This is a genomic window from Georgenia sp., from assembly GCF_054605595.1.
This window is the reverse complement of record NZ_JBTSDU010000007.1, coordinates 1-54,966: the sequence shown is the minus strand read 5'-3', so window position 1 is coordinate 54,966 and position 54,966 is coordinate 1. Positions and strand designations below refer to the sequence as shown.

Here is a 54,966-nt window from a genome sequence, read left to right as displayed (position 1 = left end):
GGTAGTCCAGCTTCTCCTTGAGATTGTGGAAGAAGACGGTGTTCTGGTTGACGTGCTGGAGGAAGTACTGCCGCGCCGCCTCGCGGTCCGCGTCGAACTGGATCTTGCCGTCCGCGTCGTAGAGGTTGAGCATCGCGTTCAGCGCGTGGTAGTCAAGCTCGGGCGCGCTGGCGATCTCTACGCCGGTATCTGTGAGCGTCGCTGCCAAAACTGCCCCAATCCCTCTCGGACGCGGATGACGTCCTCGGTTGTCCCTAGTAGTTCGAATCGGTAGAGGTACGGCACCTGGCACCTCGCGGCGACGATGTCGCCCGCGAGGCAGTACGCCGTCCCGAAGTTCATGTTTCCGGCGGCGATGACGCCCCGGATGAGTGCTCGGTTGTGCTCGTCGTTCAGGAATCTGATGACCTGCTTGGGCACTGCGCCGCCGCTGGTGCCGCCACCGTAGGTGGGGACCACGAGGATGTACTCGTCCTCGACGCGCACGAGGGGGTCGGTGCGCCGGAGCGGGATCCGCTGGGCCGGCAGGCCCAGCTTCTGCACGAACCGGTGCGTGTTGTCGGTGGCCGAGGAGAAGTAGACGATGGCGGCCATCTCCACCTCTTCCGGTCCGGCCCCCTTCCGACGCTCACCGCGCCGGTGGGGCGGTTGGTGTTCAGCCGGACCACCGGGTCGCAGTGGTCCGGCTGAAGCCTGGTGTGTCAGGCGACGACGCCGGCCTGCTGGCGGGCGAGTGCCTTGATCTTGTCCGGGCGGAAGCCGGACCAGTGGTCGCCGTTCGCGAACACGACCGGGGCCTGCTGGTACCCGAGCGCCTTGACGCTCGCCAGAGCCTCGGGGTCCGTGGTGATGTCCACGACCTCGTACGCCAACCCCTGCTTGTTCAGGGCGCGGTACGTGGCATCGCACTGGACGCAGGACGGCTTGCTGTAGACGGTGATGCTCATTGAGCCGGTCTCCTTGGTCTCGGTGCGTCGCAGTCGAATGACACATCTGTAACAACGATCATGTGGTTCGCTCGGGAGCGAACCGGCTTCAGGTCTTGAACACTACACCTAGGGGTCGGAGCGGCGTCGGACCCCAACATCGTGGGTCGGCGTGTCGTCGGTCGCAATCGCTCCTCCTTCCGTGGACCCCGCCCTGTGGACGCCGGGGGCCGCTCTGGGGACATCGTGTGGACACCCGTGCACGAGCCGAGACGGGTGCCCGGCCTCAGATCCAAGCGTTGCACCGACCACTGACATCGCAGCCGGCCCCCCATGGGCGCACAGGCTGTGGACGCCCCGCCCCGGACTTGTCCACAGGCCGTGCGCGGATGGGCCGGCGCCGGCCCGTCGGAGGGCGTGCGCGCACCCCCCACGGGGCCTCGACACCCGGCGTGTCGAGGCCCCTGGCGTGTCGCAGCGCTCCTGGTGTCAGCGCCCTGGCGTGCCGGCACTCCTGGTGTGGCACAGCACTCCTGGTGTGGCACAGCACTCCCGGTGTGTCGCAGCGCCCTGGCGTCACAGCGCCCTGGCGTCACAGCGCCCTGGCGTCACAGCGCCCTGGCGTCACAGCCGACCGGGCACACGAGGAACGCGGGACGCGGGTGCGAGATGATGAGCGGACCATCCCGAGGAGGACTGTCATGCCGATGAACGTCGAGAGCTTCAACCTCGATCACCGCACCGTCGCCGCACCGTACGTCCGGGTGGCCGACACCAAGCGGTTGCCCGGCGGGGACGTGCTGACGAAGTACGACCTGCGCTTCTGCCAGCCGAACGTCGAGCACCTCGAGATGCCGGTGGTGCACTCGCTCGAGCACACCTTCGCCGAGCACGTCCGCAACCACTCCGACGACGTCATCGACTTCTCCCCCATGGGCTGCCAGACCGGTTTCTACCTGCTGCTCGCCGGTGAGCACCCGTTCGCGGAGGTGCTCGACCTCGTCGCCGTCGGGATGCGGGACGTCGTCGAGGCGACCGAGGTGCCCGCCGCCAACGAGACGCAGTGCGGCTGGGCCGCGAGCCACACCCTCAGCGGGGCGCAGGAGGCGGCCCGGCGCTTCCTCGACCACCGCGACGAGTGGGCCCAGGTCACGGCGTGAGCGGCCCGACCCGTTCCGTGGGGGACGTGCCCGCCGACCGGGCCACGCGCGACGAGCGCCCCGTCCACCTCCAGCGGGAGGGGCGCACCACCGTCGACGCGGTGGTGGTGGGCGCGATGGCGGAGGAGGTCGCCCCGTTCGAGGAGCTTGCCGCCTCGTCCGCGGTGGCGGACGTGGGCCGGCTCCTCACCGTGGGGGCGACCCGGCTGCTGGTCGTCCGCTCGGGGATCGGGCTCGTCAACGCGGCCGCCGCCCTGGTCCGCGCGCTCGGTGCGGTGGCGCCCCGTGCCGTCGTCTCCACCGGTTCGGCGGGCGGCCTCGCCGCTGCGACCGAGGTGGGCGACGTCGTCGTCGGCACCACCTACACCTACGCGAGCGCGGACGCGACGGCATTCGGCTACGAACGAGGGCAGGTGCCCGGCATGCCGCCCGCATACGCGGGTGACGAGACGCTTCTCGCCGCAGCACGGGCGAGCGGACCAACGGTGCCGACCGTGTCGACGGGTGCCGCGGGCACGCTGCGCACCGGGCAGATGGTCTCGGGCGACTCGTTCGTGACCGCGGTCAACGTCGACGCCGTGCGCGCCGGCTTCCCCGACGCGCTGAGCACCGACATGGAGACCACCGCGCTGGCCCAGGTGGCGTTCGGGTACGGCCTGCCGTTCCTGTCCGTGCGCGGGATCTCGGACCTGTGCGGCCCGGCGGCGGACCAGGACTTCCACCTGGCGGTGGCGGAGGTCGCCGCCCGGGCCGCCCGGGTGGTGCTGGCCGTGCTCGGCGCCGAGACGCACTGACCACCAAGGCACGCTGGGCACCAAGACACCCTCAGCACCCGGTCCGGCACCTCGCGGCCCGGGCCGGCGGTGCCGTCACGCGGCGAGCAGCCCGCGGGCGACGGCGGTGGACAGTGCCGGGGCCAGCGGCAGCCGGGGCAGCACGGTGGCCTGGTAGGCGTGGTAGACGTCGGGGCGGCCGGCCCACGTGCCGGCGGCGGGAAGCCCCAACGGGTCGACCTCGTGGTACCACCGACCCGGGGCCTCGATGAGGTAGCGCCGGGCGTAGGCCCACGAGGTGGCGTACCAGCGTGCGATCTCCTCGCGGGTGGTGGCGCCGTCGGTCGGTTCGTCGTCGGCGACGGCGTACAGCGCCGCCGCCGCCCCGATCGCCTCGCACACCACCCAGTGCATGCGCTGGGTGACGACGGGGACGCCGTCGAAGTCGACCGTGTAGACGAAGCCGTCGCCGCCGTCGACGGCCCAGCCCTCGTGCACGGCGGTCGCGAAGAGGGTGCGGGCCGCTTCGAGCATCCACGGCTCGGCCACCCGGCCCCGGGCGAGCAGCGCTGCGCGCAGGTGCAGGGTCAGGCGCGCCCACTCGAACCAGTGCCCGACGGTCGCCCCGAACGGGCGGAAGGGGTGGGCGGGGGTGTCCCGGTTGTAGTCGAGCAGGGGCTGCCAGTCGGCGTCGAAGTGCTCCGGGATGTGCCAGGCGTGCTCCCGGGCGAAGCCGTCGACGACGCGGCGGGTGATGCGCAGCGCCCGGTCGAGCCACATCTCGTCGCCGGTGACGTCGGCGACGGCGAGGTACGCCTCGACCGTGTGCATGTTCGCGTTGACGCCCCGGTACGCCTCGGCGGTGGTGAAGGCGCGGTCCCAGCCCTCGACGACCATGCCGGCCTGCTCGTCCCAGAACCGGTCGGTGTGCAGGGCCAGCGCCTCGGCGAGCAGCTCGGCGGCGCCGGGTCGCCCGGCCGCCGTCGCCGATGACGCGGCGAGCAGGACGAAGGCGTGCGGGTAGGCCTCCTTGCGGGCCCCGGCCTCGTCGGCGCGCCCGACGGCGGCGAACCACCCGCCGTGCTCGGGGTCGGCGAAGACCTCGCGGAGGGCGCGCAGCCCGTGGTCCACCAGCTCGGCGCAGCCGGCGCGCCCGCGCATCGCCCCGAGCGCGAACACGTGCGTCATCCGGCAGGTGGTCCACAGCTCGGCGCTGTCCGGGTCGGTGACGACACCGGCGTCGTCGAGATTGCCGAAGCCGACCGGGGTGCGCGATCCGCGGGCGAAGTCGAGGAGGGCGTCACCCTCCGCGTCGAGCCACGCGGGCGTGGGGTCGGTGAGCATGGCCGTCACGATAGCCTGGACGCACATCGGCGATGGAGGCGAGATGCTGGTCGAGTTCCCCGTGCTGGACGCCTCGCGCGCGTGCCAGGCCGGCGCCGTCTCCTACTGGCACGTCAGCGACGGCGAACAGGTCGCGCGCGGTCGGGTGCTGGCCGAGGTCCAAGTTGGGGACGTCGAGGCGGAGGTGCTCGCGCCGGCGAGCGGGACCGTCCACCTCGTGGTGGCCCAGGACGAGTCGACGGCGCAGGGCGCACCGATCGCCCGGATCGAGTGAACCGTGAAGCGGGCACCGCTCGACCCGAGCGTCATGGTCCGAAGGTTGTTCTCACGCTCCCCCGGCGGACGGACTCACCCGAGCTGGGTCGCCCACTTCGGTGACCTGCCACTCATGCTCGGTCACGAGTCGGCCGATGCCATCCTCGACCTCGCTCGCTCCGCCGTCGTCCCACCCCGCCTGCGACGCACGCCGCGCCCCTCACGCACGCACCGGGGGACGTAGGTCCGCCGTTGGCAAGGTGAGGCAAGCCTAATCTACTGAGCGTGAAGCTTTCCGACTGTCGGCGCGGCGCGTCGGTCCGGGTGCTCGGCGTGGACATCGCCGAGCACTCCCGGCTGCGTATCGAGGAGATGGGGCTCCGGCCGGGGGCGCTCGTGCGGGTCACGCAGCTCGCCGCGTTCGGCGGCGTCGTCGTCGCCACCGGGGCCGCCCGGGTGGGCCTGGACGCCGCCACCGCCCGGCGGGTGCGCATCGAGGCGGCCCCGGGGCCGATGCGATGAGCTGCCACACGCCGTCGCCCGGCGCCGTCGCGACCGAGACCGTCGGCGCGGCGCCGGCCGTGCTGCTGATGGGCAACCCGAACGTGGGCAAGTCGACCCTCTACAACGCGCTCACGGGCGCCCAGCAGGAGGTGCGCAACGCCCCGGGCACCACGGTGGAGGTCCACCAGGGCCGGTGGGCCGGCGCCGCCGTGCGCCTGCTCGACGTGCCCGGCACCTACTCCCTGCTCGCGCGCTCGCCCGACGAGCAGGTCGCCGTCGACGCGCTCGCCGACGGCGTCGCGCACGAGGGCGGGCCGGCCCTCGTCGTCGTCCTGCTCGACGCCACCGCCCTGGCCCGGTCGCTGTACCTGCTCGGCCAGGTCGCCCAGGCGGGCCGGCCCGTGGTGGCCGCCCTGACGATGTGCGACGTGGCGGCCGCGGGCGGCGCCCCGGTGGATCCCGCCCGGCTGGCGGCGACGCTGGGCGTCCCGGTCGTGCCCACCGACCCCCGGCGTCGGGACGGCCTCGCTGCGCTGACCGACACGGTGCAGCGCGCGCTCGCTGCGCCGTCGCACGTACGCGGCCTCGACCCGGACCCGGCCGCGCCCGGGTACGCCCCGTGCCGGTGCGCCACCGGCCGGTGCCGCCCCGCAGCGGTCGGGCCCGCCTGCCCCGGACCCAGGTCGACCGCCGCCGACGTGCCCCTGGACGCCCAGCTCACCCGGTCCCAGCGCCTGTTCGACTGGGCGCAGGACGTCCTCGACGAGGCCGGCCCCGCCCAGCCCGAGCCGCGCCCTACCGTCTCCGACCGGATCGACCGGGTGCTCCTGCACCGGGTGGCCGGCGTCCCGATCCTGCTCGCCGTCGTCTGGATCCTCTTCCAGCTCGCGACGGCGGTCGCCGCGCCACTGATGGACTGGGCCGAGCGCCTCGTGTCCGGGCCGCTCGCCGGCGCGGCCACCTGGCTGCTCGACGCCGTCGGCACCGGCGGTGGCTGGCTCGAGGGGCTGATCGTGGGCGGGCTGCTCGCCGGGGTGGGCACCGTGCTGTCCTTCGTCCCGCTGATGGCGCTGATGTTCCTGGCCATCAGCCTGCTGGAGGACTCCGGATACCTCGCCCGCGCCGCGATCGTCGCGGACCGGGCCATGCGACGCCTGGGACTGGACGGACGCGCAGTGCTGCCGCTCGTCGTCGGGTTCGGTTGCAACGTGCCGGCCCTGGCTGCCACCCGGACCCTGCCCGATGCCCGCCAGCGGCTCATCACCACGCTGCTGGTGCCGTACACCTCCTGCGCCGCCCGCCTGACCGTCTACATCCTGCTCGCGGGCGCGTTCTTCCCCGACCACGCCGGCACCGTCATCTTCGCGATGTACCTCCTCTCGGTCGTCCTGGTCGCCGCCGCGGGGCGGCTGCTGCGTCGGTTCGTGGGCGACGGCGGGGCGGACCACCCGCTCGTGATCGTGCTCCCGGCCTACCAGCGCCCGCAGCTGGGCGCGCTGGCGGTCGACACCTGGCGGCGGCTGAAGGGTTTCGTGACCAAGGCCGGCAAGGTGATCGTCGCCGCGCTGACCATCGTGTGGGTGCTGCTGGCGGTGCCGGTGACCGGTGGGTACGCCGTCGGCGAGGTTCCGGTGACCGACAGCGTGTACGGCGCCACCGCCGAGGCCATCGCACCGGTGTTCGCCCCCGCCGGCTTCGACGACTGGCGCGCCTCGGCCGCCCTGCTGACGGGGTTCGTGGCCAAGGAGGTCGTGGTCGGCTCCTTCGCGCAGACCTTCGCCGTTTCCGAGCCCGACGACCCCGCCGCGGGCGGGGCCCTCACCGAGCGGATCCGCGAGGCGTTCGAGACGTCCTCGGGGGGGCACGGCGAGGCGGCGGCCCTGGCGTTCATGGTGTTCGTCCTGGCCTACACACCGTGCCTGGCGACGCTCGCCGAGCAGCGACGCCTCATCGGTGCACGGCTGACCGGTGCGGCCCTGGCCGTCCAGCTCACCCTCGCCTGGTCCGCCGCCGTGGCGACCTTCCAGATCGGGCGGCTGCTGTGGTGAGCGCGCTGCGGCCGGCCGGGAGGGGGCGCGGCGATGTCCTGGCCGCCCTGCGCGACGGCGCGAGCCCCCGGGCCGCGAGCATGCGGACCGGCCAGGACCGCGCGCTCGTCGAGGTGATGGTGGAGCACTACCGGCGCCTGGGGCTGGTGGCTGATCCGGGTTGCACCGGCACCTGCCCGGCCGTCAGCCCCGGCCCGGTGCCACTCGGCTGTCGGGGCTGCCCGCTGGCCGGGTGAGGCCGCGACACTTCGACGAACTGGTGGCTCGCGCCCGCGCCCGCTATGGCCTCGACTGAGTTCGTCGACCCCTACCTCGATCCTGAGACGGGACTGCTGCGGAACAAGGTCAGCGCACGTACGAAAGGTCGCTCTCAATGACGCCGAGGGCGACCTTTCGTTCGCCCGACTCTTGCAACTCATGGACCAGCCGTCGAAGGCGACCGGAGACCTCGACGAGCTGCGCGCCGACAGCAACCTCCGTGGGCTCGATCGCGTTCGCTTCATCGACCGCCTGGCGCACCATGATGACCAGGTCAACTACGTCCATCCCTTCCGTGAGGGCAACGGCAGGACGCAGCACGTGTTCTGGAACCGTGTGGCTCGTGACGCGGGCTGGCAGCTCGACCGGCGCGGCGTGCACGGGTCGACGAACGACCAGGCGTGCCGAGCTGCATCCGGGCAACGCGACTTCGGGCCACTGCGAGAGATGTTCGACCAGATCGTCACCAAGGCCACCCTGCCGGCAGAGCGCGACGCCGCACGGCGTACAGCCGAGCGTGCGTGCCTGTCGTTCCCGACGCCCGCGACCTGCGCCACCCAGCCACGCCCCGATGGCCCATCGAGCGGGCCACGGGCGCGCAGCGAGCACCGTCCCGGCCGAGGCTACGGGACCACCGGGGCAGGGGGTCGGGCGATGAGCAACGTCGTCGGCTACGCGCGGGTGAGCACCCGTGAGCAGAACCCCGAGTCCCAGGCCGCCCGGGCGTGGGCCGAGGTGGCCTCGCCGCCGATTGACCACGCCATCTCCGAGCGCCCACGCGCCACCCTGGAAGGGTCGTACCGGCACGAGCCACCACCCCCGTACCGGGCCCGGTCAGGAGACCCGGACTGCTCCGCGATCCAGACGTAGAGGTCGGCGAGCTGCTGCTGCGCGCGGGGCGAGTGGACGACGCTGTGCGTCACGAGCCGCTTTCCGCGAGTCGGCTCTTGTGCCGCTCCGCGAGGTGGGCGCGCATCTCGTCGGCGCTCATCGTCCGTGACGGATCGGCACGCAACTCGTCGTAGGCGGCGACGACCTCGGTGCGCAGCCAGGTCTCGACAGCTTCGTCACGGGCGAACAGCGCTCGTAGGCCCTCGCGCACGACCTCGCTCTCGCTCGCGTACGCGCCGGAGGCGACGCGCTCCTTGAGCGCCTCGGCCATGTTGTTCGGGAGAGTGATGCTGAGCTGCTTCGTCGTGCGCATGATCGAGCCTCGCCTTCGACACGACTCAGTCCTACTCCACACCATCGGCCCCCGACAAGCACCGGAACGGTCTACCGCCGGGTGTGTGTTCAACGCCGCCGACTACCTCGACCGATTCGAAGGAAGATGTCCGCCACCCATCCAAGAAGACAGCGCGGAAGACACGCTCCCGATCAAGGGCCTTCGTCACCCACACGCAACACGCTCACTGGAGATCGGGGTGCGTCCCAGACGGAACGACCCCCGACCCGGAAAATCTTGTCCCAGGTCAGGGGCCATTTCGTGCACGTGCGCGAGGGGGGAGTTGAACCCCCACGCCCTTTCGGGCACACGGACCTGAACCGTGCGCGTCTGCCTATTCCGCCACTCGCGCGTGCTGTGAACAGCGCTGGCAAGACTAGCATGTACGGCCCAGCCCCTGACGTCGTTCCGGACCGGCACGCGCGTGATCCCACACACGCCTGCGCCGCCCCCGCCCGCATCGGCGTGGGCGGACGCGCCAGCACGTCGGATGCGCCGATTCCCCCGTCCGCTCGTTAGGATCTGGGGGCCGGTACCGTGCGCCGGGAGCATCGGGATGCTCCCAGCACCCGACACCGGTGTGCCGGGACCCGCCCGGCAGCGGCCGTGAGCCGGCCGGAGGCTCGATGCGAAGGAGGCGGACCGTGGGAGTCCTCGACCGCTTCGAGAAGGGCGTCGAACACATCGTCAGCTCCGCCTTCGCCAGGGCGTTCCGCAGTGAGGTCAAGCCCGTCGAGATCGCCTCGGCGCTGCGCCGCGAGATGGACGACCGTGCCGCCGCCGTCTCCCGCGAGCGCACGGTCGTGCCGAACGAGTTCGTCGTCGAGCTCTCGGCCTCCGACCTCGGCCACGTCGAGGAGTGGGGCATCGACGCCCTTGCGGACGAGATGACCGGCGCCGCGACCGAGCACGCCTCCTCCCAGAGCTACTCCTTCGTCGGCCCCGTCGACGTCACCTTCGAGCAGGACGACGCGCTGACGACCGGCCGCTTCCACGTCCGCTCCGCGACCCGGCGCGGAGCCGTCGCCCCCGCCACCTCCGCCGTCGCCTCGGCCCGGCACCCGATCGTCGACATCGACGGGCGGCGCTACGTCCTGACCGGCCCGGTCACCGTGATCGGCCGCGGCAGCGAGGCCGACATCGTCGTCGACGACAGCGGCGTCTCCCGCCGGCACCTGGAGATCCGGGTGACCCCCGGCGGCGTCATCGCCACCGACCTCGGTTCCACCAACGGCACGTTCGTCGAGGGCCACCGGATCGACGCCGCCACCCTCGTGGACGGCAACACGATCACGGCCGGCCGTACCCGGATCATGTTCTGGACCGGCGCGGACCCCGACGGCCGCCGCCCCGACGACGGCCGGTGATCCGGGCGGCATGAGCGAGCTCGTCCTGACCCTGCTGCGCGGGGGGTACCTCCTGCTCCTGTGGCTGTTGGTGATCGCCGCCCTCGCGGTGCTGCGCAAGGACATCTTCGGCACCCGGGTCACCCCCCGTGGGCCCGGGCGGCGCGCCCGGCGCACCCGCGCCACCGGGCAGGCCGCGCCTCGTGGCGCCGCCCGGGCACAGCCCACCCGGCTCGTCGTGACCCAGGGCCCGCTCGCCGGCACCACGATCCCGCTCGGCCCCTCCTCGATCCTGGTCGGTCGCTCGCCCAGCTGCACGCTCGTGCTCGACGACGACTACTCCTCCAACCGGCACGCCCGCTTCTTCCCCCAGGAGGACGGCTGGTGGATCGAGGACCTCGGCTCCACCAACGGCACCGTCGTCGCCGGCGAGCGCATCACCGACCCCGTCCCCGTCGCCGCCGGCACCCCCGTCCGGATCGGTCAGACCCTCATCGAGCTGCGCCGGTGAGCGGGCCCACGCCATGACGATCCAGACGCGCTTCGCCGCCCGCTCCGACGTCGGCCTCGTGCGCGCCGCCAACCAGGACTCCGGCTACGCGGGGCCCCACCTGCTCGTCCTCGCGGACGGCATGGGCGGGCCCGCCGGCGGTGACATCGCCTCCTCGGTCGCCGTGGCGCACCTCGCCGTCCTCGACGACGCCCACGGCGCCGACGACCTCCTCGACCTGCTCCGCGACGCCATCGGCGCGGCCCACCTCGAGCTCGTCGAACGCTCGGAGGCCGACCCGAAGCTCGCCGGCCTGGGCACCACCTGCATCGCCATCCTGCGCTCGCGCAACAAGCTCGCCATGGTCCACATCGGCGACTCCCGCGCGTACCTGCTGCGTGCGGGCGTGCTCACGCAGGTGACCACCGACCACACGTTCGTCCAGTTCCTGGTCTCCACCGGCCGGCTCACCCCCGAGCAGGCCGAGCGGCACCCGCAGCGCAACGTCATCCTGCGCGCCCTGGGCGACAACGAGGGCGAGGTCCAGCTGGACGAGTCCCTGCGCACGGCGGTGCCCGGGGACCGGTGGCTCCTCGGCTCCGACGGGCTCTTCGGTGTCGTCTCGGACGAGACCATCGCGGACACGCTGCGCCAGATCGAGGACCCGGGCGCCTGCGCCGAGGAGCTGATCTCCCTCGCGCTGCGGGCCGGCGGCCCTGACAACGTCACCTGCGTCATCGCCGACATGCTCCCCGGCGACGCCCCCGTGCCGGACCAGACGCCGCAGGTGGTCGGTGCTGCGGCCACGGACCGCCTCCGCGCCTCCCGGGGTGGTAAGGGCCCCGCGGCCCGCGCCGCCGCCATGGTCCAGGCGGTCTCCCCGGCCGACGCCGTCGACGACGGGCCCGGCCCCTCTCGCGCCCGCCGCTGGGTCGGTGGCGTGGTCGCCCTCATCCTGGTGCTCGCCGCGCTCGGCGCCGCCGGGTGGGCGGGCTACTCCTGGACGCAGACGCAGTACTTCGTCTCGCCCTACGGGGACAACGTCGCGATCTACCGTGGCATCCCCCAGGAGATCGGCTCGCTGCGCCTCGCCCGGCTGCACGAACGCACCGACCTGCGCCTGGACCGACTCACCTCGGTGGCCCAGGCCCGGCTGGAGTCCCCGATCACGCGGGGGTCGCTCGCGGGCGCGGAGGCCGTCGTCGAGAACCTGCGCGAGACCGGCCTGGCCGAGCCCGGGCCGGCGCCGGCTCCCACCACGGACCCGGCACCCGACCCCGCACCGTCCGCCGGCGCGACCCCCACCGCACCCGCCCCGGCGCCGTCCGCCACCCCGACGGCGGGAGCGGCCTGATGGCGATCGTCACCCAGGAGCGGGCCCGCACCGGGCGGGGTTCCGAGCTCGGGCTCCTCGTCCTCGCCCTCGGCCTGGCTGTGTTCTCCTACGCCCAGGTCGCGCTGGCCACCTCGGGCAAGCTGCCCGAGAACCTGCTCGTGCGCGGCGGCACCCTCGCCGTGCTGGCGCTCGTCGCCCACCTGCTCATCCGGTGGCGCGCGCCGTACGCGGACCCGGTGATGCTGCCCGTGGTGGTCGCGCTCAACGGCATCGGCCTGACGATGATCTACCGGATCGACCTCGCCGAGGGCGTGGCGGGCTCGCCCAACGCCGACCGGCAGCTGCTGTGGACCCTGCTCGGGGTGACGGGCGCCGTGCTCGTGCTCTGGCTGCTCCGGGACCACCGCTACCTGCGGCGCTACACTTACACCGCCATGATCGCCGGGCTCGCGCTCATGCTGCTGCCGCTCGTCCCGGGCCTGGGCAAGACCATCAACGGCGCCCAGATCTGGATCGGCGTCGGCTCGCTGTCCTTCCAGCCGGCCGAGCTCGCGAAGATCCTGCTGGCGGTCTTCTTCGCCGGCTACCTCGTCTCCAGCCGGGACAACCTCGCCCTGGCCGGGCCGAAGGTGCTGGGCCTACAGCTCCCCCGGGCCCGCGACCTCGGCCCGATCCTGCTCGCGTGGGCGGTCTCGCTCGCGGTCCTGGTCCTCCAGCGCGACCTGGGGACATCGCTGCTCTTCTTCGGCCTCTTCGTCGCGATGCTCTACGTCGCGACCGAGCGGCTGAGCTGGATCGTCCTGGGGCTGGTGCTCTTCGCCGGCGGCGCCGCCGCCGCCGCGGCGCTGTTCCCCCACGTGGGCGCCCGGTTCGACGTGTGGCTGAACGCGCTCGACCCGGCGGTGTACAACCGGAGCCCCGGCGGCTCCTTCCAGGTGGTCCAGGGCCTGTTCGGGATGGCGTCCGGGGGGCTCACCGGCACCGGCTGGGGCCAGGGCAACCCCCAGCTCGTCCCCTATGCCAACTCCGACTTCATCGTCGCCTCGCTCGGCGAGGAGCTCGGCCTGACGGGGCTGCTGGCCATCCTCGCCCTGTACCTCGTCCTCGCCCAGCGCGGCATGCGTGCCGCGATCGGCGTGCGCGACGGATTCGGCAAGCTGCTCGCCTCGGGGCTCGCGTTCGTCATCGCGTTCCAGTGCTTCGTGGTGGTCGGCGGCGTCACGCGGCTCATCCCCCTGACCGGCCTGACGCTGCCGTTCCTGGCGCTCGGTGGGTCCTCGCTGGTGTCGAACTGGATCATCCTCGCCCTGCTGCTGCGCATCTCCGACGCCGCCCGCCGCCCCGCGCCGCCCGCACCCGGGATCGTGCCCGACGACGTCCCGGACCTTCCCGGCGACGGCACCGGCGACGACGCGCCCCCGCCGCCCCAGAGCGACGACTCCGTCACCGAGGTGGTGAGGCTGTCGTGAACACCCAGATCCGGCACCTGGCGACCATCGCCACCCTCATGTTCATCGCCCTCATGATCAGCGCGACGTCCGTCCAGTTCTTCCAGGCAGGCTCGCTCAACGCGGACGGCCGCAACGTCCGCACCATCTACCGCGAGTACGGCCGCGACCGCGGGCCCATCGTCGTCGCCGGGGAGGCGATCGCCTCCTCCACCCCGGTCGACGACGTCTACGCCTACCAGCGCGGCTACGCCGACGGCCCCCTCTACGGGCACACCACCGGCTACTTCTCCACCGCGTTCAACTCCATCACCGGGCTCGAGCTGGCCACCAACGACGTCCTCAACGGCACGTCCAGCTCGCTGCTGCTCCAGCGCATCCAGACACTCTTCACCGGCAACCAACCCCAGGGCGGCGCCGTCGAGCTGACGCTGGACCCGGCCGCCCAGCGCGCGGCGCGCGACGGGCTCGGGGACCAGCGCGGCGCCGTCGTCGCCCTGGTCCCGGACACGGGTGAGATCCTCGCGATGGTCTCCACCCCGACGTTCGACCCCAACGCCCTCGCCACCCACTCCCGGCCGGACGCGCAGGCGGCGCTCGACGCCCTGGAGGCGGACCCGGGCCGGCCACTGGTGAACCGGGCGATCGCCGGCGATCAGTACGCGCCGGGCTCGACGTTCAAGGTGATCACCGCGGCGGCGCTGCTCGAGGCGGGCGGTACCACCGCGGACACCATGATCTCGGCACCCACGGAGCTGCAGCTGCCCCAGTCGACCCAGGTGGTCAACAACCCCGGCGGCCTGGTGTGCGGCGACGGCTCCGGGCAGGTCCCACTCATCGAAGCGGTGCGGCAGTCCTGCAACACGCCCTTCGCGCAGATCGCCATGGACCTCGGGGACGAGGCGCTGCGCGCACAGGCGGAGGCCTTCGGGTTCGGGGCCGAGCTCGCGGTGCCGCTCGCCGCCACCCCGGCGCGCTTCCCCCGGACGGCGAGCGCCGCGGAGCTCGCCATGGCGGGCATCGGCCAGGCCAGCGTCCGCGTCACCCCCCTGCAGATGGCGATGGTCGCCGCCGCCATCGCCAACGACGGCGTGCAGATGCAGCCCTACCTCGTGGCCCGCGAGCTCACGGCCGACCTGGAGGTCGTGTCCACGACGAAGCCGACCGAGCTACGGGAGTCCGTCTCGCCGGCCACGGCGGCCGAACTCACCCGGATGATGCGCGAGGTCGTCGCCACGGGCACCGGCCGGGGCGCGCAGATCGACGGCGTCACCGTGGCCGGAAAGACGGGCACGGCCGAGATCGGGGCCGGCATCGCCCCGCACGCCTGGTTCATCGGGTTCGCCGGTGCCACCGCGGACCGGCCCGAGGTCGCCGTCGCCGTCGTCGTCGAGAACGGCGGACGTGAGGGCGCCGGCGCGTCGGGCGCCACGACGGCCGCCCCGATCGCTCGAGAGGTCATGCGGGCGGTGCTGGGCTCATGACCCAGCCGCAGGACGCGATGCGCCCCCGGGCGGGGCTGGTGCTCGGTGGGCGGTACCAGCTGCTCGAGCGCATCGCGATCGGTGGCATGGGTGAGGTGTGGCAGGCGCGCGACCGGCGGCTGGGCCGCCGGGTGGCCGCGAAGGTCCTCCGGGCCGAGCTGGTCGGCGACGAGCAGTTCCTGCGCCGGCTGCGGGCCGAGGCCCGCAACTCCGCCGGTCTGCGGCACCCCAACCTCGCCTCGCTGCTCGACCACGGCGAGCAGGCACGTTCGGGGTACCTGGTCATGGAGCTCGTCCCGGGCGCGACGCTCGCGCAGCGCCTCGAGCGCGAGCGCACCCTCCCGGTGGCCGAGCTCCTCGGCCTGCTGGTGCAGGCGTGCCGGGGGCTGCACGCGGTGCACTGCTCCGGCGTCGTGCACCGGGACGTCAAGCCCGCCAACATGATGATCACCCCGGACGGCCGGCTCAAGCTCACCGACTTCGGCATCTCGCTCGGGGCCGACCAGGCACCGATGACCTCCGCAGGGATGGTCATGGGCACGGCCCAGTACCTGGCGCCGGAGCAGGCCCTGGGGCGGGCCGCCACCGCCGCCGGTGACCTGTACGCGCTCGGGATCGTCGCGTACGAGTCCCTCGTGGGGCACCGGCCGTACACGGGGCAGACGCAGGTGGACATCGCGTTCGCGCATGTGCGCACGCCCCTGCCGCCCCTGCCGGACGTGGTCCCGGCCCCCGTGCGCGACGTAGTGGAGCGCATGCTCGCCAAGGACCCGGCCCACCGCCCCGCGAACGCCCTGGTGTGCGCACGCGAGCTGGCCGCCGCTGCCGCCGACCTGGGGGTGCAGATCCCCATGCCGGGGGCCGGCATCGCCATCGTGCAGCTCGCGCCCGGGCCCGGCGCGTCAGGGCCCGAGCTCGCCCGGACCTCCGCCGCCGCCGCCGTGCCGCCGAGCTATCCGCCGCGCTCGCGCGAGCGTCCCGCCCCCGTCGCGGTCCTGGGTACTCTGAGGGGCGCCGACACCTCCTCCATGGGCCGTGAACCGGCTTCCCATTCCGCGACAACTGTGAAGGACGACTAGTGGTGGACGAGATCCCGCGCGTTCTTGCCGGCCGCTACGAGGTCGGCGAGCTCATCGGCCGCGGTGGCATGGCCGAGGTGCACATCGGCTACGACAACCGGCTCTCCCGGACCGTGGCCATCAAGGTGCTGCGCTCGGATCTCGCGCGGGACCCCACGTTCCAGGCCCGGTTCCGCCGCGAGGCCCAGTCCGCGGCCGCGCTCAACCACCCCTCGATCGTCGCCGTGTACGACACGGGCGAGGAACAGATGGTCGGCTCGAACGGCCAGCCGCGCACCGTCCCGTTCATCGTCATGGAGTACGTCGAGGGCCACACCGTCCGCGCGCTGCTCTCCGGCGGGGACCCGGTGCCGATCGACGAGGCGGTCGACATCGTCGTCGGCGTGCTCTCGGCACTGGAGTACTCCCACCGGGAGGGAATCGTCCACCGGGACATCAAGCCCGGGAACATCATGCTCACCCCCACCGGCCAGGTGAAGGTCATGGACTTCGGCATCGCCCGGGCCATGACGGACTCGGCCGCGACGATGACGCAGACGCACGCCGTCGTCGGCACCGCGCAGTACCTCTCACCGGAGCAGGCACGCGGCGAGGTCGTCGACGCCCGGTCCGACCTGTACTCCACCGGCTGCCTCCTGTACGAGCTCCTCACTGGGCAGCCGCCGTTCTCGGGCGACTCCGCGGTCGCCGTCGCCTACCAGCACGTGCGTGAGGTGCCACGCACGCCGTCGGCCGTGACTCCGGACATCCCCGAGGTCCTCGACCGCGTCGTGCTCGAGGCGCTGGCGAAGGACCGTGAGGACCGCTACGCCGATGCCGCCCACATGCGTGCGGACCTGCTGGCCGCTGTGCGCGGCGGGCACGTGGCGGCACCCGCGGCGGCGGCCTGGGGCATGGCGGGGACGATGGTGGCCGAGCCGGCCACCGCCGCGATGTCGACCCTGCCCGCCGCGGCGACCCGCATGAGCTCACCGGGCCCGGCGACGTTCGGCGCACCGGCGGCCGAGGACGAGGACGAACCGCGCCGCTCGCACTGGTGGGTGTGGCTGCTCGCACTGGTCGGCATCGCGGCCGCCGCCGGGATCGTCTACCTGGCGATGAACCCGTCCGAACCCCCGCCGCCGACGCAGGTGGCCGTGCCCGCGATGGCGGGCATGGACCAGGTGCAGGTGAACGCCGCGCTCAAGGCGGTGGATCTCGCGGCGAGCATCGTGGACCCGGTCCCGTCCGAGACGGTCCCGGCCGGTCTCTTCGTCCAGTCCGACCCCGCCGTCGGCAAGATGGTCGACCCGGGCACCACGGTGCAGGTCGCGTTCTCCGCCGGCCCGCCGGAGATTCCGAACGTCAACGTCCCGGATGTGACCGGCCGGACGCAGGAGGAAGCCGCCGCCGCCATCGAGGATGCCGACCTCACCGTGGGGCGGGTCACCGAGGAGAACGCGAACGCCTCCGTGGACATCGGCGACGTCATCCGCACGGATCCGGCGGCGAACGCGTCGGTCGCCCCGGGCACGCCGGTGAGCATCGTCATCGCGAGCCCGAACGCCGACCTGCCCGACCTGGTCGGGGAGACTCAGGAGACCGCCACCCAGATCCTGCGGGACCGGGACCTCGTCGCGGTCATCAGGACCCAGGAGTCCGGTGACTTCGACCCCGGTACGGTGCTCGAGCAGTCGCGCCCCGAAGGGATCGTCGAGCGTGGTTCGACGATCACCCTGCTCGTGGCCACCGCGGTGCCCGAGCCGGAGCCGACGACGCCGGCGCCCACCCCGACCGAGCCGACCCCGGCCCCGACGACGACGCCGACCGCATCACCAACGCCCACGCCATAGCCCGCCACCACGGCACCGGCGCGCTCTCCTCGGGAGGAGGTCGACGACCCCGGCTGGAGCCGCACGCAGCTACCGCACGAGCGGGACGAGGCCCTCGGACGTGGCGACGGCGTCGTCGTCACCCGCGACGGCGAGCCAGTTGGCCAGCAGGCGGTACCCGCCCTCGGTGAGCACGGACTCGGGGTGGAACTGGACCCCGTGCAGGGGCAGCGTCCGGTGCCGCAGGCCCATGACGATCCCGTTCGCCGTCTCGCCGGTGATCTCCAGCACGTCCGGCACCGTGTCCCGAACGACGGCGAGCGAGTGGTAGCGGGTGGCCGTGAACGGGCTGGGGAGGCCGTCGAAGACGCCGGTGCCGTCGTGGCGGACGAGGGAGGTCTTGCCGTGCATGAGCTCGGGGGCGTGCGTGACGACGGCGCCGAACACCTGGCCGAGTGCCTGGTGGCCGAGGCACACGCCCAGCATGGGCAGCTCGCGCTCCGCGCAGGCCTCGATCACCTCGAGTGCGGCCCCGGCCTCCTGCGGGGTGCCCGGGCCAGGGGACACCAGCACGCCGTCGAAGCCGTCCAGGTCGGGGACAGCATCGTTGCGCGCCACGACCGTCTCGCTACCGAGCTGCTGAAGGTAGCCGACGATGGTGTAGACGAAGCTGTCGTAGTTGTCGACCACGAGGATCCTGCGTGCCGTCATCGGTCCATTGTGCCCCGCCCACCCGGCGGACGGTCGAGCGTCCGTTCACGCGGCGCGGTCACCGGGCCGCTGGGTGCCCGCCCCGCCGAATCCCTCACACGGCAGGATCGAGCACCTGCGCGTACTGCAGGGTCAGCGAGCCCGCGTACGCCGGCAGCTCGCCCCTGGGCACGTCCTGCACGGACCAGCCGAGCCCGACGGCGTCGACGTACTCCAGGTAGGTCTGCACACCCGGTGCGGCGAGCAGGGCGCGCTCCAACCGGTCCGGGTTCCCGATGGCGGCGATCGTGTAGGGCGGGGAGTAGGTCCGGCCGTGGATGTAGAGCACGTTGCCCACGCACCGCACGCCCGAGGTGGAGATGACCCGCTGGCCCTGGACCGCCATCGCCTCCGCGCCACCGGCCCACAACGCGTTCATCACGGCCTCGATGTCCTGCTGGTGCACGACGAGCGCGTCCGGGGGCAGCTCGGCGCCCAGCCCGTCCGTCACCTGCGGAGCGTCCCACAGGGTCACCTCGAGCACCGGTCCCGAGACGGGCGCCGCACCGGCGGCCTGCGCGGCGAGCACGTTCACGGCCTCGCCCTGCGGGTCGCCCGGTTCCTCGTCGAGGTAGGGCTGGATCGCCTCCCGCAGGGCAGCATTCGCCGCCTCGAGCTCGTCCAGCCGGTCCGTCTTCGCGCGGGCCAACTCCTCCAGATTCTGCGGGTGCCGGTCACCGTCGCCGGCGAACACCTGCGCGTTCGTGGCGAAGAGCAGCCCGGCGAGCAGGGCGACGATGCCGGTCGTGATCGCCCCCGAGCGGCGGTGCCCTGCCGAGGGACGGGTGGGCTCCTGGGGTACGGCGTCGTTCATGGGCCTCCTCCACCGGTGCGCTGACACCGACGATACGCTAGGGGCCGGCACCCTCGCGGGCGTCCGTCCCGCGCCGCCAGGCCCGGTCCTGGCACGACAGTACGCCGCCCTCCGCGGCCGCCTCCGAAAGAGAGTCACGATGCCCGAGTCGAAGAAGCGCAAGAAAGTCACCAGCTCCGGGTCCGAAGCGGCAGCGCGGCAGCCCGCTGCCCCGAAGCCGAGCCCGACCTGGTGGGCGCCGGTGATGGTGACCCTCATGGTGGCCGGCCTGCTGAGCGTGGTGCTGACGTACCTGTTCAAGGGCGACCTGCCGGTGCCGGGCCTGGGTAACTGGAACCTGGCCATCGGGTTCGTCGTGATGATCGCCGGCTTCTTCATGACGTTGCGGTGGCGCTGACCCACGCCGCCGCGCGAACGACCTCGAAGGCCCCGAGCTCAGGCTCGGGGCCTTCGTCGGCACGCCTCGTCCCGGGAAATTCCCAGGGGTCGTGCGCCATCCCCATCCTGAGGACAACGCGCCGCGCTGGTTGTCCCCAGCTGGGGACAGATCTGGGGACCGGACCATCGGCGTCTTTCCACCGCTGTGCATGAGCCTGGGGAAACTTACACGGCTGTCACTATCCCCATGTGTGAACAAACCTGTGGATGACCGGTGTCGGTCTGTCCACAGATGTGCACACCGCTGTGAAGAACTGCACCGGTGTCATTCGTCGGCCGGGGAGACATCATCGGTGATCCACGCCGGGCACGGGCGGGCGCGGAGGGTGCGGCCGGGAGGGCGTGGGGTCACCCGCGAGGCTCAGAGTCCCAGCGCGCTGTACCGGGCGAAGGCGAGGACCACGAGAAGCAGCGCGACCACCACGGTGGCGAGGACGCCGACCACGGTCCGGTGCTCCTTCGGGGCGTAGACGTACGCGGCGGCGAGCAGGGCTCCGGTGAGCGCCCCGCCCAGGTGGGACTGCCACGAGATGCCCGAGACGACGAACCCGAGCCCGAAGTTGATGGCGATCAGCACGAGGATCTGGGTGGCGTCCCGGCCGAGGTGGCGCAGGACGAAGAACACGGCGGCGAACAGTCCGAAGACGGCGCCCGACGCGCCGACCACCGGGGTGGAGAACTCCGCCGGTCCGGCCAGCAGCAGCACCGCCACCGAGCCGCCGATCGCGGAGAGGAAGTAGATCGCGGCGAATCGCCAGCGTCCGAGCGCCGGCTCGATCACGGAGCCGATGATCCACAGGGCGTACATGTTCAGCGCGAGGTGGAGGACACCGCCGTGGAGGAACGCCGAGGTGAGGAAGCGGTACGGGTCTGCCCACGCCAGGGCGGGGACGAACACGAGGGGCCCGATCAACGCGCCGCCGAGGACGCGCTGGAGGAGGTAGACGGCCACGCTGATCCCGACGAGGGTGAGCGTGACGACCGGGCGTCCCCCGTGGGCCCGGGCGCCGAACACCGTGCGGGCGACCGGGACGCGCGCCTGGGCCTCCCGCACGCAGTCCACGCATTGGATGCCGACCGCGGCGGGTCGCTGGCACTGCGCGCAGGTCGGGCGGCCGCACCGCTGGCAGCGCACGTAGGAGACCACGCTGGGGTGGCGGGGGCAGACCGGCACCTCTGCGGTGCCGGTCTGCCCCGGGCTCTGCTCGCTCATGCTCTCGGGGTGCTGCTACTCGGTCACGGTCACCGAGGTGATCGTGATGTCCTCGAGGGGCCGGTCGTTCCGGCCGGTGGCCGTCGTGTTGATGGTGTCGACGACGGCGCGGGAGGCGGCGTCGACGACCTTGCCGAAGATCGTGTGCTTGCCCTGGAGCCAGCTGGTGGGCCCGGTGGTGATGAAGAACTGGGAGCCGTTGGTGCCCTTGCCCATGCGGGTACCAGCGTTGGCCATCGCGAGGACATAGGGCGCGGTGAAGTCGAGCTCGGGGTGGATCTCGTCGTCGAAGGCGTAGCCGGGGCCACCGGTGCCGTTGCCGAGCGGGTCCCCGCCCTGGATCATGAAGTTGGGGATGACGCGGTGGAAGATCACGCCGTCGTAGAGAGGCCGGGTGGTCTCCGCGCTCGTGGCGGGATCGGTCCAGGCGCGCTTGCCGGTGGCGAGCTCGGTGAAGTTCTTGACCGTCTTCGGCGCGTGGTTCGGGTAGAGCTCGACCGTGATGTCGCCGGCGGTGGTGTGCAGGATCGCTTCCATGCCCCGATCCTCGCACGCCACCCGGGACTTCGGCACACCTCCCGTCCGTGTCGAGATCGAGACGGACCCGCCGATGCGCCCCTGATCGCCCCCTGACCGGGGCGATCCCCGGGCGGGTGGTTGACCTCGAGACCAGGCACAGCGCCGGGAAAGCGTGCAAGATGGGGTGGGAAGGTGTTGCGCCGTCCAGGCGCGCACCAGCACGTTCGCGGAATGAGAGCGGGGAGAGCAGATGTCGCGCAAGGGCAGGGCAAAGGTGACCGAGATCGACGTCGAGCGGGTGCGTGAGCAGGCCGCCGAGCTGGGCGTCAAGCTCGGCGAGCAGGCCGGCGCTGCCGGCCGGCAGGCGGCGCACCTGGCGGACCAGGGCAAGGAGTGGGCCACCCCCCGCCTCGAGGCCGCCGCGGCGTGGGCCGCGCCGCGCGCCGAGAAGGCATGGCACGAGACGGTGAAGTCCGCCGCCCCCAAGGTCGAGGCCGCCGCCGAGCGCGTCCGGCCCGCGGTGGACACTGCCCACGACAAGATCGTCGACGACTACCTGCCGCGTGTGCAGAAGGCGATGCACGATGCTGCCGCCGCCGCCGCGGGCAACGAGAGCTTGAGCGCCAAGGCGGACAAGGCCGGCAAGGCCGCCCGCACGGCGCTGACCGGGCAGCCGAAGGGGAGCCGTGGCATCGCGAAGACCTGCGGCTGGATCCTCGTCGGCACCGCCGCGGCGGGTGCCGGCTACCTCTTGTGGCGGCGCACCCAGCCCGTGGACGACCCGTGGGCCGAGGAGTACTGGGAGGACACCACGGTGACCTCGCCGGCCGCGCCCACTCCGGCCACTGCCGAGAAGGTCGCCGACGCCACCGCCACCGCAGGGGCCAAGGTCACCGAGAAGGCCGGCAAGGCTGCGGACGCTGCCAAGGGTGCCGCCGAGAAGACGGCCCAGGCGACGAAACGCACGGTCGACAAGGCCGCCGGAGCCGCGAAGAGCGCCGCCGAGAAGACGGCCCAGGCGACGAAACGCACGGTCGACAAGGCCGCCGACGGCGCCAAGGACACGACCGATCGGGCGATCGGGACCGTCGAGGCCGCAGCCGACAAGGTCGCCGACGCGGCAGACGACGCCGCGGAGGACAAGCCCGCGGGCGCCTGACGCCCACCGAGCGAAGGCCCCTGTCCGCGTGGTGCGGGCAAGGGCCTTCGTCGTCGGATCGACCGGTGGGCCCGGCCGGACCCAGACCGAGCGAGCGCCACGTTGCTCGCACCATCATCCGTGCCCATTGTCGGCAATGTCAGTGGTCAGCCTGCCGGGCGCCCGGAGCTGACGATCCACCACCTGCGCCACGCCGCCCTGACCCGCGCAGGTCAGGGCGGTGCCGCGTCGCGGAGCTCCGAGCCCGCGCCGACCATGCATCCCAGGCAGCGAAGGCCATCTATCAACACGCCACCCTCGACCGCGACAAGCCGCTGGCCGACAAGATCGGCGAGACGTACGCGGCTTGGGCAAAGCGGCACTCATGCTTGCCGATATCGAGGGTGTGAACTCGAGTTGACATCGATCAGACTCGCCCGGAGCGAGACGTCGTACGTGGGGTGGTGCGGACGGCAATCGACTCGGGTGCACGAGCATCTGAAGTGGAGTCTGCACGACCTCCCTCAATGCTTGCTTGCAAGGTCGTGACGATCGGGTCGGACGGCACTCGCGAGCAGAGCGACGAGGTTTTCGAGACGGAGGCCGAGGCAGAGCAGCACGGCCAGCAGATGTGCAGCGACTACAGCCAGGGGCGACGGTCCTGCACATGCACAACCCAGGTGACTACCCCGACCCCGACGATGAGATCGACTACGAGGTCATCGAAGTCGATGACGAGGACTGATCCACGTCAGTCGAAGGCGCACAGGCAGTGCGAGGAACGTCCTCAACTGCCGCCGACAGGGAAAGCATGGATGGTCGTGCGGGCGCTCTCCTCATCAAGGATTTTGCTGCCTTCGCGGCGGCAGGTCTGGCACTGTGACGGCCATGGACGAGGATCCGTGGGGCAGCGACCTGCCACCGGTGGTGCAAGGAAGCGCCGCCTCCACTGCCGCCGCGGCTGGCTGCTCTTGCTGATCTAACGACCGGGGGCGGAACGCTGCGCCTCGAACCGGGCGAGCGGTGGGCGTTCCCCGCCCCGAGTGAGCTGCCGGAGGTGCAGCGGCTCGCCGTCCGCGGGTGGCGCCCAGCTCCGGATGCGCCGTACTGGCTGTTCCTGCCCGCGGTGTGGCCGGCCGGGCACCGCTGCTGGCTGCCGGACCGGCTGTCGAGGTTCAGCCTTATCTCCAACGACACCGGGAGGGTGGTCGTGCCGTGGACGGAGGAGATGGCGGACGATCAGTGCGCCGAAACCGTCGACGAGGCACGTGAGGCGGGCCTTCCCGCTCCGCCACGTGGCCGGCTGTGGCTGCTGGTGAGCGACACCGTGGCCGAGCATCGGGTTCACGGTCGCCCTGCACGTGATCGATTCGCTCACCCAGCCGGCAGGTCGCGGCGGCCCGGGCAACGTCCGCCGCAGGGTCGCAGCCGCCCGGCGGGTGCTGTCCTGGCCCGAGCGGGAGCTCTGGGCGCGCTGGCAGGGCCCCTCGGCAGGCACCGCCGCCGCCTCGCGCGCGCGTGGCCGCACCGGCGAGGAGGTGACCGACCTCGACATCCTCCCCGGTGAGGCGCGTGTCTGTCGCTCGATGCAGTTGGGGCCGCAGGAGGCCCGTGGCCGGCGCGAGGCCGGCGGCGGCCCGCTACCCGATGGCGCCGCGGTGGGCTGGTTCGGCTACGGCGACCGCAGAGAGGACCGCCACTACGGTGTCGTCGACCCTCCCGGCACCCGCGGCCGGCTGGCACAGCAGGCCTAGACCACACGGACCGATGCCTGCAGCGCAGCACACCGTCGACCCCTGGCACCGAATCCCTTCACGGATTTGTCGCAGATAGCATGCGCTGCGGCAAGTCCGTATCAAGTAGCCGCGAATGCGATCAGGCACCTGGCCTTCGGCACCACGTGCCGCGGACACAGCCTCGTTCACTACGGATCCCTGCGCGGCGAAGGTGACTACGCCACGAGTTCGCCCGTGAGGCGGACGAGCAGACGCATGTGCATGCCCGCCTCGGGTAGGTTCACCCGATCGACTACGAGCTCGAATGGGCGCTCCATGATCCGGTGCACATAGTCGAGCAGTGGGTCCGGGACATATCCCAGACGGTCACCGGTTTGCCTCACCAGAAGGGCACGCTCGTTGAACTCGTTGTCTGGCTCGCAACGCAGTTCCAGACGATCGCCTGGCTTCAGGCCGTCGATTGCGGCGCGCTCCCCAGACGTCAGGTGTCGGATGCCGTGAACAAGGAACGGCAGGCTGACAGGTCCCGGTTGGGGCAGTGGAGTCAACTCGTAGGTGTCGCCGGTGCGACCCCCGCCCGACACCGCGAGCACTTCAAGCGGCTCGGCCTCGGCGTCCAAGCCCAGCCGCTCCAGCGTTTCGGCCCGCTCGGGCCGGTGAGGGTCCATGACCCGCTCAGCAAAGATCGGGAAGAGTGACTCGCTCTCGTGCACTCGCCCGAGCGGAAGTCCCGGTAGAGCTCTCCGCACGTCGTCGTCGTACTCGAAGCGGAAGGCGTGCCCCTCGTGGCTCAAGACGCCGACGCGGCTGTAGCGACGGGTTTCGGGGTCCTGCCGACTGACAAGGAGCTCGTCAGTCTTCAGCAGCGTCGCCATGGCACAACCTCCTCTGGTTCTCGAGCACCACCTGCTCCATGAAGAGCACCACCTGCTCCATGAAGGTAGACCCCACCTCCGACATTCTCCCTTGAGGCGCTTCCAGTGTCTCCTGGATAGAGACCCCGTCCAAGGAGGCGACCCGCGCCACCCAGAGATCTGCACCACTGCGCCGAACGGCCTCAAGCGCCAGGTCCACGAGCAGCCGTTTTCGTGGCGAGAACGGATTCGCTCGCCCTTGCCGCGCGAAGGCCACGGGATCCTTGTCCCGTCTGTTGTCGTCTGTCAGTCCGGCGCCCAACGCGCTGCCGTGGTCGTAGGTCGGTGCGAGGAAGCGTGCGCCGTCGCTCTGACGCTCCAGGATCGCCCAGTTGCCCGGATGCCGGTCGCCGTTCCCGACCAGGGCGTCGAGGACCAGGTAGCCGGCGAACACAGCGAACCCTGATAGATCACTGACCCCCGGTGGGCCTCGACGTGTTCGAGGACCTGCTCCATGGAGTCGAGCGTGTAGCCCTCGTCGAGTCCCATGCGACCACCATCGGAATCGGACCCGGCGGATGGCCGACGTTGGTAGCCCTCCACCTCGGGCAGATAGGTCGTGCCGGTGTTCAGGTTGAAGCCCTGGGGCGTGACGTTGCGGGAGATCAGCCCGGGTTCGCCATCGAGGATCGCGAACCTGCACTCCGCCGCGGGTAGGTGGATCGCGGCGGCGAGGCGCGAGGTGAACACCTCGGCACAGTCCGTCAATGCCGCTTCGGATCCGTCGCCAGTCGTCTGGCGGTACTTCCACAGCCAGTGTTGATCGCGCGGCGCGTCGGCGTCCTCCGCGATCCACCGCTTTTTCTTGTCGCGCCCGCCTGGCTCGTCACGGATGACGGTCCAGGCCGACACGTCGATCTCCACTGCTCTCCTTCACCCGGGTGACTCCGCCGGTAGTGATGATCTCCGACAGCGGTCAGGTCGGTCGGATCGCCGCGCGGGCGGTGGTTGCGACGGCGAGGTCGACGCCCGCGATCTCGTGCCAGCGGATGCGCGAGGCACCGGCGAGTTGCTCGAGGACATCGAGGGTCGGGCTGTTGGGGGGCGGAGGCGAGAACCGGTCGTGCCCGCTTCGCCACCCGAGCGCGAAGAGCAACTCACTGATCTCGCCGCGCCACTCCTGGGTCGGTACGCCGCTGCCGACCACGGCGAGTGCCATCCAGCCCGCTTGGCGCTCGGCGTCCTTGGTGCCCAAGGGGAGTCGTCCGACGATGTGACGCCACAGTGCCTGCGAGTCACGGCCACTTCGGATGGCTGCGGCGGTGGGGCTCAGGCGACCCTTGCGGACGCTGACCAGCCCGAGGGCGCGCGCGGTGGTGCGGATGTCGGCGACGGGGTAGGTGAGGTCCTCCCGGTTGGCCTTGCCAATCCACCATTCGGCGATGCCGGTGCGCTCGGCGATCTGCTCAACCACGGCAGGCGGGAGGTAGCCCGCGGCGGTCAGCGTGACGCCGTCGCCGAGGACGTCGAGGAACACTCGGTAGGTCCGGGCGACCCGGGCGGCCTCGGCCTCGGTGACGTCCGTCGGCCCGTGGGAGAGCGGACGGCCCAGCACCTCCCGCAGCAGGCGGATGGCCCGGTGGTCGAGCTGCTCAGCCAGCTCGGCTAACTCCCCGGTCACCGCGACAGGCTCGGCGACCGCAATCGCGAGGGCGGCGTTGGTCTCCTCGACGTCGAAGTGGTCGGGGTGCCAGTCGAGTGGCAGCCAGTCGCGAGCGTGTGCGCCGTCGTCGAAGTTGCCGGGGAGGAGTGCGTCGTCGTACCCGCTGCGGACCCAAGTGGCCAGCTCCTCATAGCCGCCGAGGCCACCACAGTCCTCGGGCGGGCACGCCATCCGCCCGCCAGTGCAGTGCGCCGTCGACGGCGGCGCCTCGAGAACTTCCTCGACCGTCAGCTTGTGGTCCCAGCCGTCACCGAAGTCGTACTCGTACCAGAACTCGTCGCCCTCCGCGCTGAGGAGTTGGTCGAGGCGAACGTCGTCCTCCAGCAGGCCATCGTCTCCCTCGTCGAGGTCGAAGTTCGTGACGAAGTACGGCGATCGGTGGTCACGTCCGATGCGGAACCGGTGCAAGTGGCTGTTGGACCAGCCCATCGCGGCTTGGATCACGTCGTGCAGCCGGGGCAGGGTCAGATCGCCCGGGATGTCGAGGCGCCTCCACACCGGCGGCTTCGCGCCGTGCAGGTCCAGGCGCACCCGCAACCCGCGAACCTCGGTCGGGATCGGGAGCAGGGTCGGCGCCTGGTCGCGCTTGAACTTCTCGAAGATGCTGGACACCTGCCCACTCATCAGCGCGTCGAGCAGCGCTCTGTTCTCCTCGGGGCTGGCTCCCGCCATCAGCTGCTTCACCAGATGCTGGACGTCGGTCGGTTCGGCCACGCCGAATAGTCAATCACCATCACGCGCTTCGCGTACGCGAGGCAACCACCGGGTCCTCGTCGATGATGCGATCCAGCGAATCAACCCTGACGCGTATGGTGCGCCTCCCGAGGCGAACGGCGTCGAGCTCGCCGGCGGCGATGTAGCGGCGGACGGTCTTGACCGAGAGGGCCAGGATCTCGGCGGCCCCCGGGAGCGAGACCAGCCGCCGGACGGCCGGTGCGTTACGTGTTGCAGTCGGGGACATGGGTCCTCCTGGGTCAGGGGCGGCCTGGTTGGTCACCTTCATCCCTCAAGGCCGACGGATGTCCTCCAGTGGCCACCCCACCTTCACCACCCTCCCGCATCCTTCCGCTCCTTCACCTTCCTCACCCTCCTCCTGAACCCACCTCTTTCACGGGCGAATCAAAGGTGGCCACTCGCGGCCGCGTTCCGGCCTTGTGGGGTGTGACGATGTCGTTGAAGAAGTTCGCGACCGGTTCGGTGTACGAGTACCTGACCCGCCAGGTCGCGGCTGCCGATTCGCCCGAGCGCGGGTCGATTCCCCTGGCTGATTACTACGCCGCAAAGGTGTTGAGCGTCGTGTTGGTTGACGGTTGTGGCGTCGTGGTTGGTGACGACCGGGGTGGGTATGACGGTGCCCCGGGCCTTGGTGGGGCCGGGGGCTTTGGTCGTTATCGGGACGTGGTGGTCGTCAGTGGTGACGGCGGCTGTTACTCGCTGTTCTCGGTGATCGCGGACTGGGCGGCGCCCCGGTGGGCCGGGTGGTCTAGACCCACCTGCTCATCGCGTTGGGCACCGCCGCCGCCGCGGCAACGCCCCCAGCCCGGGCACCACGTGGTTGCCGAGAACCCGCTCGTACTCGTCCACCGACTGCGAGCGGATCGGGGGGTCCGGCCACAGCGACCGCCGACGCATCTCGGTGATCCACTGCCGCACGCCAGCCCGACCTTCGACGTCGGGCGCAGCTCCGCCGAGCCCTGCACAGCGCCGAGACGCTCCGCGATCGCGCCCTGCACGGCAGAGCGGGCGGCGTCGCGCGTGCGCACGACGCGTGACACCTGCGCGTCGCTGCCGTCCTTCAGCCGCAGCCGTGCCCGGGCGCGGACGCGGCCGTCATCGAGCACCGAGTAGCTGACCGACCCGTGCTCGCCGGGCTTGAGCCTGGCCCTGGCCGCGGTCACCACCCCGATCCGTCGTCGACGGGCGTGCGGCCGCGGGCCGCGGGCAGCTCGTGGAAGTGGAGCCACACCCCCACGTCGGCCTCGGCGTACAGCACGTGCCGACCGGTCTTGTAGGCCCTCGGCCCGGCGCCGCGCTTGCGCCACGTGCGCAGCGTCTCCGGACTCGCGTGAAGCTTGGCGCTCAACTCCTCCACGGTCCACATCGGCGTGCGGTCCAGAGGGGATGGAGTCTCGTCCATACCTCTCAAGTGTGCGAGCACCACCGGGCACCGCCCGGCCGGGGCGGGCAGCAGCGTGAATCCAATCCGCGTCACAAACGCGGATCCTGACGCGAATTGCATCGCGCATCCTCCTTCGGACGCGCGTCCCGCCTGTCCGAGAAGAGCCGCTGCCCTGGGGTGAAACCTGGTCAACGGCCCTTGTCGGAGTGGAAGCAATGGAGCGTTGCGGGAACAGGCGACCACGGGTTGAGGGGCTTGTTTCCGTGTGGAATCAGGGCACTCGTGGGGATGCCGAGGCCGACAGCGAGGCCGACGACCCGCTGATCGGTGCGTCGGCGGAACCAAAGAAACGACCTCGAACACGGCTCACTGACACCGAAGTGGACGCTATGCGAACAGCTCGGGTGCGCGGCGTCAGCGTGAACGCCATTGCGAAGCAGTTTGGCGTCCACCGCGGAACTGTGTGGAGAAAGACTCGGCTCGTGTGACGCACGGGCCAGCGGAATCACGGATAGGCTATCTGCCACGGACCGGCAAGTTGCTGCAATTTGCCTTGCTGAACGAGAATGTCTGTTTCCAGTCACCTAGATGCTCGCGCACAGCAGCCGGAAATCGGTCGCTCGTCGCGACCTTGCTATACGACGTGATCAGCTTGGAGATCATATGGTGCTCCGAAATCTACGACAGCTCCGTGAGGAGTGTGTCGCGGATTCACCCCCAGGGAGCCCATTGAAGATGCCGGCCTCCACGATCTCCTTGCGTGAGATAGGCCCCGTGTCTCTGTCGGTCACTCGGCTTCCTCGCTCCCCGTTTCAGACTCGACCGTTAGTTCCTCCGCTGAGTTTTCTTCGGCAGGCTCGCCCATCATCATGCGATAGTGGCCAATCTGTCCATGCTCCTCGAAGATGCGGCAGAACACACGGAGATTGGCTTCCACAGTGCTTGGCGTCGGAGAGTAGTCGAGGTCATCGAAGATCGAGTGGGAGCCAGCATTGACCCAGGTGAAGAGCGAGCGACAAATGACTTGCTCGTCTCCCTCGAATTTGGCAATGATGGCGGGATCATCGACGCCGCCGAGCACTTTGAAGTAGGTCTCCAGGATGCGACGCAAGGTGTTCTGGAGTCCGACCGCGCTCTCCGAGGGACGCTCAGCTGACCTCTTGACCTCGTCCCACAGCGCACCGTAAGCAGTCTGGATCGGGTTGTCGTCGCGCAGTTCGACTTCACTCGACTGCCCGCTTCGCTTCCGCACGACGCCGTACTTCCAAGACCCGAGCTTCGGGCCACCGTGCGGGCGATAGGTCACGTCCTTGTGGAAGTGGGCATTGTGTGTCATGAGCAGGAGCTGCCGCACTCGGCCTGTACCTGCTGCGACATCCTCGATGATCCTGCGAACAAGGGTAGAGACGGCGTACAGCACGTCGCTGTCGAGGCTCGATATCGGGTCGTCGATCACCGCGAGGATGTCGTTCGGCTCGGCTTGATCCTGTGCCGTGCCCTGTAGAGACTGAGCGAAATAGAGGAAGGTGATGAATGTCCGTTCGCCTTCGCTGAGGGTTTCCGTAGCGACGTCGCCGTTCGAGCGGATGAGGGTGTAGCCGTCCTGAACTGCTGTCGACTCCGCCAGCGAGAAGGAGTGGAAACCGACGGAGTCCAAGAGGCGGTTGATGCGGTCGATGATCGGCTTGCTTGATGTGACTTTCGCCTGAAGCTCGCGAAGCCGTGACTCCTTGGCGCGTACGTCTGTCTGAGCCGTCTCGATCTTGCCTTCGAGGTTACGCACGCCCGCTAGATGTCCGGGCATCGCACCTTCGTAGCGACTCAGCTCCGCCAAGAGGGTTACGCGTGCGAACACGACCCAGCAGCGGTCGAGAAGCGATCTCTTCGCGGCTGATCGGTTTCTGAGGAGAAGGTTGAATCCCTGGATTTTCGCATTGGCCTCCCGAACCACGGCGTTGACGCCTTCGACCTGCGGCGAGGGATCGGGCACCGAGAGGATGCTCGATGGCCCGGACAGTTTTGCGTTGATCTGGGCTCGGCCCTCAGCGATCACCGTCTCCAGCGCAGCACGCGCGCTGGCCAGACGCTCGGCGTTGAGGTGCTCGGCGACGCCCGGCTTCACTGACAGATCAGCGAGATAGGTCGTCCACTGCTGTGCCCAGGACTCAAAGCACTTGCTGAGCGCCGCAAGTTGTTCCATCTGCTCGATGTAGGTCCGGTCGAAATATGCCTCCAACTGCTTACCGAGGTCGGACGGAGCGGTCTGCTGGCAGAACGGGCATACACCGTTCGCGTTTTCGAGATGGGTGCGACCCTGCTGAACCCAGTCGGCACTGCCGAGCTGCTGGATAAGGGGCGCGAGGCGCACATTCCCGCTACCCACGACCGCCATGCCGAACAGAGAGTGACCCGGCGCGTCTTCAAGCTTGATATCGCGTCCAAGCGGCAGCTCCAGAAGAGGTTGCGCATCTTCTGCGAGAACTGCTGCCGCCTCGGAGGTGAGTGCCGCGAAGTCCTCGGAGGCGGAGAGGTTCGCCGCCGCGACTTCGAGCAGTCGGTCCAGAAGTCGATCCTTGCTGTTGTTGTACCCCGTGAACATCTCACGCAGTTCTGCAGGAATTTCCTTGCGCTTCGCCCACGCCGCCTCCTTCAGCGCGATACGGACGCCCTCGATCTCACCGTTCTTTGCGTCCAACGAGGACCGGAGTCGCGCGAGCTCTTCCTTGGCAGCGGCGATGGAGCCACTCGGACCTGTCAGCGATTCAATCTCGGTCTGAATCTCAGCGTTCGTCTCGCCCAGGAGGAACACGCCAGCGAGGTGGCCTGCGGGCGTTAGAGTCGCATTGACGTAGTCGCGGTTGTAGACCTTGATACCGAGCGCGCTGGTCGCTGGCGTCCACTCCAAGGTGGTTCCAGCGAACCGCGTCGAATCGACCAAGGCGCGGCTGATTGTCGTCTTACCGGAACCGTTGGGGCCGAAGAAGAAGTTCACCGGCTTGAGCGGACCGATGTCTGCACCGGATGCCGGGTCGAAGGCGGGGGCACCGCGCAGCCGAAGGTACTCGAGCATCGTTTTCATACCCCCACGAGCTGCATCAGCTCGGTGTAGTCGGTCACCACGTCGTAGGTGACGTCATTGCCGTTCTTCTCACTGAGGGAAGCGAAGAACTTGCGGGCACATTCGATCTTGGCGTCCTCAACGCCCTTGAGTTGCAGTGTGGATAGCGAGCCCTTGGTCTCGGCGACGAAGTAGACGTGCTTGACGCTGCCCTCGGTGAACGCGATGGCCCAGTCCGGGTTGTAGTCGCCAACGGGTGTGGGGATGAAGAACCCGCGCGGGAGCTTAGCGTAGACGGCGACCTCGTGACTGGTGTCAAGTTCGTTGACGAACTCGCGCTCGATCTTGGAGTCGGTGACCACGTAGTCGTAGACGTGCTTCTTGAGCTTCGATCCGGCCTTCGAGAAGTCTTGGGCGGTCTGGTTCTCGGTGAAGATCGCTGAGTCGAAGCGGTCTTCGAGCGCGTCGTAGGCGAGGTGCTCGACGATCACCGTGGCCTTCTGCTCGTTGATGAGTCGGCCGGCCTCGGTGATGAACTGCTCGGGGTTGAGACGGAACTTGGCGAACGTTCCTGGCGTGACGCCGCGAAGGATCGCAGCGACCGTGCGACGGGTGAGCTGGGTCTTCTCGGTGATCTCGCCCAGCAGGTCGTACTTGACCTGCGATCCGGCGCTCACGGTCTCGGTGTGCGTCTGGGTGGTCTGCACCGCGAAGCCGGAGCCGCTGGTCAGGTCGTCCGCCTCCAACTGCTCGCGCTGCTGGCCGGCTTGCACGACGTATTGCAGCGCGGCGACATTGAGGTGCTTGTCGAGGTGGTCGATCGCCTTGCGGATCAGTTCACCGGAGTCGAACTCAACCTGGTAGACGGCGCGGTGGTTGATCCTGCCCCACAGTGCCTGGAACTCCTTGCGAGCAAAGTTGGCCTCGTTCAGCGGTATCTTCTTCGGCTTGCGGTCATCGGTGGGCACCGGCAGGTCCAGGTAGAGAACGTCAATCAGCGGCCACACGAAGTCGATCACCGGCTTGAGCACTTCAGAGGTCGGAGCGGCGAGCGTTCCATCTTCCTTGGCCTGCTTGTAGGCGTCGGAGATGGTGTCGTCGTCGTTCACGTAGTCGTTCTTGACCAGGTACTTGTAGAGCGCCTGGGCAACGGCCTCCTCGATGACCGACTCGCCCGAGAGCGTCTGGATGGTCTTGCCGACGAAGAACTTGACGCTGGCCCTGCGGGGCCGCGCGGCCAACGACTCGGAGATTTCGCGTTGGAGGCCGGTCACGAAGTCCGTGTAGGACTCGTCGGTCACGACGGTCAGCTCGTTGATGTCATGAACGGTGACGGGGTTGTCCATCCGTTCTCCGTGCTGATCGACGGACAGCCGCAGACCTCGTCCGATCTCTTGGCGGCGGGAGACGGTGTTGTCGCTCTTCTTGAGCATCCCCATGACGAACACGTTGGGGTTGTCCCATCCCTCGCGCAGCGCCGAGTGGGAGAAGATGAACCGCACTGGTTCGGCGAACGAGAGCAGTCGTTCCTTGTCTTTCAGGATCAGGTCGTAGGCGTCGATGTCGGTGGACTGGCCCTTGTCGTCGCCTCGGCCGGAGACCTTGCCGTCGATCTGGTGCTTGGTCTTCTTGTCAATGGAGAAGTAGCCCTCGTGCACCTGCCGCACATCGTCGCGGCGCAGATACACCTGGTACTCCTCGGTCGTCTGGTCGATGGCAAGTTCGCCGAGCACCTCGTCGCGGATCGCGGCGTACTCCTCCTCGAACATGCGCGCATAGTCACCCAGGGTGTCCTCGCGACTGTAGTCGCGGTACTTGGCGACCTCATCGATGAAGAACAGCGAGAGCACCTTGACGCCCTGGCTGAACAGCTCCCGCTCCTTGTCCAGATGCGCGCGGACGACCTCGCGAATCTGGATGCGCCGCTTGGTCTCCTCGGTAACATCCCGGTCAGCAAGCTGCCCCGCCACGACCACATCGCCATTACTCAGTTCGATCACGTCGCGGTTGGCATCCACCTCGGTGACGAACAGTCCCTTGTATGCCTCGATCCCGTTGGAGACATCGTGGAGGTTGCCGCCCATGTCGAGGCGCTTGACCTGCCGTTTGATGCCCGAGGCCGTCTGCACCTCGATCTCGACCCGCGCCCGAGGCTTGGCACCCTTCGCGATCTCGATGGCGTCCAGGTACAGGTACGCGGTCGACCCGGCGAGTCCCTTCACGGTGATGCCCCGCACGGCGATCTTCTTCACGAGCTTCTGGTTGTAGGCATCCAGCGCGTCGAGCCGGTGCACCTTGGTGTGATCGACCTTGTGCGTGGCGGAGTACCTCAGCAGCATCAAGGCATTGAACCGTGACAGCGCCTCCAGCGACTTGGGCGCTCCGATCTTCTGCGGCTCGTCGATGATCACGATCGGCCGGTTAGCGCTGATCACGTCGATCGGACGGCGGGACTGGAAATCATCGAGCTCATCGTAGATGCGGCGATTGTCCTTACCGGTGGCGTTGAACGCCTGGATGTTGATGATCATCACCTGCACCCCGGCATCCGAACTGAACCGCTCCAACTCGTGCAGCTGGGAGGAGTTGTAGATGAACGAGCGCGGCTTGGTGCCGTAGAGCTGCTGGAAGTGCTCGGCAGTCACGTCGAACGACTTCTTCACGCCCTCCCGGATCGCGACCGACGGCACCACGATGATGTACTTCGACCAGCCATACCGCTTGTGCAGCTCCATGATCGTCTTGATGTAGACGTAGGTCTTACCCGTGCCCGTCTCCATCTCCACGTCAAGGTTCGGTGCGCCGGGAGCGGCGGCACTGGAGGCGAGCTTGGCCGACAGCGGGAGGTTCCGTGACCGCTGCACTGCGTGCACGTTCTCCAGCAGTTGCGCTCCCGACAGGACGATCTCAGCGTTGCGCAGGCCGGCGTCCGAGCGCTCCTCGGCCTCGAACAGTGCCAGGGCGGTCACGGGGCGGACCTTGCCGGGGTCGATCCGGTAGGAGATGCCGTCATGCTTCGGCTGCCCGGCGAAGGTCTCGACGACAGCATCGACGGCATCGGTCTGGTACTGCTGGACCTTGAACTGGAGCTTCATCGAGTGTCTTTCTTTCTGCAATCGGCGCTGTTCGTCGTCGCTGCTAGAAGGTGGCGGGCGGCGGGGATGCGTGTGTTCACGCTGATCCCGGCCCTCTAGCGGTACCGCCGGCGTCGTCATCCTTCTTGCGCGAGGGCTCGGACTGCGCGCCTTCGTCGCCTGCGTAAGAAAGCTCCCATCGTGACTTCGTGCGGGTGCCGCGGTTGACGATGACGCCGTGGCGGCGCAGCTTGGTCAGGAGGTTCGTGATCTTGGTTACCTTCTGCTGCTCGGTGAGCGCTTCGCTGAGCGCTGGCCGGAGCAGGGCCTCTACGTCGCCACGGTCTGCGTGTCCCTGCGCGCGGAGGAAGTCAGTCAGCAGGGCGGCGTAGTGAGCGTCCGCCTGGGGCCGGGTGCGGATGTAGTCGGCCATCGCCCCGGTCGCCGCTGCGACGCGAGGAGTGATCCGGCGGTGGGGTCTACGGCCCTCGATCAAGCCGACTCTCCGCAGATGGCGGGCGGCCTTCTCGCTGATGTCGAGTCCCTTCTGCACCCGATCCAGCGCAAGCACGTCTTCGAGGGGAAGATCGGTTCGGACCATGAGCAGCTGGGAGTAGGACTCGTCGATCACCGCGCCCGGGATGGTGAGCTTCACCTCGCCAGCAGTGCTGAGGTCGTAGTCGGGCAGCGGCAGGAAGCGACGGACCTGGTCCTGCACCATCCGGTGGATTCCGTAGCCCATCTGGTCGATGAGGTTTAGCTCCGTCATCGCCTCCACGAGGAACGGGTTGCGATACTGCCGTGGGGTGCGCTCGTCCAGGGCGTAGTCATCGGGTGCGCCGTCGAAGAACTCGCCCACGCTTTCGAACACGATGCGGTCGGCATGCTCGGTGACGATGATCCGAGAGTTTCGCGTGTAGTCCTGGTGCGCGATGCAGTTGTAGAGCGCTTCGAGCAGGCTGCGTTCGTCGTACTTGCTGATCTCTCGATAGATCAACTCATCTGGCGGCAGAAGCCGGAGCTGCACGTTGCGGATGCGCTTCGCGAGCGCCGTGGTGTTCAGCAGGAACGGCAGTCTGAAGTGCTCGTTCGCCCGCTGCTCGCCAACGAGCTTCCAGGTCATCTGCGCCGGGTGCGGGGTCAGCAGATGCGTCGAGGTGTCGGCACCGAGCAGAAGGAGCGCGGCTCGCGTGATTTGACCGTCGCGAGTCAACCGGGCCTTGGCCAGGAAGGTCGCGTCATCCCATGCGTCGATGTCAGCGGCAGGGATACGAGAGGCGTACCGCTCGGCGAACCCCTGTCGTGCGCGTGCGATGGCCGCCAGATCGAGGTGAGCGAGCGTGGCGTCAGGAACCACGACCGCCGACCAGTCGGCACTGATGGTCTGTCGCCGAATCTCATCCAACTTGTCCAGGGAGAGCGGCACCAGGCTCTCACCGGCACGAGCTCGGTAGTCACCCTTCCACGAGATCGGGATGCCGCGGGGCGCAGCCGGTACTTCCAGGAGCACCACGCGCTTATCCGAGCGCATGACCTCGTAGACCTCGCGGACAGTCAGCCCTTGGTCGATCGACTGATGGATGTGGTGCTTCAAGGTCTGACGCTGCTGCACATCGATGAGATGCGTCGTGCCGACAACCTGCCGAGCGTTCGAGACCCCGAAGACGAGCCACCCCGAGGCGAGTCCGCGCAGGTTCGCTTCGTTGCTCAGCGCCGAGACGTACTCACCGGTCTTGTCCGCAGAGAACTGGCGTGCAGCCTCCTTGAACTCGACAACCTCGTTCTCCCAACCGGCCAACAGCCGGTCGAGGAGCTCGGTGAGTTCGTCGTTCGTCAAGGTCATGTCGTTCCTCAGATCGTCCTTACCTCGGTCGCGGGCGACACCTCGCGGAACACCTGCTCGGCGTTGATACGCGCAGCGTCGGACTCGAAGGCATCGTCGCGGAAGACCGCGCGGAGCGGCCCACACTCGGCGATCACTCGCACGACCTCGGGAGTCACAGACTCCGCGAAGCAGGCGATCAGCGCGTCGTCATCGACGGAGAACACTTCCCGACCATCCACCGACTCCTGAACAATCGGAAGCGACAACTCGAGTCCCCAATCGAGGAGCACCTGGAACAGAAGGTCTTCTCCCGACCGGCCAGGCTTGATGCTCAGTTCCAGCGCGCCGAGCCCCAGCTGTTCTGTGTCGTCTGCGGCCCTCAGAACATCGGCCTTGTTGCCGCTGTCGACGTGCAGTGAGCGGAAGCCAACGTCGAGACTGGCGCCCAAGAGTCCGGCCGCCCCCTTTGCTTGTGCGCCGGCCCGACGCAATCGCTCACGGGCGAGGCTGGCGATGGAGTTGTAGTCCCGGTGATCGACCGCCTCGTCGAGCTGGACAAGGATGTACCGACGGTGCCCGCCGTCTGCCGCATTGAGGTCCATGACAGCGTGGCCAGTTGAACCAGAGCCTGCGAAGAAGTCGAGGATGAGAGCGTCCTTCGCCGCACCGGTGACGAGGCGAAGCCAACGTGCGAGTACGCGCCGGTCCTTGGGGTTCTCGAAGACGATCTCGCCCATGAGGTTGCGCATGTCGGTGCTCGCGGCCTTGCGGTCCTGCTCGAACACCGAGATCGCGACCTGGTCACTCGTCTCGTCAAGGAAGGAGATCCCGCGAGGGATGGCGGTTTCGTCCGCGCCGAACCAGATCTGACCCGCCGCGATCCGACGATCCATCTCGTCCTTCTGGAAAAGCCAGCCGCGTTTTGGGAGCGCCACCGGCTTACTTGTCGTCGGATGAAGAACCTCGTATGTGGGTCCGCCTCCACCGGGCCACGTGATATTTCCGTAGGTGTTCATCGGTCGACCGGTCCCGGGCTGAAGTTGGTCGTACCGCGCCACTGAATCGGTGATCTCGCCCGCGGCCTTCTTGTTCTTCAACCAGGCCTTCCACTGAATGGAGGCGTCGTCATCGCTCTGACGGGCCGACCAGATAGAGGCGGCTTTCGCCAACGCTGTGTCCAGGCCGACCTTGGGCTCGCGCCACCGCACACCCCGGTCACTGAGCTGCATCTCGTTCTTCGCGTATATCAGCATGTAGTCCGCGCCGTTGGAGACGTAGCGGGAGTCGTTCTTGCGACCGCCCTGCCAAACGACGTCCGAAATGAAATTCTCGGCTCCGAAGACCTGATCGATAAGCAGACGCAAATTCGCGTGCTCGTCGTCGCCAATCGCGGCGATGAGCACTCCGTCGTCAGCCAGTAAGCTACGCGCCAACTTCAGGCGGGAGTAGACCATGCTCAGCCAGTCGGAGTGGAATCGTCCGTTGGCTTCGGTGTTGGCAACCAGGCGGTCGCCCGTCTCCGATCTCTGGCCCGAGCGGGCGAGGTACTCGGCGCTCGACTCGGCGAAGTCATCGTCGTAGACGAAGTCGTTGCCGGTGTTGTAGGGCGGGTCGATGTAGATCAGCTTGACCTTGCCGAGATACGACTCTTGAAGGAGCTTGAGAGCCTCCAGGTTGTCGCCTTCGATGAAGAGGTTCTTCGTGGTATCGAAGTCGACCGACTCCTCCCGCACGGGGCGAAGGGTCTTCGCGATCGGTGCGTTCGCCGCGAATGCGGCGGCGCGCTTGCCGGGCCAATCGAGCCGGTACCGTTCCTGTGGCCCTTCAACGACGTAGTCGGAGAGTTCCTGGCGGAGGAGGTCAAAGTCAACGGCGAGGGTCACGTTACCCTCCGTGTCTCGCGACTCGGTGATGACCTGCGGGAACAGGTCGGCAATCCGCTCGATGTTGCGCGCGGTGAGGTCGGGTGTGTGCAGGGTGCGCTTCTCCATCACGCACCGCCGACCAACGAGCGACGGTCATATGGTTTTGACCTCAGTGTGTGGCGAGCGTTCACTGAACACCTGCCCGACGTTGATGCGCTCCGCGTCGTCCGCGAAGTCTTCGTCGAGGAAGACGACACGTAGCGGCTGACGCTCCGCGATGGCTGCGGCAGCCCGAGAGAGAGAGAGAGAGAGAGAGAGAGAGAGGAATCGCGCGCCTCACGCGGACGTGTGCACAGGATCAACGCACCCTCCTCAACGTCGTACACCTCGAAGCCATCGATAGTCTCCTTCTTGATCGGCATCGTGAGTTCCAGGCCCGACGCCAAAAGCACCTGGAACAAGAGGTCTTCTCCTGACCGATCAGGCCTGACTCTGGACGAGAGTGCTTCGAGCGTCAGTTGATCGCTGGACTCCGCCGAGCGGAGGACATCATTCATGTTGGTTGCATCAACCTTGAGGACGCGGAATCCCGCGTCCAGGCTGCCGCTCGCGGTTCCCTTCTCGGACAGTCGGGCGCCCGCCCTGCGAATCCGTTCCTTGGCTATCTCCGCGATGGTTGTGAGGTCTGACTTCGCTGCCTCCGTGTGCGGTTCGCACGGCTCAGGGAGCTGTACAAGGATGAACTTGCGGTTGCCGCCATCCTCCGCGTTTTGCTGGATAACAGCGTCAGCAGTGCTTCCTGATCCGGCGAAGAAGTCCAAAACAATCGCGTCCCTGTCTGCGATCAAGGAGAGCACGCGTCGAACGAGTTTCGTCGGCTTCGGAGTGTCAAAGATGGTGGCGCCGAAGAGTTCCTTTATCTCGGCGTTGGCCTGCCGAGTGGTACCTGCGACATCGCCCAGCCATACGGTTTCGGGTGTTCGGCCCTCCTGGTCCGCCAGGTATATCTTGCGGACAAGTCGCGTTCCGGAATCCTTGAAGACGATCTCTCCGGACTCAATCTTCTGCTGAACAGATGCCTCACTCCACCGCCAGCCATTGTCGGGTGGTTCGATCACTGCTCCTGACGGCGAGACGACTGGATAGCGAAGGGACGGGCGGGGGCTCGGGCTGCGCACATCCCCGGCCCGCCAGGGTCCGCGTGGGTCATCGTCTGGATTCGAGTACGCACGATTGTCCGAGCTCGTGCGAGGCAGACGGAAGCCGGGAAGCTCGTTGCTGCGACGGAACAGCACTAGGTAGTTGTGGTGGCGTGAGAAGTAGGTTTCGTCGTTCTTGCTCTGCTCCGTGTGCTTCCAGATGATTCTGGCGACGAAGTTGCTCTCCCCGAAGACCTCTCGCCCCACAGTGTCGAGCGCGCTTCCCTCATTGTCGTCGATGGCGACGCAGATGAGACCGTCGGGGGTCAGGAGATTGCGCGCCAGTCGGAGACGCGGGTACATCATGTCCAGCCAGTCGGAATGAAAGCGTCCGCTTGACTCGAGGTTGGTCATCAGCCGAACACCGGCGGCATCAGCCTGTCCGGAACGTTCCAGGTACTCGTCGTTGCTGGCCGCAAAGTCGTCTGGATACGTGAACCGATCAGACCCCGTGTTGTATGGAGGATCGATGAAGATCAGCTTCACTTTCCCGAGGTACGACTCCTGGAGCAGCTTGAGTGCATCCAGGTTGTCACCTTCGATGAAGAGGTTCTTCGTGTTGTCGAAGTCCACCGACTCCTCACGAACGGGACGCAGGGTCTTCGCGATCGGCGCGTTCGCAGCGAAAGCAGCGGCACGCTTACCTGGCCAATCGAGCCGGTACCGCTCCTGCGGCCCCTCCACGATGTGGTCGCTGAGTTCCTGGCGCAGCAGGTCGAAGTCGACCGCTCGCACGGGGTTGCCGTCGGCGTCGGAGCTCTCGGTGACGACGTTGGGGAACAGATCAGCGATCTTGTCGATGTTGGCCCGCGTGAGGTCGGGCGATATCATGCGTAGTCTCTCCACGGGTTACCTCTGCTGTTCCAGTTCGTGTTGCTTCGTCTTGAGTGTGCGGCGGAGCTCGACCTTACGGTTGAGCTGTGGCTCGGTACGGAGCTTGCGCTCCAAAGACGCGACCTCGCGTTCGAGCTTGCGTACCGTGGCCAGTCTGTCGGCGACGTCTGACATCTCCTCGCCCGGGCGCGCTGTGATCGGGGTCAGCGGTTGCAGGAGCGCAGCGTAGAGCGCCGGCAAGGTGATCGCCGTCGGCAGGGCTTGCCGCAGGGTGTCCTCTGGCTGCCAACCGGTCGAGTAGTAAGGGCTGAGCTTCGGCGTTCCGGCCCCGAGCTGCTTGTGCGCCGCAGCAGTCCGCACCTCGGGCTGTTCGCGGTGACGCGCGATCTCGAAGATGATCGGGAACGGGATGGCCTTGTCGATGGCGCCCAGGACACCCTCGCTGACGTCGTCGCTCTTGGCATCGATCGTGAAGACCTGTATCTCCGGCACCGCCGGTGCGCCGGGCAGGTTGATCGTGGCCTCGGCGAGCTTGTAATCCCAGGTGATGCGTTGGACTTCGGCGATGAACTTCTCACGGATTGCGGTACTGACGGTGCCGTGCTCGTAGAACTTCTCCTTGGGCACTCGTCTGCCGAACTTCGCTGCCTCCGGCCAGCGGTAGAGGATGTCAGTCATCGGCACCGCCCTCGGTGGGGTCGACGACGGCGATGAACGCGGTCAGCTCGAAATCGTCGAGGCCGGCGATGGTCTGGGTCAGGGCGGTGGTGCTGCCGCCGGTGAAGAGGCTGTCGATGTCGCGCTCCTCGGTGACATCGATCATGGAGTGGATCGCGTCGGTGAGCAGCGCTGAGTACTTGCCCATCTGTACGCCCTCATTGGTTGCGGTGTTGAATGCGTGGACGACGTCGGTGACGGGTTCCTCGTATGGGCGGCATCCGGCGCGGAGGAGGTCAAGGAGGTGCTTCGCTTCGGTGTGGTTCGCGATGACTTCACCCTGGTCGTCGAGGTAGATGAGGTAATGCGGGTGGAGCCGGTTGCCGCGGTTGCCGGAACCCTCTGAGAACGGGGTCTCGTCGGGGGTGAGGTTCCGGAGGGCGAAGATGACGCCGGGTCGCAGCCCCTTGCTAGGGTCTGCGGGGATCACGGCGTGGAGGCCGCGGGGTGCGGTGTCGAGGTCGCCGTGTTCCTTGATGTAGCCGAGTAGGTCCATGCGGAAGTCGTTGAGCCCGAGGTCTGTGATCGAGACGCCGGTTCTGACGTCTTCGAGTTCGATGACCTCATCTTGGAGTTTGCGGAGTTGTTCCTTGCGGAATGCGGCGTCGGAGTCTTCGAGGGTGAGGACGTTGTCGTCGGCGGTGCTGGCGAGGTCTGCGATGACCATGCGGTTCTCGACGCGTTCCTTGAGGTTGATGTACTCGTCGAGGGAGATGTCGGGCCAGAAGTTCACGAGCTGAATCTGACTGTTGGTGGAGCCGATGCGGTCGATGCGCCCGAAGCGCTGGATGATGCGCACGGGGTTCCAGTGGATGTCGTAGTTGATCAGGGAGTCGCAGTCCTGGAGGTTCTGGCCCTCGCTGATCTCGTCCGTGCCGCTGAGCACGTCCAGCTCGCGGGTCTCGCGCGGCATCGTGAGGTGGCGCTGCTTGGAGCGCGGCGAGAACAACGACATCACCTGCTGGAAGTCGAAGCCCGTGCCGAGTGTGGTCTTCGCCCCGTGGCTGCCGCCGGTGATGACGGCCGTGTCGAGTCCGGCCGTCGCGAGGGTGGGGGCGAGTTCGCGGTACAGGTAGTTGGCAGTGTCCGCGAAGGCGGAAAACACGAGCGCCTTACGGTTGCCGTCGTTGATAGGGTGCTGTGCCTTGTCCTCGATGAGCTGCTTGAGCTTGCGGAGCTTGAGGTCGTGGTCCGGGGTGACCCTGCGCATCTCGTCGAGGAGTTCCCGCAGCGTCTCGCGATCGTTCCACAAGTCGCGCTGCCAGGACTCGATGTCGAGGTCGCCGAGGCCGATCTTGATCTTCTCACCGAAAGACAGCGCCTCGATGTTCGCGTCATCTTCGTCATCGACGTCGAAATCGAGCCCGGCGAGTTCCGGGATCAGGTCGGCGAGGTTCCCGGCGTGATTGCTGATCCGACCGAGCGTGTGGGTGACGGAGTCTTCGATCTTCGTCAGAGTGAGGCGGAACGCCTCGACTGAGCTCTCCAGCCGTTTGAGCAGGTTGACGGTCATGAGCTTCTTCAAGCCTTGCTCACGGCCGGCCTGCCCGAGGTTGGATTGGGCGCTCCCTGCGGTCACGTTGTAGAGGTCTTCGTACTTGGCGCGACGACTCGGGAACACATACGTCAGTGGGGTGTAGACGGCCAGGGTCAGTGCTTGGAGTTGCTCGAAGATGTCGTTGAAGCCGGGCACGTCGGGTAGGTCGGTGAGTGGCTCGCGGATGGAGAGCGGTGGGCGTCGCTCTGGGAAGGCGCCGATCTCGGTGGTGTCGTAGAACGCTTGGATGTGCTTGCGGGAGCGGGCAATGGTGACGGAATCGAGCAGCTCGAAGAAGTCGAAGTCGAGCATTTGGAGGATGCGGTCGGTGGTGCGGTGCTCGGGGTCGAGCTTGGACCACTCGTTGAACACGCGCTGGGCGTCGGAGAACACCTTCTCGACCGTGGTGGACAGGCTCAGATGTTGGGCGAGGTTCTCGGATTCACCCTCATAAGCGAGCTGGAGCTGGTTCTTGAGGTCGTTGAACCGGTTGTTCACCGGGGTGGCCGAGAGCATCAGCACCTTGGTCTTCACACCCTCGCGGATGACCTGACGCATGAGGCGCTGGTAGCGGGACTCCTTCTCCTCGGCGTAGTCAGCGTTTCGGAAGTTGTGGGACTCGTCGATCACGACGAGGTCGTAGTTGCCCCAGTTGATCCGATCCAGCCGTAGGCCGAGCGACTCGCCCTTGGTGCGCGACAGGTCGGTGTGGGCGAGCACGTCGTAGTTGAAGCGGTCAGAGGCGAAGATGTTGGTCGTGAGGTTGGCGTTGTAGTTCGTCCAGTTCTCGGCGAGCTTCTTCGGGCAGAGCACGAGCACGGACTTATTGCGCAGCTCGTAGTACTTGATGACGGCGAGCGCGGCGAATGTCTTTCCGAGGCCAACGGAGTCGGCGAGGATGCAGCCGTTGTAGGTCTCCAGCTTGTTGATGATGCCCGTCGCTGCGTCGCGTTGGAAGTTGTAGAGGCTCTGCCAGACCTTCGTCTCCTGGTATCCGGTGCGGTCGTTCGGCAGCACGTCCTCGTTGATGTCGTCGAGGAACTCGGAGAATAGGTTGTAGAGGATCAGGAAGTAAATGCGTGCCGGGGAGTTCTCCGCGTAGACGCTGGCGATGTGGTCGTAGACGGCCTGGGTGACGTCGCTGACCTGCCCGGGGTTGTTCCAAATCTGGTCGAACAGCTGCATGTACTGCTCGGTCATCGGGGCTTCGTCGAGTCGGTTCACGAAGCTCGACACCGCATTGCCGCGCTCGTAGCCGAGATCGGCGGTGGTGAACCCCTGGAGCTGGGTGTAGGCGGCCTTGTCGTCGACCACCGCGAACTGCTGCATCGGGTTGCCCGTGGCATTCGAGCGGAAGGTGACCTTGCGGCGGACCCAGTCCGCGCACTCCCGTGCGATCGCGCGCTGGGTGAGCTTGTTGCGCAGCCTGATCTCGAAGTCGGAACCGGCAAGGCTTGACTCCGCCTGACTACCGGGGATGAAGAATTCGCGGCGCTCCTTGCGGAGCTTGTCCGTTACCTTCTCGGTCACGAACGACGGCGACGTGAAGATGAACTCCAACTCGCTGACCTTCTCCAGCTCCTTGCGGAGCGCTTCGAACGCGAAGATCGAGAACGTCGATGCTGCGATGCGCACCTTCGAGCCCGGCGCAATCTCGGCCTTGAGGTCGTCACCCAGCAGGTCGCTGACGTTGTTGATGATCCGCACGTGACTACCCGGCGTCCCCGTCGTGAGCCGAGACCGAGGCTCCACCCCGGCGCACCCATTCGTCGATCTCGCTGGCTTGGAACTTCCAGAGGCGTCCGACCTTGTGGGCGGGCATGGCCTTCTCGGCGATCCAGGTGTAGACGGTGTCTTTGGTGACCCCGAGGTGGGCGGCGATGTCGTCAGCAGACAGCCAAGGCTCAGGCACTCAAGTCCTCCAGGGCGGGTTGACCAGGTATGAACGGGTTGATCCGATCCTACTCGGGGAAGCTCCGGTCTACACTGAAGAACTCGGCTGAGTGTGGCGTGGAGACGGGTGGCTGTCGGTGTTCTTCCGTAGCCTTGCCTCATGGAAGACCTCGTGCTCACCGCCAGCGACGACCACGTCGCACGTCTCGCTCACGAGGGCGACCCCGTACGCGCGATCATCGAGCTGATCTGGAACGCGGTCGACGCCGAGGCGACGACCGTCGTCGTCACGATGGAGCGCAGCTCGATGGATGCCATCGATCAGGTGCGCGTCGAAGACGACGGCCACGGCATCAGCTCCGACGAGGTTGCTGCGACGTTCGGCCGCATCGGGGGCTCCTGGAAGTCGTTGAGCGAGAAGTCCAAGAACGGCAAGAGGTACCTTCACGGCAAGCTCGGCGAGGGACGACTGCGCGCCTTCGCACTCGGCTCTCGCGTGAGCTGGGTCAGTATCAGCGACAACACGATCGGCCAGCGCGAACAGATCACGATCACCGGCAGCCGGAGCAACCGCGACCGGTTCCGCTGGGAAGCCACACCCTCGACCGCAGCCTCAACAGGCACAGTCGTCACGGCTCATAACGACGAGCAGCGGTCGCTGAGCGCACTCGAAGCAGACGACGTGCTCCCGATCCTGCGATCGCACTTCGCCCCGCTTCTCCTCAACGACCAGTCGCTGGCGATCACCTACGACGGTTCGGCGCTCGACCCATCGCAAGAAGTGGTCAATGACACGAAAACGCCGCTCCCCTTCGGGGAACGCGGAGAGAACGAAGCCATCCTGCGGATCATCGAATGGCGCACAGGCAAACATCGAGCCGTTTCCTTTGGCCCCGATGCAGACCACTTCCCATACGAGACATCGGGGACACCCTTCGAGAACCAGTTCACCTACTCCGCCTACGTGACATGGGACAAGCTCGGCATCGATGAACTCGCCTCGCTCGGACTCGGCGACATGGCACCCGACCCTGTCGGGGAACTGTGGACGGCGACGCGGGAGGCAATCCGCGATCACTTCAACGCACGCCGGCGCGAACGACGTCGCGAGCAGGTCGAGCACTGGAAGGAAACGGGGGTCTACCCGTACAAGAGCGAGCCGGCGAACGAGACGGAGCGCGCAGAGCGGGCCGTGTTCGATGTGGTTTCCGGCACACTCGTTCCCCACATCTCGAAGACCAAGAAGCAAGCACAGTTGACGCTCGAGCTCCTTCGCGACGCGATTCGTCACGACCCGGGGAAACTGACAACGATCCTGCACGAGGTCGTCGCTCTCAACGAAGCCGACCGCGACACTCTCACGAAGCTGCTCAGCGAGACCACATTGTCGGCAATCATCCGTTCTGCCAACGTCGTCGCGAGCCGACACAAGTTCCTGGTCGCACTGGAGCATCTACTCTTCGATCCAGACGACTCAGGGAAGGTGGGCGAACGTGACCATCTCCACAAGGTGCTCGAACACGAGCTGTGGGTCTTCGGCGAGTCGTACCACCTCATGAGCACCGAGCGAAGCTTGACAGAACTCCTGCGCAGTCACCTCAAGCTCGACGGCCTGCCGACGAAGGATGTCGACACGGTTCGTCGCTGGGACGGCAAGACAGGCCGAACCGACCTCCACCTTGCCGCCAAGAACAAGGAGCACGATCGGATCAGGCACCTCGTGGTGGAGCTGAAAGCACCGGACATCACCGCGTCGCGCAAGGAACTCGACCAGGTCGAGGACTACGCGAATGCGATTCTGTCCACCGCGGCCTTCACTGGCGACCGAACGAGCTGGGACCTCATTCTGGTCGTCACCGACTACGATGACCTCGTACGTCGACGCATCAAGGGCGATGACTTCGAGCTCGGCCTGTTCTTCGAGCCCCAGAAGGAGCAAGGCCGACCTCTTGTGCGCGCCTACGTTCGTCGGTGGCGGGACGTGATCGACGAGAACAAGCGTCGGCTGGAGTTCATGACGAACGCCCTCGAACACGACCCGTCGATCACAGAGGGTCTCCAATACGTGCGGTCGGAGTACGAGGACTTGCTGCCCGAGGAACTGCGCGCGGCTACGGCAACTGCGAACTGATCGTGCACGAGAGGGACCTGTTGCAGGCTCGATCCGATCTCCTGACCCACCGACTTCCGGATCTTGGCATTGGGATCATCGACTCAGGGATGGCCCGTCGTAGATCGGGCCGCTGTCGTGTATGCGCGATCGAGAAGCGGGCTGTCGTTGACGCTCATTCCGGGCACGGTCGGCGGCTTCGCGTGCGACTTGCTCGGCTGCACGGGTCTGCTCGATCCGGTGTACTGCCTCGGCGGGAGTGAGGGCCCGTAGCGCCTCGACTTCGGCACGTGCCCGATGCGCGGTGCGGGTCGCGTTCTCAGCATTCGCGTGGGGGCGGGTGGCGACGTAAGCGGCCCGGTTGCTCATCACTGCCTCGCTGCCGAAGACGCGAGCGTAGATTCGTAGGCGCGGCAGGTCGTTGGGCTGCAGCGTGCTGCGCACGGCGTTCGCTGCGGCTTCCTGCTGCTCGGTTGCTTCGATGACGCGCGGGTCGGTGTCGACCCGGGGCCGGGTGACTCGCTCGACCCACGCAGTCTCGTTCTCGTTCCACCTGGGCGGCTCGCCCCACGCGCTCGTCAGTCGCTGGGCGGCGTCGTTGGCGTAGGCCTGGGTGGTGTGGTGCTCGGTGGTGGCGCGGCGCTTGCCGAACCTGCCGACCATGCGCAGACGCTCGCGGGCGGCTCGTTGCGCGGTGTCGGCGTTCTGCCATTCGGTCAGCGCGGCCGATGCCTGCTCGGTGAGCGGCGCGGCGACCTCGCCCCGCACCCGCTCCAACTGCCGGGCTGCGCTGTCTGCGGTCCGTGTTGCTTGGTCGCGTTCCTCGCGCTGCCGCGCATACAGCTCCGTCAGCGCTTCGGCGGCCTGCCGCCACAGGGCCGCCCGCTGTTCGGCGTGCTCGGCCTGCTGGGTGAGGGCTGCTATCTCGGTGGTGACGATCTGCACGGGGCCGTCGTCGACCAGCCCCCGCACCGCTTCTGCCGCTTGCTGAGTGGCGTCGGTGAGTCCTCGGTCGGCGCGGTCGCGCTTTACCGCGTCGATAAACTGCTGCCGGGCCTCGGCCGGATTCTCGGCGATGACATGCAGCACGTTCTCGTCGGTGCCACGGGTCATGCCGACGTAGACCGCTGCACCGCTCATCGCATTGGTGAGGATCGTGTGCGAAGCCGGGGCGGTGACGCCCTGCACGCCGTAGGCGGTGGAGGCGTAAGCCAGGTGGGTGTGCTCGGTGACATAGGCGGCGGGCAGCCGCACGGTGTGCTCGCGCTTCCGGTCGCTGCCTGCTTCGACTACCCACAGTGCCCCGTCGTCGGCGACATGTTGCACGACCCACAGTTGCCGGTTCGCCACCCCCAGGCCGGTGGCGTTCTTGCGGGTCTGGATCAGATCGCCACACCCGATCAGGAGGCCGTCGCTACCCGTCGCGGTCGCTTGATCATCCACGGCCCCGGCTTGCACCCGCTCGTCACGGATACGGGCGTTCAGACGGGTCGCCTCGTCGTTGGTGGCGACCGTCACCGCCTCCCCGTCGCTGCGATGCCGGGCGATGTGCTCGTGCAGGTGCTCGGCGTCGGCGTGCAGGCGGATCCGGCCGAGGGCCTGGAGTTGGTCGAAGATCGCGCCGGGGTCGTCGCGGTCACGCAACCGCACCGACAGCGAGGCGTAGGTGGGGTCGGTGAAGCGATGCACCTCGTTCATGTCGATGGTGCGGCCCCGAATCGTTGCGGCCATGTCCAGCACCCCGCCACGCCCGACGGCGGGGAGTTGCGCCCGGTCACCGACGAGCGCAAGGGTTGCGCCCGTCTCTGCGGCGACGGTGAACAGGGCGAGGGCGCTGTCCTGGTCGAGCATCCCCGCCTCGTCCACCACAATCCGCTCCCCAGCTTGGAGGCGTGCCGTCTCGAGCGGGCCGTTGTAGGTGCGACCCGTCTCGGGGTCGAGGTCGCCGAGCGCGAGGCGCGTCCATACGCCGTCGGTGTTCCACCGGTAGCCGTGGACATGGACGAGCGCGGCCACCGAATCAGCCGCGACGCCGAGGGTCTGCTGTGCGACGTCGGCAGCCTTCTTCGTCGGCGCGACGATCCGTGTCGGTCGGCCCTCCTGCTGTGCGACCTCGATTGCGACTCCGAGCATGGTCGTCTTTCCGCTGCCCGCCGCACCTTCCACAATCACCAACGGATCAACCGAGGCAACCGCTGCGGCAGCCTCGGTCTGGCCGGCGTCGAGGCCGGCGGCCTGCGCCAACTGGCGCACGTCCGGCAGGGCCGGCTCCCGCGTTGGTACCCGTGCCGCGATCAGGTCGCGCAGTTCCGTTTCGGCCTGCATGACGCGCACGCTCGTCAGATGCGCCACATGCTCGGGGCGTGGTGCGTCGGGCGGGAGGATCGTGAAGCAGTCCTCCAACGCCAACCGCGATGCAACCATGATGAAGTCGCGTATCTCGGCAGGGGTCGCTTGCACGCCGTGCTCGGTCATGATCTGGGTCGCGTGCTCGGCCACCGTGTGAGCCGTCCATGCGGAACTGGATGCGGCGCAACGGTCGAGCGTGCGAGATGCAACGTCCTGAACGCTCAGGTCATCCAATCGCACCGATGCACGCGGCGCAGGTCGTTGCAGCGCCTGGGGGTCGTATCCCGCCTCGCGCAGCTCGTTCACCCAGCCGGTTTCCTCGGCCAGGGTGGTGGGCTTCTTCGCGGGCCGTTCATGCGCCCAGGCCTCGGCTCGGAGGCGGGTGGCGACGACCGGCCCCATGCTCTCGCCGGGGTGCGCAGCATCCCAGTCGGCTTCGAGGCGTTCGAGGTTCTTACCCACCTGCGCGCCACGTTTGCTCATCACGGCGTTGAATGTCTGCAACTCGACCACTTCGCCCGTGGCGGGGTCGAGAGTCAGACCGTGCCGGTCGAGCACGGCGGCAAGCTCGGGGCTGGCGGCGATCACGGCCGTACCGAGGGCGCGGATCGCGCCCTGCTGCTTGAACAGCACGGCGGTGAACAAGCCACGCCACTTCCCGGCCGAGAACACGCGGGTACCGATCTGCATGTGAATATGACGGTGAGGATCACCCGCCCGCGACGTGCGGTGGGTGATGCCGACGACATGCATCTGCTCGATAGGCACGACCTCCTGCGCACCCAACGGGCCAACGCGAGTCACGGAGTGGAGGGCGAGCCACCGGCGAATCTCCGCCAGGGCGTCCTGCTGGGCCGCATCCAAGGCGTCGGAGACCTCCGGGTGCAGCGCCGCCGCGATCGACAGTGACTTGGGCGTGTTGATGACCATCTCCATGAACCGGGGCGAACCCCGCCGATCCGACCCCGCCCGACGCGGTTTCCCCATCTGCTCGCTTGTGAGCGGGTTCTCCCAATCCACCCACCCCGCATACGCTTCGGGGTCAAGGGCCAGCTCGGCCGTCACCGCACCAGAGCTGTCGAGCGCCGCGAACTGCGCGACGGCGACTTCGGCACCCAGGTAGTAGTCGTCAGCGCGGGAGCGGTCGGCTTCGACATAGCGCAGCGCATCGGCCCCGGTTCCCCGGAACGGGATCACGCCGCCATGCACCTCGACCACCATCCTTCCGTTGCCTCACTGGGCATCTAGCGTATCAGCAACTACGGCACTTAGGATACGTTCATTCGCTGAGACAGAGGCAAGAACCGGGAAGATGCTGCGAGCGGTTGGGAGTGCAGGGACGCGGCGAGCGGGTGTGCTCGGAAGGGTGCGGCGCGGATGCTTGGCGTCAGGAGAGTGAGGACGCGACGGTGGCGATCCAGAAGCGTTGGCGGCGGGTCTCGACGGCGCGGGGATGGTAGTTGGTTCGCACCCACTCCACGGCGGCGTCGGCCGGAACGCCGCTCATCACAGCAAGCACCGCGAGAGCGGTTCCGGTTCTGCCGATCCCGCCCCCGCAGGCGATCTCGACCCGCTCGGACGCGGCCCGCGTGTGCGCTTCCCTGAGCGCGTCTACGGCATCCTCGGTGGAGGCGGGCAGGCGGAAGTCGGGCCACCCGACCCAGCGGTAGGGCCAGTCGGCCACGCGAGGGTCGCGGCCCAGGAGATAGACGGCGAACTCAGAGGCCGAGGCCCCGCCGCGAGGACGACGCAAGCCTCTGCCACGGATCAAGCGACCGTCTGGCAGGCGCACCACGCCTGCTTCGTCAACCGCCCAGCTCGTCATGCGGCCCCTATCCGGCGCGGCCGCGGCGTCCGGGTGGGAGGAGTCCTTTGCGGCGGGCGCGGGCGACCCAGCCCTGCGCGGTCGAGAGAGGCACGCGGCTGATCTCGGCCATGCGTGCGGTCGGGTTGGGTTCGCCGTCGTCGGTGAGTCGGGTGTGCTGGAGGGCGACGACTTCGTAGAAGTCGGGGGTGCGCTTCGGGTTCCCGAGCGGCTTCATTACGTCTGCAGACCGGAGGACGCGACCAGAGGGCAGGGTGATCTTTCCCCCGGTGAAGCGGCTGGCTCCGGTGACGGCGAACTGGCGGCGGTTGATCGCCGCCTCGATCCGCGAGGTCGGGAGGTTGCGCAGCATCGGGCTCGCCACCGGGTCACCCGCCCACTCGGGCAGATACACGATCCCGGTGATCCGCACCTCGCCCTTGGGTTCCTCGTCCAAGAGGTACTGGCGTTGCAGGCGCAGCAGCACGCGAGTGCTCGACTCGATGTGCTGGATCAGAAACCAGCGCCCGGAATCGTTGTTGTTGCGGCTGGAGTTCAGCTTGCGATCCAGCCCCGGCGCGGGATCGACCCACTGCTCGTAGCGCAGCGCCGCGTCAATCTCGGCGCTGTCGCGCTCGGGGTCGATGGGCGACGGGTCGGGCAGGCTCCAGCCCGTAGGCAAGTCCGCTGCTAGCAGCAGCGGGGCGCTCTCCAACTCCTCGACCATGGCACCAAGCCTAGCAGAATCTCATGCAATGGCCGCTACGCCATATCTGTGGTAACGTGGTACTGGCGTATCTGCCACAGCGTGAGATAGAGATGAGTGAATCGCCCGGACCCACCGATGCTGAGCGACCGCGACGCGCGGCGCAGGGCAGGGGTGCGCTCGGGGCAGGCTCTCGGGCCGATCCGGGGCGGCTGCGGCTGCGGGTTACCCGGCGGGCGGAGCCGGACGTGCGCAAACTGGTGGAGTGGGTGCTGAACATCACCCAAGCCCGCTACGACGCCCACCGTACCGGGGAGTCCGACCCCTACGACCTCCCCGCACCTGACGGGCTCGGCCCGGTGCCAGACGAACGAGGCAGAGTAGAACCCGAGGAACCGCACCAACGAAGGAGCACCGCATGACCATCACCGCTCCCACCGACGCCCGCGCCTCGTCGGGCCTCACCGACGACCCGATAGACGACAAGCCGGTGCTGCTGGCCGTGTCGTATCTGCGTGTCTCGACGCGCGAGCAAGCCGCGCGCGGCGGCACCGAGGAAGGGTTCTCGATCCCCGCACAACGCGAGGCCAACCAGCGCAAGGCCGACGAACTCGGAGCGCGGATCGTGCGGGAGTTCGTGGACGCCGGGGAGTCAGCGCGGTCGGCGGATCGTGACGGCCTGCAAGACATGCTCGCGTTCATCGCCGCAACAAGGGTGCAGTTCTGCATCGTCCACAAGCTCGACCGGCTCGCCCGCAACCGCGCCGACGACGTGAAGATTCACGAAGCCCTCCTCGCCGCCGGGGTCACCCTCGTCTCGGCCACTGAGTCCATCGACCAGACGCCTTCAGGGATGCTCGTCCACGGCATCATGTCCTCGATTGCGGAGTTCTACTCCCGCAACCTCGCCACCGAGGTCACCAAGGGTCTGACGCAGAAGGTCGCCCAAGGCGGCACGCCCATGCGCGCCCCCATCGGTTACCTGAACGTGCGCCGCACCGATGAGAACGGCCGCGAGGTCAGGACAGTGGAAGTCGATCCTGAGCGTGCACCGCTCCTCACCTGGGCGTTCGAGCAATACGCCAAGGGCGAAATCTCAGTGACCGGCCTGCTGCGCGACCTGACCGCGCGCGGCCTGGTCACGGTGCCGACTCCGAAGCGGCCGCCCAAGCCGCTCGGGAAGAACACGCTCTACAAGCTGCTCACCAACCCCTACTACGCGGGCGTGATCCGCTACAAGGGCGGCCTGCACCCCGGCGCACATGAGCCCATAGTGGAACCGGCGCTGTTCGACACGGTGCAGTCACTGCTGCGGGCGCGGACGGCGAAGATGACCCGGCACGTCCAGCACGCCCACCACCTGAAAGGGCTGCTGTACTGCGGCACCTGCGGGTCGAGGATGTTGCTCGACTTCGCCACCAACCCCAAAGGCGTCACCTACGCCTACTTCGTCTGCTCCGGCAGGGCATCCAAGCGCACCGCCTGCACCCGGCGGGCGGTGCCCGTCGCAGTCGCCGAACGCCTCGTCGCGGACTCCTACGCCTCCATCACGATCAGCGACCTGACCTACCGCGACCTCGCCGCCAAGGTCGATGCCGCGTTCGACAAGCGCATGGCGGGCCGCGACCAAGAGATCGCCGACCTCATGGCGAACCGGGCGAAGTTGGAGGGCGAGAGTGACAAGCTGCTGGCCGCGCACTTCGCCGATGCGATCGACCTGCCGACCCTGAAACGGCACCAAGACCGCATCCGGGCGGGCCTCGCGGACGTGAATCGAAAACTGGCCGAGCACGACGAACACCAGACCGGAGGGAGGGCGTTCCTGCACGACTCGCTGCGGCTGCTTACCGACGCGCACCACGCATACGCCCGATCCGGCGACGCCGACCGCAGGTTGGCGAACCAAGCCTTCTACACCCGGCTCGACGTCACCGACGACGAGCAACTACGCCCGCGACTGGCCGAGCCGTTCGCCACCATCTTCCGCGAAGCCCAGGAGCACAGCGATGACGAAGGAGAGGGGGCGGAACACGAACACGACTCATCAAGTCATGTCGCGTGTTCCCGTAAGACACTTTGGGTGGAGCCAGCGGGACTCGAACCCGCAACCCCCTGCTTGCAAAGCAGGTGCGCTACCAATTGCGCCATGGCCCCCGGTGGGCGCCCGGAGGCGCCGCGTCATGCCCGGCCCAGACGCCCGGGCCGAACTCGGCACCTGACGGTGCCGGCCGGGGTCAGCCCTTGCTCGGCTCCTCGCCGAAACTGTCGGTGACCTCCGCCCACAGGTCCCGCTCCTCGCGGTCCTGCTGGATCTTGAGCCAGGCGAGGTAGCCCGCCACAGCGGCCACCGTGATCAGAAAGACCTTCTTCATGGGTTCCTCCTGCTGCTCGTCGACCGTGCCGGGCCCTACGGCGCGGCACGGAGTGGGCCTAGCTGGACTCGAACCAGCGACCTCTTCCTTATCAGGGAAGCGCTCTAACCGTCTGAGCTATAGGCCCGCGCACCATCGAGCACCATGGTCCGAGGGGAGCGTGCGCTGCGCGCCGAGTAAGACTATCCCAGAGCCTGGGGTGCTCCAAAACCAGGACCGACCCACGTGAGGAGACTCACGCCCGCCCTCCGCGCGAGCTCTGACGCGCTCCCGCAGGAGCCCCCCGCGGCCGTCCTAGTCGTCCGTCAGCGTCACGTGCAGGCCCCCGACGAGGGCCGCGACGATGTTGTACAGGAACGCACTGATCGTCCCCAGCGCGGTGAGCAGCAGCACGTCCACCACGGCCACGATCGTCGCGAAGGACATCACGCGTTCGAACTTCAGGTAGTCCATGAGCTGGAGGAAGTTCTCCGACCCGACGGAGACGAGGAGATCCTCGATGTCGGCGAAGACGTGCATCGAGTCCAGGACGAACCACACCATAGCGACGGCCACGACGATCATGATGCCGAGCGCCACCGAGAGCAGGAACGAGACCTTCATCACCGACCACGGATCGATGCGGGAGACCGAGAGCCGCACCCGGCGCGGGCCGTCGCCGCGGTCCGGCCGTGCCGCGCTCCCGGCGGGCATGCTGCCCGGTGCTGCACCAACGGGCGAGGCCGCCGTCGGGGCACTCGTCCCCGCGGCGCTGCCCGGTGCCTCCCCGGCCTTGCGTGGGGCGGCGGCCGGGCTCGCCCCGGTCGCAGCGCTCCGGCCCCCGTTGCCCTGT

General features: G+C 68.2%; 45 protein-coding genes, 3 tRNA genes and 3 pseudogenes. 20 read left to right on the top strand and 31 right to left on the bottom strand.

Annotation, left to right across the window (positions count from 1 at the left end; all coding sequences use genetic code 11):
- The 3 genes from ACYC1Z_RS02030 to nrdH all read right to left on the bottom strand — a co-directional run.
- A partial coding sequence (locus tag ACYC1Z_RS02030) for a hypothetical protein (protein WP_461407889.1) occupies positions 1 to 208 on the bottom strand: 208 nt, incomplete at its 3' end.
- Positions 178 to 594: a class Ib ribonucleoside-diphosphate reductase assembly flavoprotein NrdI gene (gene nrdI / locus ACYC1Z_RS02025; RefSeq protein ID WP_461407888.1), complete on the bottom strand. Its 417-nt coding sequence runs from the start codon at positions 592 to 594 to the stop codon at positions 178 to 180. The genes ACYC1Z_RS02030 and nrdI, both read right to left, overlap by 31 nt.
- A gap of 107 nt (positions 595 to 701) precedes the next feature.
- Positions 702 to 947 carry a glutaredoxin-like protein NrdH gene (nrdH, locus tag ACYC1Z_RS02020; RefSeq protein WP_461407887.1) on the bottom strand — a complete coding sequence of 82 codons (246 nt, stop codon included), beginning with the start codon at positions 945 to 947 and terminating at the stop codon, positions 702 to 704.
- Between the two features lie 680 nt (positions 948 to 1,627).
- Between nrdH and ACYC1Z_RS02015 the strand changes: the two genes are divergently transcribed.
- Together ACYC1Z_RS02015 and mtnN are read left to right on the top strand one after the other, a co-directional pair.
- Positions 1,628 to 2,086: an S-ribosylhomocysteine lyase gene (locus ACYC1Z_RS02015; protein WP_461407886.1), complete on the top strand. Its 459-nt coding sequence runs from the start codon at positions 1,628 to 1,630 to the stop codon at positions 2,084 to 2,086.
- Positions 2,083 to 2,880 (top strand): 5'-methylthioadenosine/S-adenosylhomocysteine nucleosidase, encoded by a 798-nt coding sequence (gene mtnN / locus ACYC1Z_RS02010; protein ID WP_461407885.1) that lies wholly within the window; start codon positions 2,083 to 2,085, stop codon positions 2,878 to 2,880. Before ACYC1Z_RS02015 ends, mtnN begins: the two co-directional genes overlap by 4 nt.
- A gap of 75 nt (positions 2,881 to 2,955) precedes the next feature.
- Here the strand turns inward: mtnN and ACYC1Z_RS02005 are convergent, their stop codons facing one another.
- Positions 2,956 to 4,203, bottom strand: a complete 1,248-nt coding sequence (locus tag ACYC1Z_RS02005; RefSeq protein ID WP_461407884.1) for an AGE family epimerase/isomerase — start codon at positions 4,201 to 4,203, stop codon at positions 2,956 to 2,958.
- 43 nt (positions 4,204 to 4,246) lie between these two features.
- Between ACYC1Z_RS02005 and ACYC1Z_RS02000 the strand changes: the two genes are divergently transcribed.
- The 6 genes and pseudogenes from ACYC1Z_RS02000 (at position 4,247) to ACYC1Z_RS01975 (ending at position 8,138) form a co-directional block, all read left to right on the top strand.
- A complete protein-coding gene (locus ACYC1Z_RS02000) occupies positions 4,247 to 4,477 on the top strand; it encodes a biotin/lipoyl-containing protein (protein ID WP_461407883.1) in 231 nt (76 codons plus the stop codon).
- Positions 4,478 to 4,743: 266 nt separating this feature from the next.
- Positions 4,744 to 4,980: a FeoA family protein gene (locus tag ACYC1Z_RS01995; protein WP_461407882.1), complete on the top strand. Its 237-nt coding sequence runs from the start codon at positions 4,744 to 4,746 to the stop codon at positions 4,978 to 4,980.
- Positions 4,977 to 7,010 (top strand): ferrous iron transport protein B, encoded by a 2,034-nt coding sequence (gene feoB / locus ACYC1Z_RS01990; RefSeq protein WP_461407881.1) that lies wholly within the window; start codon positions 4,977 to 4,979, stop codon positions 7,008 to 7,010. Before ACYC1Z_RS01995 ends, feoB begins: the two co-directional genes overlap by 4 nt.
- Positions 7,007 to 7,246 carry a hypothetical protein gene (locus ACYC1Z_RS01985; RefSeq protein WP_461407880.1) on the top strand — a complete coding sequence of 80 codons (240 nt, stop codon included), beginning with the start codon at positions 7,007 to 7,009 and terminating at the stop codon, positions 7,244 to 7,246. Before feoB ends, ACYC1Z_RS01985 begins: the two co-directional genes overlap by 4 nt.
- A gap of 181 nt (positions 7,247 to 7,427) precedes the next feature.
- A pseudogene (locus ACYC1Z_RS01980) lies at positions 7,428 to 7,541 on the top strand (hypothetical protein); the annotation flags it as partial.
- A 381-nt stretch (positions 7,542 to 7,922) separates the two neighbouring features.
- Positions 7,923 to 8,138 (top strand): hypothetical protein, encoded by a 216-nt coding sequence (locus ACYC1Z_RS01975; RefSeq protein ID WP_461407890.1) that lies wholly within the window; start codon positions 7,923 to 7,925, stop codon positions 8,136 to 8,138.
- 49 nt (positions 8,139 to 8,187) lie between these two features.
- On the opposite strand, the gene ACYC1Z_RS01970 is transcribed toward ACYC1Z_RS01975, so the two are convergent.
- On the bottom strand, positions 8,188 to 8,472 hold the full coding sequence (locus ACYC1Z_RS01970) for a ribbon-helix-helix domain-containing protein (RefSeq protein WP_461407879.1): 285 nt from the start codon (positions 8,470 to 8,472) through the stop codon (positions 8,188 to 8,190).
- 289 nt (positions 8,473 to 8,761) lie between these two features.
- Positions 8,762 to 8,845: transfer RNA gene (locus tag ACYC1Z_RS01965), tRNA-Leu, on the bottom strand.
- A 292-nt stretch (positions 8,846 to 9,137) separates the two neighbouring features.
- Between ACYC1Z_RS01965 and ACYC1Z_RS01960 the strand changes: the two genes are divergently transcribed.
- Genes ACYC1Z_RS01960 through pknB form a run of 7 tightly spaced genes read left to right on the top strand, consistent with a single transcriptional unit; the run spans position 9,138 to position 17,508 of the window.
- Complete coding sequence (locus ACYC1Z_RS01960) at positions 9,138 to 9,860, top strand: FhaA domain-containing protein (RefSeq protein ID WP_461407878.1); 723 nt, start codon at positions 9,138 to 9,140, stop codon at positions 9,858 to 9,860.
- A 10-nt stretch (positions 9,861 to 9,870) separates the two neighbouring features.
- Positions 9,871 to 10,350: an FHA domain-containing protein FhaB/FipA gene (locus ACYC1Z_RS01955; RefSeq protein WP_461407877.1), complete on the top strand. Its 480-nt coding sequence runs from the start codon at positions 9,871 to 9,873 to the stop codon at positions 10,348 to 10,350.
- 13 nt (positions 10,351 to 10,363) lie between these two features.
- Positions 10,364 to 11,683 (top strand): PP2C family protein-serine/threonine phosphatase, encoded by a 1,320-nt coding sequence (locus ACYC1Z_RS01950; protein WP_461407876.1) that lies wholly within the window; start codon positions 10,364 to 10,366, stop codon positions 11,681 to 11,683.
- A complete protein-coding gene (locus tag ACYC1Z_RS01945; RefSeq protein WP_461407875.1) occupies positions 11,683 to 13,134 on the top strand; it encodes an FtsW/RodA/SpoVE family cell cycle protein in 1,452 nt (483 codons plus the stop codon). Before ACYC1Z_RS01950 ends, ACYC1Z_RS01945 begins: the two co-directional genes overlap by 1 nt.
- On the top strand, positions 13,131 to 14,597 hold the full coding sequence (locus ACYC1Z_RS01940) for a peptidoglycan D,D-transpeptidase FtsI family protein (RefSeq protein ID WP_461407874.1): 1,467 nt from the start codon (positions 13,131 to 13,133) through the stop codon (positions 14,595 to 14,597). The genes ACYC1Z_RS01945 and ACYC1Z_RS01940 overlap by 4 nt, the downstream gene beginning before the upstream one ends.
- Complete coding sequence (locus ACYC1Z_RS01935; RefSeq protein WP_461407873.1) at positions 14,594 to 15,676, top strand: serine/threonine-protein kinase; 1,083 nt, start codon at positions 14,594 to 14,596, stop codon at positions 15,674 to 15,676. The genes ACYC1Z_RS01940 and ACYC1Z_RS01935 overlap by 4 nt, the downstream gene beginning before the upstream one ends.
- Positions 15,676 to 17,508: a Stk1 family PASTA domain-containing Ser/Thr kinase gene (gene pknB / locus ACYC1Z_RS01930; protein WP_461407872.1), complete on the top strand. Its 1,833-nt coding sequence runs from the start codon at positions 15,676 to 15,678 to the stop codon at positions 17,506 to 17,508. The genes ACYC1Z_RS01935 and pknB overlap by 1 nt, the downstream gene beginning before the upstream one ends.
- A 69-nt stretch (positions 17,509 to 17,577) precedes the next feature.
- On the opposite strand, the gene ACYC1Z_RS01925 is transcribed toward pknB, so the two are convergent.
- Both ACYC1Z_RS01925 and ACYC1Z_RS01920 read right to left on the bottom strand, forming a co-directional pair.
- A complete protein-coding gene (locus tag ACYC1Z_RS01925; protein ID WP_461407871.1) occupies positions 17,578 to 18,198 on the bottom strand; it encodes an aminodeoxychorismate/anthranilate synthase component II in 621 nt (206 codons plus the stop codon).
- A 94-nt stretch (positions 18,199 to 18,292) separates the two neighbouring features.
- Positions 18,293 to 19,051, bottom strand: a complete 759-nt coding sequence (locus ACYC1Z_RS01920; protein WP_461407870.1) for a DUF881 domain-containing protein — start codon at positions 19,049 to 19,051, stop codon at positions 18,293 to 18,295.
- Between the two features lie 139 nt (positions 19,052 to 19,190).
- Here ACYC1Z_RS01920 and ACYC1Z_RS01915 point away from each other — a divergent pair, with 139 nt between their 5' ends.
- Positions 19,191 to 19,448 (top strand): cell division protein CrgA, encoded by a 258-nt coding sequence (locus tag ACYC1Z_RS01915; RefSeq protein WP_461407869.1) that lies wholly within the window; start codon positions 19,191 to 19,193, stop codon positions 19,446 to 19,448.
- A gap of 402 nt (positions 19,449 to 19,850) precedes the next feature.
- Here the strand turns inward: ACYC1Z_RS01915 and ACYC1Z_RS01910 are convergent, their stop codons facing one another.
- Together ACYC1Z_RS01910 and ACYC1Z_RS01905 are read right to left on the bottom strand one after the other, a co-directional pair.
- On the bottom strand, positions 19,851 to 20,702 hold the full coding sequence (locus ACYC1Z_RS01910; protein ID WP_461407868.1) for a rhomboid family intramembrane serine protease: 852 nt from the start codon (positions 20,700 to 20,702) through the stop codon (positions 19,851 to 19,853).
- 15 nt (positions 20,703 to 20,717) lie between these two features.
- Complete coding sequence (locus tag ACYC1Z_RS01905; RefSeq protein ID WP_461407867.1) at positions 20,718 to 21,239, bottom strand: peptidylprolyl isomerase; 522 nt, start codon at positions 21,237 to 21,239, stop codon at positions 20,718 to 20,720.
- Between the two features lie 232 nt (positions 21,240 to 21,471).
- Here ACYC1Z_RS01905 and ACYC1Z_RS01900 point away from each other — a divergent pair, with 232 nt between their 5' ends.
- Complete coding sequence (locus ACYC1Z_RS01900) at positions 21,472 to 22,380, top strand: hypothetical protein (protein WP_461407866.1); 909 nt, start codon at positions 21,472 to 21,474, stop codon at positions 22,378 to 22,380.
- A 1,340-nt stretch (positions 22,381 to 23,720) separates the two neighbouring features.
- Positions 23,721 to 24,113: a hypothetical protein gene (locus ACYC1Z_RS01895; protein ID WP_461407865.1), complete on the top strand. Its 393-nt coding sequence runs from the start codon at positions 23,721 to 23,723 to the stop codon at positions 24,111 to 24,113.
- A 197-nt stretch (positions 24,114 to 24,310) separates the two neighbouring features.
- On the opposite strand, the gene ACYC1Z_RS01890 is transcribed toward ACYC1Z_RS01895, so the two are convergent.
- The 14 genes and pseudogenes from ACYC1Z_RS01890 to ACYC1Z_RS01825 form a co-directional block, all read right to left on the bottom strand.
- Positions 24,311 to 24,970: a hypothetical protein gene (locus ACYC1Z_RS01890; RefSeq protein ID WP_461407864.1), complete on the bottom strand. Its 660-nt coding sequence runs from the start codon at positions 24,968 to 24,970 to the stop codon at positions 24,311 to 24,313.
- Positions 24,948 to 25,226 (bottom strand): hypothetical protein, encoded by a 279-nt coding sequence (locus ACYC1Z_RS01885; protein ID WP_461407863.1) that lies wholly within the window; start codon positions 25,224 to 25,226, stop codon positions 24,948 to 24,950. Before ACYC1Z_RS01885 ends, ACYC1Z_RS01890 begins: the two co-directional genes overlap by 23 nt.
- A 29-nt stretch (positions 25,227 to 25,255) precedes the next feature.
- Positions 25,256 to 25,873, bottom strand: a complete 618-nt coding sequence (locus ACYC1Z_RS01880) for a hypothetical protein (protein ID WP_461407862.1) — start codon at positions 25,871 to 25,873, stop codon at positions 25,256 to 25,258.
- Positions 25,874 to 25,925: 52 nt separating this feature from the next.
- The gene (locus ACYC1Z_RS01875) at positions 25,926 to 27,386 is read right to left on the bottom strand and encodes a plasmid pRiA4b ORF-3 family protein (protein WP_461407861.1); all 1,461 of its coding nucleotides are present in this window, start codon (positions 27,384 to 27,386) and stop codon (positions 25,926 to 25,928) included.
- Positions 27,387 to 27,405: 19 nt separating this feature from the next.
- Positions 27,406 to 27,633, bottom strand: a complete 228-nt coding sequence (locus ACYC1Z_RS01870; protein WP_461407860.1) for a helix-turn-helix domain-containing protein — start codon at positions 27,631 to 27,633, stop codon at positions 27,406 to 27,408.
- Positions 27,634 to 28,566: 933 nt separating this feature from the next.
- Positions 28,567 to 28,809 (bottom strand): helix-turn-helix domain-containing protein, encoded by a 243-nt coding sequence (locus ACYC1Z_RS01865; RefSeq protein ID WP_461407859.1) that lies wholly within the window; start codon positions 28,807 to 28,809, stop codon positions 28,567 to 28,569.
- 769 nt (positions 28,810 to 29,578) lie between these two features.
- Positions 29,579 to 31,870 (bottom strand): AAA family ATPase, encoded by a 2,292-nt coding sequence (locus ACYC1Z_RS01860; RefSeq protein ID WP_461407858.1) that lies wholly within the window; start codon positions 31,868 to 31,870, stop codon positions 29,579 to 29,581.
- Entirely contained in the window at positions 31,867 to 34,944 is a 3,078-nt protein-coding gene (locus ACYC1Z_RS01855) for a type III restriction-modification system endonuclease (RefSeq protein WP_461407857.1), read from the bottom strand. The genes ACYC1Z_RS01860 and ACYC1Z_RS01855 overlap by 4 nt, the downstream gene beginning before the upstream one ends.
- Before the next feature lie 76 nt (positions 34,945 to 35,020).
- Entirely contained in the window at positions 35,021 to 36,766 is a 1,746-nt protein-coding gene (locus ACYC1Z_RS01850; protein ID WP_461407856.1) for an RNA-binding domain-containing protein, read from the bottom strand.
- A gap of 8 nt (positions 36,767 to 36,774) precedes the next feature.
- On the bottom strand, positions 36,775 to 38,739 hold the full coding sequence (locus ACYC1Z_RS01845; RefSeq protein ID WP_461407855.1) for a site-specific DNA-methyltransferase: 1,965 nt from the start codon (positions 38,737 to 38,739) through the stop codon (positions 36,775 to 36,777).
- Between the two features lie 27 nt (positions 38,740 to 38,766).
- Positions 38,767 to 40,658 (bottom strand): annotated as a pseudogene (locus ACYC1Z_RS01840) (site-specific DNA-methyltransferase).
- Between the two features lie 3 nt (positions 40,659 to 40,661).
- Positions 40,662 to 41,324 carry a DUF4391 domain-containing protein gene (locus ACYC1Z_RS01835; protein ID WP_461407854.1) on the bottom strand — a complete coding sequence of 221 codons (663 nt, stop codon included), beginning with the start codon at positions 41,322 to 41,324 and terminating at the stop codon, positions 40,662 to 40,664.
- Positions 41,317 to 44,607: an SNF2-related protein gene (locus ACYC1Z_RS01830; RefSeq protein WP_461407853.1), complete on the bottom strand. Its 3,291-nt coding sequence runs from the start codon at positions 44,605 to 44,607 to the stop codon at positions 41,317 to 41,319. Before ACYC1Z_RS01830 ends, ACYC1Z_RS01835 begins: the two co-directional genes overlap by 8 nt.
- Positions 44,608 to 44,611: 4 nt before the next feature.
- On the bottom strand, positions 44,612 to 44,812 hold the full coding sequence (locus ACYC1Z_RS01825) for a helix-turn-helix domain-containing protein (RefSeq protein ID WP_461407852.1): 201 nt from the start codon (positions 44,810 to 44,812) through the stop codon (positions 44,612 to 44,614).
- A 141-nt stretch (positions 44,813 to 44,953) separates the two neighbouring features.
- On the opposite strand from ACYC1Z_RS01825, the gene ACYC1Z_RS01820 reads away from it, so the two are divergent.
- Positions 44,954 to 46,924 carry an ATP-binding protein gene (locus ACYC1Z_RS01820; RefSeq protein WP_461407851.1) on the top strand — a complete coding sequence of 657 codons (1,971 nt, stop codon included), beginning with the start codon at positions 44,954 to 44,956 and terminating at the stop codon, positions 46,922 to 46,924.
- Between the two features lie 75 nt (positions 46,925 to 46,999).
- Here ACYC1Z_RS01820 and mobF read toward each other — a convergent pair whose 3' ends face one another.
- From mobF to ACYC1Z_RS01805, 3 genes are all read right to left on the bottom strand, one after another.
- Complete coding sequence (mobF, locus tag ACYC1Z_RS01815) at positions 47,000 to 50,473, bottom strand: MobF family relaxase (protein ID WP_461407850.1); 3,474 nt, start codon at positions 50,471 to 50,473, stop codon at positions 47,000 to 47,002.
- A 166-nt stretch (positions 50,474 to 50,639) separates the two neighbouring features.
- Complete coding sequence (locus tag ACYC1Z_RS01810; protein ID WP_461407849.1) at positions 50,640 to 51,077, bottom strand: protein-tyrosine phosphatase family protein; 438 nt, start codon at positions 51,075 to 51,077, stop codon at positions 50,640 to 50,642.
- Positions 51,078 to 51,084: 7 nt separating this feature from the next.
- Entirely contained in the window at positions 51,085 to 51,783 is a 699-nt protein-coding gene (locus ACYC1Z_RS01805) for a hypothetical protein (protein ID WP_461407848.1), read from the bottom strand.
- 397 nt (positions 51,784 to 52,180) lie between these two features.
- Here ACYC1Z_RS01805 and ACYC1Z_RS01800 point away from each other — a divergent pair.
- Positions 52,181 to 53,236 (top strand): annotated as a pseudogene (locus ACYC1Z_RS01800) (recombinase family protein); the annotation flags it as partial.
- Positions 53,237 to 53,843: 607 nt separating this feature from the next.
- Here the strand turns inward: ACYC1Z_RS01800 and ACYC1Z_RS01795 are convergent.
- The 4 genes from ACYC1Z_RS01795 to ACYC1Z_RS01780 all read right to left on the bottom strand — a co-directional run.
- A tRNA-Ala gene (locus tag ACYC1Z_RS01795) sits at positions 53,844 to 53,916 on the bottom strand.
- Positions 53,917 to 53,996: 80 nt separating this feature from the next.
- Positions 53,997 to 54,134 carry a DLW-39 family protein gene (locus ACYC1Z_RS01790; RefSeq protein WP_461407847.1) on the bottom strand — a complete coding sequence of 46 codons (138 nt, stop codon included), beginning with the start codon at positions 54,132 to 54,134 and terminating at the stop codon, positions 53,997 to 53,999.
- A 53-nt stretch (positions 54,135 to 54,187) separates the two neighbouring features.
- A tRNA-Ile gene (locus ACYC1Z_RS01785) sits at positions 54,188 to 54,261 on the bottom strand.
- 167 nt (positions 54,262 to 54,428) lie between these two features.
- Positions 54,429 to 54,966: DUF3566 domain-containing protein (locus ACYC1Z_RS01780; protein WP_461407846.1), on the bottom strand; the 538-nt coding region annotated here is incomplete at its 5' end.

What these genes read in the sequence shown, in the direction of transcription:
- nrdI (WP_461407888.1), bottom strand. Translation starts at nt 594, where the DNA reads ATGGCCGCCATCGTCTACTTCTCCTCGGCCACCGACAACACGCACCGG.
- nrdH (WP_461407887.1), bottom strand. Translation starts at nt 947, where the DNA reads ATGAGCATCACCGTCTACAGCAAGCCGTCCTGCGTCCAGTGCGATGCC.
- ACYC1Z_RS02015 (WP_461407886.1), top strand. Translation starts at nt 1,628, where the DNA reads ATGCCGATGAACGTCGAGAGCTTCAACCTCGATCACCGCACCGTCGCC.
- ACYC1Z_RS02005 (WP_461407884.1), bottom strand. Translation starts at nt 4,203, where the DNA reads ATGCTCACCGACCCCACGCCCGCGTGGCTCGACGCGGAGGGTGACGCC.
- ACYC1Z_RS02000 (WP_461407883.1), top strand. Translation starts at nt 4,247, where the DNA reads ATGCTGGTCGAGTTCCCCGTGCTGGACGCCTCGCGCGCGTGCCAGGCC.
- feoB (WP_461407881.1), top strand. Translation starts at nt 4,977, where the DNA reads ATGAGCTGCCACACGCCGTCGCCCGGCGCCGTCGCGACCGAGACCGTC.
- ACYC1Z_RS01975 (WP_461407890.1), top strand. Translation starts at nt 7,923, where the DNA reads ATGAGCAACGTCGTCGGCTACGCGCGGGTGAGCACCCGTGAGCAGAAC.
- ACYC1Z_RS01970 (WP_461407879.1), bottom strand. Translation starts at nt 8,472, where the DNA reads ATGCGCACGACGAAGCAGCTCAGCATCACTCTCCCGAACAACATGGCC.
- ACYC1Z_RS01955 (WP_461407877.1), top strand. Translation starts at nt 9,871, where the DNA reads ATGAGCGAGCTCGTCCTGACCCTGCTGCGCGGGGGGTACCTCCTGCTC.
- ACYC1Z_RS01950 (WP_461407876.1), top strand. Translation starts at nt 10,364, where the DNA reads ATGACGATCCAGACGCGCTTCGCCGCCCGCTCCGACGTCGGCCTCGTG.
- ACYC1Z_RS01945 (WP_461407875.1), top strand. Translation starts at nt 11,683, where the DNA reads ATGGCGATCGTCACCCAGGAGCGGGCCCGCACCGGGCGGGGTTCCGAG.
- ACYC1Z_RS01935 (WP_461407873.1), top strand. Translation starts at nt 14,594, where the DNA reads ATGACCCAGCCGCAGGACGCGATGCGCCCCCGGGCGGGGCTGGTGCTC.
- ACYC1Z_RS01925 (WP_461407871.1), bottom strand. Translation starts at nt 18,198, where the DNA reads ATGACGGCACGCAGGATCCTCGTGGTCGACAACTACGACAGCTTCGTC.
- ACYC1Z_RS01920 (WP_461407870.1), bottom strand. Translation starts at nt 19,051, where the DNA reads ATGAACGACGCCGTACCCCAGGAGCCCACCCGTCCCTCGGCAGGGCAC.
- ACYC1Z_RS01915 (WP_461407869.1), top strand. Translation starts at nt 19,191, where the DNA reads ATGCCCGAGTCGAAGAAGCGCAAGAAAGTCACCAGCTCCGGGTCCGAA.
- ACYC1Z_RS01910 (WP_461407868.1), bottom strand. Translation starts at nt 20,702, where the DNA reads ATGAGCGAGCAGAGCCCGGGGCAGACCGGCACCGCAGAGGTGCCGGTC.
- ACYC1Z_RS01905 (WP_461407867.1), bottom strand. Translation starts at nt 21,239, where the DNA reads ATGGAAGCGATCCTGCACACCACCGCCGGCGACATCACGGTCGAGCTC.
- ACYC1Z_RS01900 (WP_461407866.1), top strand. Translation starts at nt 21,472, where the DNA reads ATGTCGCGCAAGGGCAGGGCAAAGGTGACCGAGATCGACGTCGAGCGG.
- ACYC1Z_RS01890 (WP_461407864.1), bottom strand. Translation starts at nt 24,970, where the DNA reads ATGGCGACGCTGCTGAAGACTGACGAGCTCCTTGTCAGTCGGCAGGAC.
- ACYC1Z_RS01870 (WP_461407860.1), bottom strand. Translation starts at nt 27,633, where the DNA reads ATGTCCCCGACTGCAACACGTAACGCACCGGCCGTCCGGCGGCTGGTC.
- ACYC1Z_RS01865 (WP_461407859.1), bottom strand. Translation starts at nt 28,809, where the DNA reads ATGGACGAGACTCCATCCCCTCTGGACCGCACGCCGATGTGGACCGTG.
- ACYC1Z_RS01860 (WP_461407858.1), bottom strand. Translation starts at nt 31,870, where the DNA reads ATGAAAACGATGCTCGAGTACCTTCGGCTGCGCGGTGCCCCCGCCTTC.
- ACYC1Z_RS01855 (WP_461407857.1), bottom strand. Translation starts at nt 34,944, where the DNA reads ATGAAGCTCCAGTTCAAGGTCCAGCAGTACCAGACCGATGCCGTCGAT.
- ACYC1Z_RS01850 (WP_461407856.1), bottom strand. Translation starts at nt 36,766, where the DNA reads ATGACCTTGACGAACGACGAACTCACCGAGCTCCTCGACCGGCTGTTG.
- ACYC1Z_RS01845 (WP_461407855.1), bottom strand. Translation starts at nt 38,739, where the DNA reads ATGGAGAAGCGCACCCTGCACACACCCGACCTCACCGCGCGCAACATC.
- ACYC1Z_RS01835 (WP_461407854.1), bottom strand. Translation starts at nt 41,324, where the DNA reads ATGACTGACATCCTCTACCGCTGGCCGGAGGCAGCGAAGTTCGGCAGA.
- ACYC1Z_RS01820 (WP_461407851.1), top strand. Translation starts at nt 44,954, where the DNA reads ATGGAAGACCTCGTGCTCACCGCCAGCGACGACCACGTCGCACGTCTC.
- mobF (WP_461407850.1), bottom strand. Translation starts at nt 50,473, where the DNA reads ATGGTGGTCGAGGTGCATGGCGGCGTGATCCCGTTCCGGGGAACCGGG.
- ACYC1Z_RS01810 (WP_461407849.1), bottom strand. Translation starts at nt 51,077, where the DNA reads ATGACGAGCTGGGCGGTTGACGAAGCAGGCGTGGTGCGCCTGCCAGAC.
- ACYC1Z_RS01805 (WP_461407848.1), bottom strand. Translation starts at nt 51,783, where the DNA reads ATGGTCGAGGAGTTGGAGAGCGCCCCGCTGCTGCTAGCAGCGGACTTG.
- ACYC1Z_RS01790 (WP_461407847.1), bottom strand. Translation starts at nt 54,134, where the DNA reads ATGAAGAAGGTCTTTCTGATCACGGTGGCCGCTGTGGCGGGCTACCTC.